We start from the raw sequence: 56,041 nt of genomic DNA, 5'->3' as shown, positions 1-56,041 counted from the left end.
TCGGGGGCGGTGTTGCCCGCCTTGTCCGTTGCGCGGTAGCGGAGTTGGTGGGCGCCGGGGTCGTCGACCAGGACCGGGGCCGTGTACGGCTGGTAGGCGGCGGTGTCGAGGGCGTATTCGAGCGTGCTGACGCCGGAGCCGGTGTCGGAGGCGGCGAGGGTGGCGGTGGCGCTGCCGACATAGGCGCCGTCCGCGTTCTGTTCGCCGGTGAGCTTGGCGGAGGTGTCGGGGGGTGTGCTGTCGGAGCCACCGCCGTCGGTGACGACGAGAACGCCCTGCATGCCCTCGTGCCCGGGAATGGTGCAGTGATAGCGGTACTTGCCGGGGGTCAGGGTGACCTCGGCGGTGTGTTTGCCGCCCTGGGCGTCGCCGGGGTTGGCGAGGATGTTGAGGGTGACGTCCTGGTTGTACTCGGGGTCGGACGTGTCGAAGGTCAGGGTGTGCGGCATGCCCATGGTGTTGCCGGTGGCCGTGCTGTTCTCGAAGACGAGGGTCGCCTTGCCTGCCACCGCCGTGGCGGGGGCGGAGGCGTACCGGGTGATGTCGTCGCCAGCGGTCCAGGTGAGGGTCTGCTGCTCCGTCTGCCGCGGTGCGGGGCCGGTCCGCGGCCCGTACGCCGTCGCCGGGGCCAGGCCGAGCAGCAGGGCGAGTGCGGCCAGCAGTAGGGTCCAGGTGCTGCGGTTCATCGTTCTGCGGGTCATCGGGCCGCCTTCCGGGCGAGCTGCTGCGGCCGGGGCGTCGGCTCGCCGCCCTGGTAAGTGATGCGCCACAGGGCAGACTTGGGGTCCGAGGTGAAGAAGCCGCGCCCGTAGTCCAGGACGTACAGCGCGCCGTCGGGTCCGAAGGTCCAGCCCATCAGGTTGCGGATACCGTCCGCGCCCACTGGGATGATCTTGTCCAGGCTCTCCGCATGGGCCGGCAGCCCGCCGCTGCCCGCGGTCTTCGGGTCCATCACGACCGCGTGCCGTGGCTGGTCACCGTCGTAGAAGTCGCCGACGAACCACTTGCCGTCCCAGTAGGCCGGCCATTTGTCCTTGCTCGCGCTGTCGGCGTCGAACCGGTAGACGGGGCCGTCCATCGCGGCCTGGCCGCCGCCCTTGAGCCAGGGCAGCAGCAGCTTCTGCTCGGAGAGCTGGTAGCTGGGGATGCCGTGGGCGTCCCGCGGATAGTCGGGGCCGCCGCCCTGCGGGGAGTACCAGATGTTGTTGGCCTCCGCCGGCGGGATGTTGACCAGGCCGTCGTTGTTCGGCGACTCGTTCTTCAGGTGGTCGCAGTCGTACCAGCCCAGCGGCTTCGTGGGATCGGGCAGATTGCGGTCCCGGTAGGGCTGTTTGTTGCCCATGCAGAACGGCCAGCCTCGGTTGGAGGCATGGGTGATCACGGCGAAGGTGTCGTACTTCGCCGGCCCCCAGGTGGTGCTCGGCGTACCGGCATCCGGGCCGACCCAGCCCGCGTACAGGGTGTCGGTCTTCTTGTCGACGGAGATCCGGGACGGGTTGCGCACGCCCATCACATAGATCTCGCCGCGGGTCTTGCCGCCGCCCTCGTCGGTCTCCTTGCCGGTGAAGAGATTGCCCTCGGGCAGGGTGTAGGTGCCGTCCTGCTCGGGGTGGATGCGCAGGATCTTGCCGTTGAGGTTGTGGGTGTTGCCGGCGGTGCGGCGGGCGTCGGCGAAGGAGACGCCCTTGTGGTTCGGCGCCGGGTTGTTACCCGAGTAACCCTCACTGAACTGCGAGGAGTTGTTGTCCCCGGTGGCGATGTAGAGGTTGTTCCGCGAGTCCCAGGCCATACCGCCGCCCGCATGGCAGCAACTGTGGATCTGTACCGGCCAGGCGAGGAGGACCTTCTCGGAGGAGAGGTCCAGTTTGTTGGTCTTCTGGTTCAGGGTGAAGCGGGAGACCCGGCGCTCGGCCATCTGGGTGTCGCGGTTGATCCGGGAGTGCGGGGTGTAGTGGAGATAGATCCAGCCGTTGGAGAGGAAGTCGGGGTCGAGTTCGATGCCGAGCAACCCCTCCTCGTTCTTGACCAGTTCGTCGCCGCCGCCCTTGTTGCCGAAGACCGTCACCGACCCCGCCAGGGTCACCTTCTTGGTCTGCGGGTTCCAGATGTGGACGGTGCCCTCGCCCTTGCCGACATCGGGATCGTTCCAGTCGGTGACCACCGGAGCGTTCGCGTCACCGCCGCCGCGGCCGATGTAGAACACCCTGCCGTCCTTGGCGGTCACCACGCCGTGGGGTTCACCGATCTGGTCGGACCGGCCGGGCTGATTGGGTGAAGTGACCCGTTCGGCACGGTAGTTGGCGGTGATGGTGGCCTGGCAGTCGGCGCGTGCGAGCCGGGTGGTCCACAGCAGCGCGCCCCGCAGATGGGTGCGGAAGTCGGCTTCCTGGAAGCTGGCGGCGGTGCCGCCCATGCCGGTGTAGAAGGAGCGTCCGCCGTCGTAGTCGCGGCACCATGACACCGGGTGGTCCCAGCCGTTGGCCCCGGCGCCCGGCTGGTAGGTGTTCTCCCGTACGCGGGCGACGGTGTGCACCGCACCACTGGGGTTGGTCGCCCAGTTGAGCCACCGGTCGGGGCGCTTCCACTGCACCGGCAGGTCCTTGGTGGCCGGGTTCGTGCGGTCGCCGACCTCGACGGTCGCCCGCTGGGTGCCGGCCGGACCGGTGGCCGCGGGCCGGGCGCCGATCAGCCCGGTGAACCAGTCCGAGTACGGTTCCGTGCGCGCCGCGTCGTGGATGCCGAGAAAGCCGCCACCGGCCTTCATATAGCTCTCCAGGCCGGCTTCCTGCTCGGGATCGAGTACATCGCCGCCGCCGGTGAGGAAGACCACGGCGTTGAAGGTGCCGAGCCGGGGCTTGGTGAACACCGTGGCGTCATCGGTCGCCTGGATGGTGAAGTGCTCAGCTGCCGGGCCCTGTTGGCCGATCTTCTCGATGGCCGCGATTCCCGCGTCGACCGTTGGCGGCTCGGCGCCGGCCGACGCGTGGAAGACCAGTACGCGGACGGGGTCGCCGCCCGGCGGGGACGGCAGATCGAGCCGGGGAACCGAGGGCTCGGGTGCCGTCCCGGCCTGTGCCGGAGCGCTGCCGAGCAGCGCCGCGGTGACGGCGGTTGCTGCCATCGCGGCGACCCAGCCGTAACGGGCGCCGGAGCTACGGGACAGGGCCGCTCCGCGTCTCTCCCGCCGTGTCCGTGCTCGTCCCGGCAGCCGTTCCCGCCATCGCTGCCCCAACCCCCGTATGCCCCGGGGTTCTTGTCGCGGCAACCGTCCCATTGGCCCACCCACCCTCTCCGGTCATCCGAACAGCCGTTGAAGCTAGACCTCTTTCGGTGGCCCGCCAATAGCTATGACCGTGGCGCAACAAACTTTGTCCTTGCCGTGGATAAACGAAGATCGTGCGGCTACCGTCCCAGGCGGTTCGTTTCCCGCCACCCGATGGGAGCACGATGACCGAGGCAGCCGAGCACCCCGCCGTCCGCGCCCTGCCGAGACGCCTGTTCACCCGCCGCTTCCTGGCCGGCGGCGCCGCCGTCGCGGCGCTCGGGCCGATCGCCGCGGCCGCCGCCCCCACCCCGGCAGCGGCCGCGGAGGGCCGACGGGCGGTGGCTGCGGGCGAGGTGAAGCATCTGAAGCTGTACGCCGAGAAGCTGGCCGACGGGAGGCGGGGGTACGGGCTGGAGAAGGGCAAGGCCTCCGTCCCTGGCCCGCTCATCGAACTCGTCGAGGGCGACACCCTGCACATCGAGTTCGAGAACGCCATGGAGGTCGAGGCGAGCCTGCATGTCCACGGCCTCGACTACGACGTGGCCAGTGACGGCACCAAGATGAACCACAGCTCCGTCGAGCCGGGCGGCACCCGCACCTACACCTGGCGCACCCATGCGCCGGGCAGACGCAAGGACGGCAGCTGGCGCCCCGGGAGCGCCGGCTACTGGCACTACCACGATCATGCCGTCGGCACCGAGCACGGCACCGGCGGCATCCGGGCCGGTATGTACGGCCCGGTCGTCGTGCGCCGGGCCGGCGACACCCTGCCCGACCGGCAGTTCACCATCGTCTTCAACGACATGACGATCAACAATCTGCCGACCGGCCCCGACTTCCGGGCGACCGTCGGCGAGCGGATCGAGATCATCATGATCACGCACGGGGAGTACTACCACACCTTCCATGTGCACGGTCATCGCTGGGCGGACAACCGCACCGGCCTCCTGGAAGGCCCCGACGACCCCAGCCGCGTCATCGACACCAAGATCACCGGCCCGGCCGACTCCTTCGGCTTCCAGCTGATCGCGGGGGAGGGGGTGGGAGCCGGAGCCTGGATGTATCACTGCCATGTCCAGAGCCACTCCGACATGGGGATGGCCGGGCTCCTCCTGATCGCCGAACCCGACGGGACGATTCCCGGCCATGAGGGTCATGGCGGACACCCGGCCCACCGGCTGGCTGATTGAACACCCTTGATTCGTACGTCCGTTGGGGTGCGTGTGCGTGCTGACGGAGCAACACCCGGCACTTCTCTCCAAGGGACCCTGTCGCTCGTCTGCAACAACCGCCGTTCGATGGGTATGTTGGGGGCTTGCAGCGCGTGGTCACTCCTGTACGGAGCGGTCACCCCTGCCCCATGGCTGACGACTGTCGAAGCGACGGGAAAGTGTGGAATGAGCCAGGAATCACAACCGCAGTCCAGTGCCGTCGATGTCAGCATCCCGAGTGTGGCGCGGATGTACGACTACTACCTGGGCGGCAAGGACAACTACGCCGTTGACCGCGAGGCCTGCGAAGAGCTGAGCAAGGTCGTCCCGAGTACCCAGGTACTGGCGATCAACAACCGGCGCTTCCTGCAGCGGGTGGTCCGCTGGCTGGCTCGCGAACACGGCATCCGCCAGTTCATCGACCACGGATCAGGCCTGCCGACCCAGGACAACGTCCACCAGGTCGCCCAGCAGGTCGACCCGGACTCGCGCGTGGTGTACGTCGACAACGACCCCATCGTGCTGGCGCACGGCCGCGCACTCCTGGAGGAGAACGCCAACACCGCCGTGATCCAGGCGGACATGCGGGACACCGACGGAATCTTCAGCAGCCCCGAGGTCGAGCGGCTGATCGACTTCGACCAGCCGGTCGCCGCGCTGTTCGTCTCGGTCCTCCACTGCATACCCGATGCCGACGACCCGGCGGGTCTCATCAAGCGGGTCGCCGACCGGCTGGTGCCCGGCAGCTTCCTGGTGGTGTGTCAGCTGATCAGTGAGGACGCCGCCACCCGTGACTTCGTCACCGAATTCATGCGGGTCAGCACCCACGGCCAGTGGGGCCGGGTGCGGCAGGCCCATGAGCTGACCGGCTTCCTGGAGGGACTGGAGATCCAGGAGCCGGGCCTGGTGGAGGTCTCCACCTGGAAGCCGGACGCGGACCTCGGTCCCCGGCAGCTCACCCAGGAGTGGATCGAATTCGGTGGTGTGGCCCGCAAGCTGTAGCGCGAAGGCACCACACACGGAGCGGGGCGGGGCGCCCGGTAGGCACCCCGCCCCGCTCCATTGCCGTGTCGCGCGTCAGTTCTCCTGCTTGAGCAGCCGCTCCAGGATCGCCAGGGACTCGCGGGGCGACTCGGACTGTGCGCTGAGCCGGTCCATCACCGCAAGGTAATGGTCGACATCATCGCGCTTGTCCAGATAGAGCGCGCTGGTGAGCTGCTCCAGGTAGACGATGTCCGGGAGATCCGGCTCCTGGAACCGCAGAATCGTGATCGGACCACCGGCCGCCGCCAGACCGCCGAGGCTGAACGGCGCGATCTGCAGCGTGACATTCGGCAGCTCGGCCATTTTCAGCAGATGCCTGAGCTGACCTGCCATCACCTCCGGTCCGCCGAGCGGACGGCGCAGCGACGCCTCGTCGATCACGGCCCATACCCGCGGTGCATCCGGAACGGTCAGCAGCTCCTGACGCTGCACGCGCAGCTGCACCCGCCGCTCGATCTCCTCCGGGGAGGACCGCGGATGACCGAGCTGCGCCACCGCACGGGCGTAGTCCGGGGTCTGCAACAGGCCCGGCACGAACTGGACTTCGTACGTACGGATCACCGAGGCGGCCTCTTCGAGACCGATGTGCGTCTCGAACCAGCCGGGCAGCACATCGTTGTACTGATGCCACCAACCCGGACTGCTGGTCTTGCGGGCCAGCTTGAGGAAGTCGGAGCGGATCGCGTCGTCCGTGACGTGGTAGAGCGTCAGCAGATCGGCGACATCCCGCTCCTTGCAGCTCACCCGGCCGAGCTCCAGGCGGCTGATCTTCGCGTGCGAACCGCGGATGGCGTCCCCGGCGGCCTCCCGGGTGATGCCCGCCCCTTCACGCAGCCGGCGAAGCTGGGTGCCCAGCACGATACGCAGGACGGTCGGACCACCCCGCGGATGCTCCAGATAGCGGCGCAGGGACGGATCGCTGCTCGGCTGCGCGGCGGTCATGCTGACTCCCCTGAGTGGTCGGGCGAGCGCCCAGTGTCCCACCGCCCCGCGCGGTTCGTACAGCCGGGGCGACTACCCGATCGACATATGCGCCAATTGCGCGGCGCACTGTCAGTGGCCGGCGATGAGGTCGTCGAAGTCACCGTCCTTGGCTCCCTGGACGAAAGCCACCATCTCGTCGCGGGTGTAGACGAGCGCCGGACCCGAGGTGAACCGGGAGTTGCGCACCGCCACCCCGCCGTCCGAAAGCACGGCCAGTTCCACGCAGTTGCCGCTGGGGTTGCTGCGTCGGCTCTTGCGCCAGACGGCGTCTTCGATGCTGGTCGCCTGCATGCCGTTGGTCACCGGCTCCATCACACTGCTCCCTTGCTGGAGGTCTCTCCTCCGACCGATCCCGAGCCTGCGATCACCTTGGCGTGAACGAGCCCCTGAGCGGCCGTCCTTACTGATGTAATTGCAGATGCACTTGCATCATGGGACGGCTGACGAGGATATTAGCTCTCCGAGGCAGTCCGGCCCAGCCCCGAAATCCCCCTCGCGGAGATGTTGATGACCACACATCCGGCAGAGACCGTGCACGACGCCCTCCGGGATGAACCGTGTGAGGACACCTGGTGGATGCCCTCCCCCGACGGCTTCGCCGCCTGCGCCCTCAGCGGCTCCGCACGCACCGTGCCGGAAGCCCGACGGTTCACCCGGGCGACTCTCGCCGGCTGGCAGACGTGTGCCGACGTGACCGATGACGTGACCCTGGTGGTCTCCGAACTCGTCAGCAACGCCCTGCGCTACGGCACCCAGGCCACCGGGGAGGACGGTGCCCCCGCACCCGTCCCCTTCTGTGATGCCTGGCTCGCCCTGACCCGGCAGAACTCCACGGTGCTGTGTGCGGTCTCGGACGCCGGCCCCGGCGCGCCCGTCGTCAAGCCCCCGGACGCCCTGTCGGAATCCGGGCGCGGTCTGCATATCGTCGACCAGCTGAGCGATGCATGGGGCTGGACGGCGCCGGACCGGACCGGGAAGACGGTGTGGGCGACGGTCTCGATGCGCGGCTGAGGCAGGCCCGTAGGGACGTGGCGCCGGCCCGTACCCGCGGAACGGGGCGCGGTCCTGCCGTGTGTGACCATTCCCGGGTCGCCGTCACCCGAGCGGAAAGCCCGAGAAGCCGATGGATCTGCTGTCCCTGCGCTACTTCCGGGCGGTCGCGCGCCGGGAGCACATCAGCCGGGCCGCCGAGGAACTCCGGGTGGCCCAGCCCTCGGTGAGCCGGACGATCGCCCGGCTGGAGGCCGAGCTGGGCGTGCCGCTCTTCGACCGGCAGGGCCGCGCCATCCGGCTCAACCGCTATGGCGCCGCGTTCCTGGCCCGGGTCGAGCGTGCGCTGGACGAACTCGACGACGCCCGCCGGGAGATGGCCGACGCCGCCGGGCTCGACGACGGCGGTGTCGCCGTCGCCGCCGAGACCCTGTTGCCCCTCACCGAACTGCTGGCCGGATTCCGCGCCGCCCACCCCGGTGTCACCGTCCGGTGCTTCCAGTCCACACCCGAGGTGATGCGGGATCAGCTACGGGCACGGGAGGTGGACTTCTGCTTCGCCTCGCAGCCGCTGTCCGGGCCCGGTCTGGGCGCGGTGCGGCTGCTGCACGAAGAGGTGCTGCTCGCCGTGCCGGCCGGTCATCCGCTGGCCTTCCGGGAGCGGCTCACGGTGGCCGACATCGCCGATGAACCCTTCATCACCACCCGGGTGGGCCACTGGCAACGAGCGCTGCTGGAGCGGCTGTTCGCCGGGATCGGACGCCGTCCGGTCATCTCCTGCGAGGGTGATGAGCCGGGCGCCACACACTTCCTGATCGCGGCCGGTCTCGGTGTCGGCCTGATGCCCTCGCTCGCCCGCGCCGATCTCGATCGGGCGCCGCTCTCCTGGCTGCACCTCGACACCCCTGACTGCGTCCGGACCCTGAGCCTGGTCCGGCGCGAGGACAGCTATCTCTCCACCGCCGCTGCGCGGTTCCGTGACATGGCCGTCGCGCACTTCGCCGAACGGGGACAACGCATCGTTGCGGCACGGGAGGCGGGGCCCTCGGTGGGGCAGCCGTCGCCGTCCGTCCGATAGAGGGACTCGACCGGTGGAGGCGCGGGCGCGGGCGGGCGCGGTGGCCGGCCGTGGCGCAGGGGCCCGGCGATGTGCACCCGGCGCCGGGCGGTGGCCGGTACGGCGGCGCCTCGCCCGGCCGCCCGTCCCCTATGCCTCGCCCGCCAGGCCGTTCCCGAGGCCGAACGCCTCCAGCAGCTGTTCGGCCGCCAGCGTCGCGGTGATCTCGCCGTCGCGCACCGCACGTTCGACACCGGGGCCCAGCCGGCGCACCTCGGGGTGTTCCTGGAGGCGGTCGATCAGCCGCTCACGCACCATCGACCAGGTCCATTCGACCTGCTGGGCGCGGCGCCGCTCGGCCAGGGCCCCGGTGGACTCCAGGAGGGTGCGATGCTGCTCCACCCGCTCCCAGACACCCTTCAGGCCGGTGCCCTCGCGCGCACTGCAGGTCAGTACCGGGGGTGTCCAGGCCGCGTCCGGGGGCTGCAACAGCCGCAGCGCACCGGCCAGTTCACGGGCCGCGGAGCGGGCGTCCCGCTCGTGCGGGCCGTCGGCCTTGTTGACGGAGACCAGGTCCGCCAGCTCCAGCACGCCCTTCTTGATGCCCTGGAGCTGGTCGCCGGTGCGCGCCAGGGTCAGCAGCAGAAAGGTGTCGACCATGCCCGCGACGGTGGTCTCCGACTGGCCGACGCCGACCGTCTCCACCAGGACGACGTCGTAGCCCGCGGCCTCCATCACCACGATGGACTCCCTGGTGGCCCGCGCCACCCCGCCCAGCGTGCCGGACGTGGGGGAGGGGCGGACGAACGCCGCCGGGTCCGTCGCCAGCCGCTCCATCCGGGTCTTGTCGCCCAGGATGGAGCCGCCGGTACGGCTGGAGGACGGGTCGACGGCGAGCACCGCCACCCGGTGTCCGGCGCCGGTCAGCAGCGAGCCGAGCGCATCGATGAAGGTCGACTTGCCGACGCCCGGCACCCCGCTGATGCCCACTCTGCGGGCCGAGCCGGAGTACGGCAGCAGCTCGACCAGCAGCCGCTGGGCCGCCACCCGGTGGTCGGGGCGGGTGGACTCCACCAGGGTGACGGCGCGGGCGATCCAGGCCCTGGAGCCCGCGCGGACACCCTCGGCGTACCGTTCGACATCGATCGTCGCAGGCATGACCCCCCGCTCAGAGCTCGTGGCCGAGGACCGAGGCCAGGTCCCGCACCAGGTCGTGCGCGGCCTCCGGGATCACCGTGCCGGGCAGGAAGACCGCGGCGGCACCCATGTCGCGCAGCGGCTGGACGTCCTGCGGCGGGATCACCCCGCCCACCACGATCGTGATGTCCTCCCGCTCCTCCGCGGCCAGCGCCTCCCGCAGCGCGGGCACCAGCGTCAGATGCCCGGCCGCCAGCGAGGACACCCCGACGATATGGACGTCCGCCTCCACCGCCTGGCGGGCCACCTCGGCCGGCGTCTGGAACAGCGGGCCGACATCGACGTCGAAGCCCAGGTCGGCGAAGGCCGTGGCGATCACCTTCTGGCCGCGGTCATGGCCGTCCTGGCCCATCTTGGCCACCAGGATCCGGGGCCGGCGCCCCTCGGCGCGCTCGAACTCGGCCACCAGATCCCGGGTGCGCTCGACACCGGAGGAGGGGCCCGCTTCGTCTCGGTACACACCGGAGATCGTACGGATCTGGCCGGAGTGCCGTCCGTAGACCGACTCCAGGGCGTCCGAGATCTCGCCGACCGTCGCCATCGCACGGGCCGCGTCCACCGCCAGCGCCAGCAGATTGCCCTCCAGTCCTTCGCCGGGACCGGACTTGGCCGCCGCGGTCAGCGCCCGCAGCGCGTCCTGGCAGGCGTCCTCGTCGCGCTCGGCGCGCAGCCGCTTGAGCTTCTCGATCTGCTGGGCGCGCACCGAGGAGTTGTCGACCTTGAGGACGTCGATCTCCTCGTCGGTCTCCACCCGGTACTTGTTGACGCCGATCAGCGCCTGCCGCCCCGAGTCGATCCGCGCCTGGGTACGGGCCGCGGCCTCCTCGACACGCAGCTTGGGGATGCCCGCGTCGATGGCCTTGGCCATCCCGCCGGCCGCCTCGACCTCCTCGATGTGCTGCCAGGCGCGCCGGGCCAGATCGTGGGTGAGCTTCTCGATGTAGGCGCTGCCGCCCCACGGGTCGATGACCCGGCAGGTGCCCGACTCCTGCTGCAGGAACAGCTGGGTGTTACGGGCGATACGGGCGGAGAAGTCGGTGGGCAGGGCGAGCGCCTCGTCGAGGGCGTTGGTGTGCAGCGACTGGGTGTGGCCCTGGGTCGCCGCCATCGCCTCGACACACGTCCGCGTGACGTTGTTGAACACGTCCTGTGCGGTCAGCGACCAGCCCGAGGTCTGTGAATGGGTGCGCAACGACAGGGACTTGGGGTTCTTCGGCTCGAAGCGCTGCACCAGGCGCGCCCACAGCAGCCGGGCCGCCCGCAGCTTGGCGATCTCCATGAAGAAGTTCATGCCGATCGCCCAGAAGAACGACAGCCGCGGCGCGAAGGAGTCCACATCCATGCCCGCCGCCATGCCCGCGCGCAGGTACTCCACCCCGTCGGCCAGGGTGTACGCCAGCTCCAGGTCGGCCGTCGCGCCCGCCTCTTGTATGTGGTAGCCGGAGATCGAGATGGAGTTGTAGCGCGGCATCTTCTGCGAGGTGTACGCGAAGATGTCGGAGATGATCCGCATCGAGGGCTGCGGCGGATAGATGTAGGTGTTGCGGACCATGAACTCCTTGAGGATGTCGTTCTGGATGGTCCCGGCCAGCTTCTCGGGCGGTACGCCCTGTTCCTCCGCGGCCACGATGTACAGCGCCAGCACCGGAAGCACCGCGCCGTTCATCGTCATCGACACGGTCATCTTGTCCAGCGGGATGCCCTCGAAGAGCTGCCGCATGTCGTAGATCGAGTCGATGGCGACGCCCGCCATGCCGACATCGCCGGTCACCCGCGGGTGGTCGCTGTCGTAGCCGCGGTGCGTGGGCAGGTCGAAGGCGACCGACAGGCCCTTCTGGCCGGCGGCGAGATTGCGCCGGTAGAAGGCGTTGGACTCCTCGGCGGTGGAGAAGCCGGCGTACTGCCGGATCGTCCAGGGCTGGTTGACGTACATCGTCGGGTACGGGCCGCGCAGATACGGCGTGATCCCCGGGTACGTCCCCAGGAAGTCCAGACCGTCGAGGTCCGCCTCGGTGTACAGCGGCTTGACGTCGATGCCCTCCGGCGTCTCCCACGTCAGGTCCGCCACGCCCTTGCCGGTGGCCTGCGCCACGGCCGCGGCCCACTCCCCGGTGTCGCCGGCGTTGTCCGCCGCGACCGGCTTCCCCAGTTCGACCGTGCTGAAGTCCGGGATGGCGCCCGTCTGCTGTGTCGTGTCGTTCATCACGCCACCTCCATGACATCCAGGGCCGAGGACAGCACCTCGACCGCGTCGCAGCCCGCGAAGACGAAGGAGTCCACCCCGGCCGCTACGAATTCCTCCCGGCGCTCACCCGGCTTGCCGGCCAGGTGCACCCGCAGCGCCCCCGCCGACTTCAGGGCGGCCGCCACGGCCGCCGCCTGCTCGCCGTACACCGCATCGCTCGAACACAGACAGGCGATGCCTGCGCCACTGCGGGCGAACGCCTCGGCCACCGACTCGGCGTCCACCGACGCGGGCTCCTGCACCGTCTCGATGCCGCCCGCCTGGAACAGATTGGCGGCGAACGCCACCCGCGCGGTGTGGGCCGCGACCGGGCCCAGCGCGGCCAGGAAGACCTTCGGGCGGGCGCCGCTCGCCGCCAGCCGGGCATCGGAGCGCGACCGCAGCCGCTCGTAGTCGTCGTCCCTGCGCACCCGCGGCAGCCCTCCGCCGGACTCCGTCCCGGTGGACCGCCGGCCGATCGGCGCGGGTGCCGGCTCGCGGTGTACCGGCGGCTCGGCGAGATGGGGGAACTCGCTGACGCCGGTGATCGGTTCGCGCCGGTGCGCGAGGTCTTCGGCGCGACGCTCCCAGGTGCGGGCCAGCCGGCCCGCGATCATCCCGGAGCGCAGCGCCGCGGCCTGGCCGCCCGCGCCCTCGATCTCCTGGAACCAGGCCCAGGCCGCACGGGCCAGCTCGTCGGTGAGGCTCTCCACGTACCAGGAGCCGCCCGCCGGGTCGATCACCTTCGACAGATGCGACTCCTCCAGCAGCACGGACTGGGTGTTCCGGGCGATCCGGCGGGCGAACGCATCGGGCACGCCCAGCGCGGCATCGAACGGCAGCACCGTCACCGCATCCGCGCCGCCCACGCCCGCGGACAGCCCGGCGACCGTGGTGCGCAGCATGTTCACCCACGGGTCCCGACGGGTCATCATCACCGTGGAGGTGACGGCGTGCTGGCGCTGCGCCGACGCGGCGGGCGAGGCCCCGCACACCTCTGCGACCCGTGCCCACAGCCGGCGGGCGGCGCGCAGCTTGGCGATCGTCAGGAACTGGTCCGCGGTGGCGGCATAGCGGAACTCCAGCTGCCGGCAGGCGTCGTCGATACCGAGGCCGGCGTCCGTCAGCTGCCGCAGGCAGGCGACGCCGGTGGCCAGCGAGGCGCCCAGCTCCTCGGCGGCCGAGCCGCCCGCCTCGTGGTACGGCAGCGCGTCGACGGCCAGCGCCCGGATGCCGGGCGCCTCGGTGGTGCAGCGCGCGGCCAGCCGGGCGGCCGACTCCCACTGGAGGCGCAGCTTGGCATCGTCGCCCGTACGGGCCAGCAGGCCGAGCGGGTCGGCGCCCAGGCAGCCGACCGCCTCGCTCAGCGGTGCGCCGGACGCGGCGTGGAGCCGCAGCAACTCCTCGGCGGCCGGCCGGAAATCGGCGCCCGCGTCCAGTACCACCGCGGCCAGGTCCAGATAGACACCGTCGAGCGCGCGCTCCAGGCCGTCCACCGGCACCCCGCCGTCGCCGACGGTCAGCCAGACCGAGGTGACGCCGTTCTCCAGATCGGCCAGCACCGATTCATTGGCGCGCTGCGGATCGGTGTGGACATGGCGCTGGCGTACGTCCCACCCGGCCACGGTGGTGCCCTCGGGCCGGCCGGCCCGTACGAACGGCGGGAAGCCCGGATGGCCCAGGGCGGCCGTACCGTCCTCGGCGGTGTAGAGCGGGCGGATGCGGATGCCGTCCTGCAGATCGGTGGAGAGCGCGTCCTCGGCGGCGGTGCCCGTCGCCTCTGTGACGCCCGATTTGCGCAGCACGCCTTCGACGAGGAGCTGCCACTGCTCTCGATCGGCATCGGGGAAGGCGGAGGCCAGGGGGAGTTCGGGGGACTCGGCGGTCATGGCAGCAGGCTAGGCGAACGACCGTTAGCTGGAGCAGGGGCTCCAGCTGTGACGTTGCACTCGTTGACCTCTCATGGATCTTCATATTTATGCGCCGGAAGGGGCAGGTGGGGCGGTTCGGCCGTATGGCGCGGAGTCATCTTTTCCGTAGGGATGCGTCTGCCACGGGCTGTGCCAGGAGGATCAGTACCGTGGGTGCGGCAACCGACCGAGGAGCGCGATGTCCAAGGCGCCGATGATCCGCACCGCGGCCGTCGCCGCTCTGCTTCTCGCCGCCGTCGCCGTACTGCTGTGGGCGCTGCCACGGACCGCTTCTCCCGGCCGCGCCGCGCACTGCAGTGGGCGCCGGATCGCCTCCTGGTCCACCGATTCCCGGCATACCGCGGAATTCGCCCGTTATGGCGATGACAACGCCCGGGTGGACGACTGGACCGGCGGTGACGGCACTCACTCGGTGCGCCTGCCCGACGGCCGCACGCTCTGGCTCTTCTCCGACACCTTCCTCGACCGGATCCAGCCACCGCCCAACCCGCAAGGGGAGAAGCATCGTTGGCGCACGGCTGACAGCGGCGGCGCCCCGGTGCTGCGGCACAACTCCGCCGTGGTGATGTCCCGTTCGGGCCGGCTGGAGCGCACCCTGACCGGCGGCACCGCGACCGCCCGCGGCCCCCTCTTCCCCGACCCGCCCGGCGGCGGCTGGCGCTGGCCGGTGCGCGCGAGCGTGGAACCCCGTACGCCCGGCGCGCACGAGAAGGTCGTCCGGGTGCTGCTGTGGAACCGTGCTCCCGGCACCGGGCCGTGGATCTTCGGGCTGCCGCGTGCCACCGAAGTGGCCACGCTGTCGCTCCCCGGCCTGCGCCTGGAAGGCATCACGGAGACCGTCGGCCGGACCTCCGTCGCCGACCCGGGCCGACGCGTCCTCTACGGAGCGGCGGCGGTCCGCGACGGCGGCTGGACCTATCTCTTCGGCGGCGACGACCCGCCCTCGTCGCCGGCCTCCAGCGCCTATGTCGCACGGGTCCCCGGCGGGCGGCTCGCGGACCGCGGAAGCTGGCGGTTCTGGGACGGCGCCCACTGGCAGCGGCGGGCCGGGCGGGCCGGGCCGGTGCTGCGGGCCGGCGGCCGGCGCGGCGTCGGCAGCGCCTTCACCGTCGTACGCGACGGTCCGGCCTGGGTGCTGTTCACCATGGACACCGGGGGCGGCGGCGCGGCCGGGATGCGGGCGATCACCACCTACTGGTCCTGCTCACCCCACGGCCCCTGGCACGGCCCGAACGGCCGTCTCACCCCGCCCCGCCCGCCGGCCGCCGACCCGCAGTATGTCGCCACCTACAACCCCCAGATACACCCCGAATTCACCGCGAACGGGGAGTTTCTTCTCAGCTACGACATCAATTGGCTCGGTCCGCCCGGCGTCCCGGCCGATCCCCGGCTCAACGGTGATGTGGAGCTCTACCGGCCGCGGTTCCTGCGGGTGCGGACCGGGCCCGTCGGGCGGTGACGGTGGCGCGGCGGGCGCGCCGCACCGGCCGGGCTCCCCGTGCGGGGTTGTGTCAACTCCCGTGCTCCGCACGCCACTTACGGGCCTCCTCGTCGATGTCGAACGGTGCGAGACGGAGCGGCGGGCCGTCGAGCGGCGTACGCAGCGCGGCGTGGATCCGGTCGTTGACCGCGGTCAGGATGCGGCGCAGTGCGGCCTCGGTGGGAGCGTGGGCCGCCGTCTCCAGGGCGTCCTCGGCCTCCTTGCGCAGGGCGAGGCCGGGCGGCAGACAGGAGAGGTGCTCCCGGCTCATCTTGTCCTTGATCCACCACATCTCGTCATACGGCTGGTCGAGGTGGGGGAGGGGCTTGCCGGCACCGGAGAGACCGGCGAACTCGCCGCGCTCCGTCGCCTCGCGGATCTGTCTGTCGACCCAGGTCTCGAAGGTGACACCGGGGGGTTTGCGCTCGGTCATCGCGTCAGTCTCCCGAGGTTTCGGCGTCCGGCCGGCTCGCTCCTCCTCCGGCGCGGTGGGGTGGGCGGCGGCCCGTCTCCACGGTAACTCGGGCCGGGCCCGTGGGGCCGGGACCGGTCAGCCCGTCGTGCCCGGGGGCGTGCCGGTCGGAGCCGCGTCGGTCGGGCCCGAGCCGGTCCGGTTCGGGACGGCCGTGCCGGTGCCGGTCGGGGTCGGTGCGACGACGGGGAAGGCGTTGTTGCCACCGCACACCATCGGGCCGACCCGGACGGTTTTGCTCACGAGCGTCACGGTGACCTCGCCCGACGGCCTGTTCCCGGGCACCCGGGCGTTGGCCGCGGTGCACACCAGCTGGTTCAGCGAGGCGGAGTCCAGCAGCTTGACGTCCATGGGCAGGGTGATCACGACGCTGCCCACCCGGGTGGCGGCGCTCAGCGGGCCGGGGAACTTCGGCAGCACGCTGGACAGCCCGCGCATCCGCTCCGCGTGGTTCGGCCCCTTCATCAGCAACTCGATGGCCAGCTCCGGGTCGGCCGGCGCCTTCGCCCGCCGGGTCGCGGAGCGCAGGCCGGAGGGCCCGTAGAAGAACAGCTGGACATCGGCCGCGGGCTGGCCCGGTGACTTCACGCCGGTGGCGGGCTCGCCGGCGTCGATGACATCGGTGGGCGCGATACCGCAGCCGGCCAGCGCACCGGCCAGTGCACCGGTGAGGATCCCGGCCAGCGCGCCGGTGAGCGCAACGGTCCACACCCGCCGGGCACGCGTCGTACGCAGGGCGTTCCGGGCGTTCATGGCGCTCATGCGTGGGTCTCTTTCCGGGCTTCGGAGCGTACGCCGCCCCGGTCGTCGTCCGCGGTCCGCTCCCCGGCCGCCCATGCGTCGTCCGGCGGGCCGGCGCTCCCGTCGGCCGCCGGCTCGGCCGCCTCCTCGTGGCGCAGCGGCAGATCCACCGTGAACACCGCACCGCCCCCGGGGGAGTTGGCGGCGCGCATGGAGCCGCCGTGCAGCCGTACGTTCTCCAGCGCGATGGCCAGGCCCAGGCCGCTGCCCTCCGAGCGCGTGCGGGCGGAGTCCGCCTTGTAGAAGCGGTCGAAGACATGCGGCAGGACCTCGGGGTCGATGCCGGGACCGCTGTCGGAGATCTCGATCAGCAGCCGGTCCGCGCCCGGCTCCGGGACGTGCAGCCGCACCCGGACCGGCTCGCCGCCGTGGTGCAGGGCATTGCCGACCAGGTTCGCGACCACGACATCGAGCCGCCGCGGATCGAGTCCGGCCCGTACGTCCGCCGGCAGCTCCGCCGTCACCCTCTTCTGCCAGGCCCTGGCCTGCAGGGTCTTGCGGATGGTCTCGCCGACATCCACCTCGTCCAGATGGAGCGCCGCGGCCCCCGCGTCGAACCGTGACACCTCCATCAGGTCCTCCACCATCCGCGCCAGCTTCCCGGTCTCCTGGCTGATCAGCCGGACCGCCGAGGCGGTGTCGGGGTCGAGGGAGTCGGCGTCCTCGTCGAGCACATCGGTGACCGCGGTCATCGCCGCCAGCGGTGTCCGCAGCTCGTGCGAGACATCGGCCGCGAACCGCCGGGAGTTGGCCTCCAGGCGGCGCAGCTCGGCCATGCTCTCCTCCAGCCGGGCCGCCATGTCGTTGAACGTCCGGGACAGATCCGCGATCTCATCGGCGCCCTTGACCTCCAGCCGGGTGTCCAGCTTGCCCTCGGCGATCCGGCCGGCGGCCTGCCGCAGACCCCGTACGGGCCGCAGCACACCGCGCGCGGCGAGCAGCGCCAGGACCACCGTCAGCACCAGCACCGGCAGCGCGCCCCGCTGGGCGGCACTCACCAGCGCCTCGACGTTGGACTCCTCGGCGTTCAGCGGGAGTTGGGCAAAGATGGTCAGCGCGGAGGCCCGGCCGTCGGACTGCCGTACCGGCATCCCGATCATCAGCCAGGGATCCCCGCCGCGGTCCACCCGCTGGAAGGCCGGCACATGGCGCTTCTCCACCGACGCCTTGAGTCCGGCCGGTATCACGACATCGCCCCGCAGGCCGCCCTCGCCGCTGTCCTGTACGCCGCTGTAATGCACGGAAATGTCCCATTCCCGGGACTTTCCGGAGCGCTCCAGCTGGACCCGCAGCGAGTCCAGATCCGCCTGGGACGGCGGCACCGGGAGCTCGGGTGCCAGCGAGTTCACCTGCGCCCGCAGGTCGTTGACCGCGATGTCCTGGGAGCGCTGCAGTATGGCGTTACGGGCTTCCTGGTAGGTCAGCAGAGCGGTGGTCAGTGCGCTGACGGCGGCCACCACCAGGAACCCCACGACGAGCCGGGCCCGCAGACCCCGCAGCAGCTGGGGGTTCCCCGGCCGCAGGCGGGGGAGGGCCGGCACCCGGCGGCCGGGGCGCTTCACAGGGGTCCGAAGCGATAGCCGAAGCCGCGCACGGTCTGGACGTAACGGGGGCTGCGCGGGGTGTCCTCTATTTTCGTCCGCAGCCGCATGACACAGGCGTCGACCAGCCGCGCATCGCCGTGGTAGCTGTGCTCCCACACGTGTTCCAGCAGCTGCTGGCGGCTGAAGACCTGCCCCGGGGTGGCGGACAGGAACAGCAGCAGCTTCATCTCCGAGGGGGCCAGCGCCAGATCCTGGCCGCCCTTGGCGACGACCAGACCGGCGCGGTCTATGCCCAGTTCGCCGTAGGTCTCGACCGGGGCGGGGCCCGGGTCAGCGGCGGCCGGTGTGCCATCGGCGGGCAGCGCGGTACGGCGCAGCACCGCGCGCATACGTGCTTCGAGGACCTCGCCGCGGGCCGGCTTGACGATGTAGTCGTCGGCGCCGGCCTCCAGGCCGAGCACCACATCGAGGTCGTCGCCACGGGCGGTGAGCATGATGATCGGCAGCTGCCGCTCGGTGCGGATCAGCCGGCAGACCTCGAAGCCGTCCTTGCCGGGGAGCATCAGATCCAGCAGCACGATGTCGGGGCGGAAGCCCGGCAGGACCTCCAGCCCCTCCTCGCCGCTGGCCGCGGCCGCCACTTCATGGCCGCGCCGCCGTAGGGCCAGGGACACTCCGTCCCGTACGGCGGCGTCGTCCTCGATCAGAAGTACACGTGGCATGGGTCCAGTATCAATAAGTTTCATGATGGATCCGTAACAGGAGCAGCCTGCCCGGACTCCGGTGCATCTCACGTGGTGCAAGGCGGTGCGCAACGCAGTCACCGCCGGTCGGTACGCACACGAGCACGGTAGGGACGGGGTCGGGATGGCACGGCGCTTCGGTATTGAGAGCGGCATCATCGGAGTGGCCGCGGCGGCGGTGGTTTCACTCGCGGTTGCGGGAACGCTCGCCTTCGGCAATTTCGGAGCCACTTCCCGGGCCGAGGCGGAAAGCGTCGGCTCAGGCAAGGCCAAGCGGGCGGCCCCTGTTGCCCCGGTCGGCTCCTCCATCGTGCACGCCTCGGACCGCCCCGGCCGCAGCCTGAACATCACCATCGACGACGGCCCGGACCCGGTCTGGACCCCGAAGGTGCTCGCCGTACTGAAGAAGCACAACGTCAAAGCGGTCTTCTGCATGATCGGCCCGCAGGCCAAGGCCCACCCGGACCTGGTCAAGCAGGTGGTGGCCGCGGGGCACAAGCTCTGCGACCACACCGTCAGCCACAACACCGGCATGGATCACCAGGCGCAGAGCTATCAGTCGCAGCAGATACTCGACGCGCAGAAGATGATCGAGGACGCGGCGGGCGGCGCACAGGTCGAGTACTACCGCGCCCCCGGCGGCGCCTTCACGCCCTACAGCCGGAAGCTGGCCGCGGAACACGGTATGCGGCCACTGGGCTGGAACGTCGACAGCAAGGATTTCGAGGGCGGCACCGTCGAGGGCATCGAGGCGACGGTGCGCGGTGAACTCCCCAACGGGCCGACGGTCCTGTTCCACGACGGCGGCGGCGACCGCGCCCGGACCGTCGAGTCGATGGACCGGCTGCTGCCGTGGATGCAGCAGCAGGGCTACGGGTTCGGGTTTCCGAAGCGCTGAGGCGAGAGCTGTCCGCGGTCGGTGACCGCCTTGTCGGACACCCCGGGGCCTGTCCGTCACCGACCTGCCGGACAGGCCCCGGGGTGTGCCGTCGTCTCCCGGCTCCCCGGGGCGACGGCCTCCTCCCCGGCCGCACACCGTGTGCGGCGCGCCGGCCTCACGCCGCGCCGAACAGCTCCGCGAGGCCGTGGTCCATGCCGAGGTGTGCCAGCTCGCTGCCCGCGGGCACGGCCTCGTAGGAGCGGGCGAGGAACAGCCGGACGTCCGCGGTCTTCAACTGGACCATGGCGATGCCCTCCTGCGCGTGGAACTCCATCACCGTGCGGTCCGGGCCGGACGGCCGCACCCGTACGTCGCCCCGCCCGGCCGGCGTCCGAAGCCCCTGGTCGAGCAGCTCCCGGGCGAACGCCCAGTCCACCGCGCAGCCGTCCAGCGAGATCTCCGGCGGGAAGAACATCCGTACCGCCAGCGGATCGGCGGGCGCATAGTGCAGCACCGCCGGCACCGCATGCGGGCCGAAAGTGGTGGCGATGAGGCGAACCTGGACGGCTTGGTCGATGACGGTGTTCATCGCGCTGCTCCCCTTACGGCGGTCGTGTCTTGGGCAATGGCTCGTCCATTAGGACGGTGTGCCCGCGCTCGCCGTGCACGCGACATGTGTGTGATGTTTCTCATGTTGTCGAGGGCTTGTCCGGCGGTCCGTCGCGCGAGCCGGGTGCGGAGCCGTCCCTCTCCCTGACCGCCGGGCCGGCGAGGGGGTGCGACCGGTGCGGGCACAGCGTCCGATCCGGCCGGCAGGCGCAGCGCAGGCCGCGGGTGAAGTGCCCCTGCCGCTACGGCAGTCGCTGTTCCGGAAGCTGATCCGGCGCCCCGGGGTGGCTCAGGAACTCCTCCAGGATCCCCGGGGCCGCCGACGCGGCGAACGCCGGGGCCTCGGTGGCCGCGAGGTCCGGGATGCGATAGCCGTCCTCGCCCGCCGCGACCGCGGCGGTGAGCGTGACCAGGCCGGCCCTGCGGGTGAACGGCGAGGTCGAGAACGTCCAGGCGGCGATGGCCTCGCGCTGGAGGGCGAGGGTGTCGCGGCTGAAGGTGCCCGAGCGGGCGACCAGATACGGGCCGTGTACGCCGTGCCCCAGACTGCGGTACGCGTCCCGGGCCAGCCACCACACGCACACGGTGGTGGCCACCGCGTAGATCCAGGCGCAGTGCAGCAGCACGGGGCTGAACGCCGCGCCGAGACCGGCGAGGACGGCGGTGCCGGGCAGCACCGCCCACAGCAGTCCGCGCACCCGGCGCCGGCGAAGGGCGCCATGGGGGTGCGGTGCCAGCGCCGCCGGCGACGCGCTCCCCGGGAAGGGCGACCGCAGGGCGCCGCCGGCCACCCGCAGCGCCTCCGGGCGGGGCGCCGGGGGCAGCAGCCCGCTGCGCTTGCGGTTCTCCTCATGGTTGCCCAGACCGCCCGCCACCGCGCGCACCAGCGCCCCGCCGCCGGCCCGCAGCAGCAGCGGTTCGCGCAGCAACACCCCGCGCAGCCGCGCTCGTTCGATGGTGACCGAGCGGGTGGTGAACAGGCCACGGTGCACCCGCAGCGTGCGCGTGTCGGTCCACTCCAGGCAGTAGTTCCACCAGTTCTCGATGTACAGGGCGACGGCGCCGACCGAGCCGAGGGCGAGGATGACGAGCAGCGCCGCCGGGACCGTCAGCCAGAGGGCGCTTGCGCCGAACTCGGTGAACGCGCGCTGGACGAAGCCGAGTTTCCAGGCCTTGATGCCGATGCCGTCCAGGACCCGGTAGGCCGAACCGGCCACCACGAACACCCCGCCGATGACCCAGAAGGTGAGCGGCGCATACCGCAGCCAGCGCCAGCTGATCCGGGCCACCACGGGGTCGTTCGCGGCCGCCTCGGCGTCCGCGTGGGCGAGCAGTTCGGCGCGCAGCCGTTCCGCCTCCGGGACCGTGAGTGCCTCCAGCGACAGTTCGCTGCGGCCGTCCCCCGAGCCCGCCGTGCCGGCCCGCAGCACGGTGACCCCCAGCAGCCGGTGCAGCGGTGACGCGGTCAGATCGACGGTGCGGATGCGGTGCAGCGGCACACTGCGCAGCCGCCGGGTCAGCAGCCCGCTGCGTATGTCGAGGGTGAGGGAGGCGTGCCCGTGGCCGCCGTCGGCAGCGCTCGCGTCCGGACTCCCGTGGAGGGCGACACGGAACTCCGTACGGGCCCAGCGGATCAGGCCGATCGTGGTGACGACGGCGAACGAGACGGCGATGGCGGCGAGCGTGATCCAGGCCCCGGTGGTGATCCGGCCTCCGGTGGCCAGCGCCGTCAGCGCCAGCGAACCGAGCGGTGCCGCCATCCATCCGCAGTGCACCAGAAGGGTGCGCGGATCCAGCCGCCGCCACTGGGCCGTTCCGGACGGGGTGAGGGCAGGCGCACCCGGTATGTCACGGTCCACGCCCGGCACTTCGGGCTTTCGTGGCGCGCTCATGCGGCATCACCCGGTACGTCCTGCGCCGCCTCGCCGATCCGTCGGGACAGCTCCTCGGCGTCCGCGTCGGACAGCCCCGCGATCTTGATGTCGCCCGCGGTCGAGGCGGTGGTGACGGTCACCGTCGCCAGCCCGTACCGCCGTTGCAGGGGCCCGCGCACGGTGTCCACCGTCTGCACCCGGGTCAGCGGCGCGATCCGCCGCTTCTGCCAGAACCAGCCGCCCGCCGCGTAGACCGCGCTCCCGCCCAGCTCCCAGGCGTGCACCGCATACCGCCACCGCGGCATGACCACGAGATAGCCGACGGCCGGCAGCACCAGCACGACCAGCAGCAACGGGCCCAGCCACGGCAGCGCGCCCGGGAAGAAGAGAAGCGAGAGGACCGCCATGGCGAGTGCGGTGAGCAGCATCGGACCGCTGAGTGTCAGCAGCGCCTGGACGGTCCACCAGCGGCGGGCCCGCGGATCGACTCGATGGCGGGGTGGGCGCAGCAGGGGGGCGGCGTGCTCGGGCATCAGGGTCACCGGTTTCCAAGTCAAGCGTATTGAGTAGCGATACGTTATAACGGTACAAGCGACTTGTAAAAGCGGGCCGGGAACCGAGCCGGAGCCGCGACAGGGATCGCGCACTGGAGAGGGAGGTCATCCGTGCCCAAGAAGGTGGACCACGAAGCCAGGCGCCAGGAGATCTCCGAGGCGCTCTGGCGGATCGCGAGCACCCGCGGGCTGGACGGCGTGAGCCTGCGCGATGTCGCCGCGGAGGCCGGGATCTCGCTCGGCCGGCTGCAGCACTACTTCCGCACCAGGGACGAGATGCTCCTCTTCGCCCTGCGGCACATCAACCGGCTCGCCGCGGACCGGATCCGCACCCGCATCGAGGCGCTGACCGAGGAGCCGACGCCCCGTGAGGTACTGCGCGCCTGCCTGTCGGGCATGCTGCCGCTGGATGACAGGAGTCGTACCGGACTGCTGGTCGGCGCCGCCTACTTCGCCCGCGCCGTGCACGACGAGACCCTGCGCGCCGAGGCCGAGAACGGCATCCCCCAGCTCCGCGCCTTCTTCGCCGACCAGTTGCGGCTGGCCGCGGACCGTGGCGAGCTGCCGCCGGAACGCGCCACCGAGGACGAGGCGATGCTGCTGATCAGCATGGCTGACGGGCTCGCCACCTACGTCCTGCTGGGTGTGCACGACCCCGGGACCGCGCTACGGCTGCTGGATCTGCAGCTGGCGCATCTCTTCGGGGCGGGCCCGACGGCGGACACACCGGCGCCGCCCGGCATCGGGTCCGCTGCGGCAGCCGCGTCCGGGTAAGGCCAGGCGCCGCCTTCGTCCGCCGGTGGCCGCCCGGCACCGGCGGCGGAGCGGGCGTGAGCGGAACGCGCACCCGAACTGACCGGTGCCACCGCTGCGGTGGAGCGCCCCGCACCCTCGGCGCCCGCACCTCCGCCCTCACGGGCGAGGCCTATGCCTCGCGCAACAGAGCGGCGAGATCGGCCTCGACATCCAGATGTCCCGCCTCATCGCCCTGCGCGACGACCTGGTACGACCGGGTCAGGAAGGTCCGCAGCTCCTGGGTGTCGAACTGCACCACCGCCATGCCTCCGACGGCGTGGAACTCCACCACCACGGCCTCGGCGTCGTACGGCCAGATCTGCACATCGCCCGACCCGGCCGGCCCGTACAGGCCCTCCTCCAGCAGATCCCGCCCGAACGTCCACGCCACCTCCGCCCCGTCCAGCGACGCGGCGGGCGGAAAGACCAAACGCACCGCGAACGGATCGGCACGGTCATAACGCAGGCTCGCCGGAATCACCTGCGACCGGGGAGCGGTCGCGATGAGACGGGCCTGAACGGCTTGTTCGATGACGCTGGACATCGCCGGCTCCCTTGCATTCGGTGCGGATCGTTGGGCCTTTGGTCACTAGGACGCGTAGGCCGTCGTACCAGGTGCATTGGATTCCTACGTGACGTGCATCACGGGCCTTTGAATATGCGTATATGCCCTCTTTCTTGTGCGCCCGGAGCGAGTGATCGGCCGTCGGACGCTTGAGGTGATGGGACGTCAGGCATGCTGGGCGTGCCGTCGCTGCGCCGTGATCGCGACTTCACGGGCCGCCGAGGGCTCTTGTTGCCGATGCTTCTCGTTGCCGGTTGCCGGTTGCCGGTTGCCGGTTGCCGGTTGCCGATCGCGGGGAGCGGGGCGGGCGATGGCGTCGGCGGCGGTGGGCGGTGGACGGTGGTCTGGACGGCGTGGTCGGGCTGGGCTAGCTTCCAGCCCACAACCGGAGCGGGGTGGGGCGATTGCGGCGCACGGGGCGCTTGTGGTGCGGGGACTCGGACAGGGACATGAGACGGGCGCTGCGCACCCGCAGGGCTCGGCCGTGGACGGCGCTGGCCGCCGGTGCGGCGGCGCTCGCCGCGATGGCAGCCGGGCCGGCGGCCGCGGCGGGGGCGAATTCGCTCCCGGCGGCACCGGCTTCAGCCGGCGAGCCGGTATCGGCGGCATCGCTCACCGTCCCGCACGCCGGCTGGCGGCTCAAGGACAGTGGTAGCACCGCCCGTTTCCGCGGGCTGGCGGCCGTCAGCCGTACGACCGCCTGGGTCGCCGGTACGGCGGGCACCGTGCTGCGCAGCCACGACGGCGGCAAGCACTGGAACGACATCTCCCCACCCGGTGCCGGGGCGCTGGAGTTCCGCGACATCGAGGCGCTCGACGCACGTCGCGCGGTCGTCCTCGCGATCGGCGAGGGAGAGGCCTCGCGGGTCTTCCGCACCGACGATGCCGGCGCCACCTGGACCGAAAGCTTCCGCAACACCGATCCTCGTGCCTTCTACGACTGCCTGACCTTCTTCGACCGCCGGCACGGCATCGCACTCAGCGACCCCGTCGACGGCAAGTACCGCATCCTGTCCACCGCGGACGGCGGCCGCAGTTGGCGCGTGCTGCCGTCGAAGGGCATGCCGCCGGCCCAGAAGGGCGAAGCCGCGTTCGCCGCCAGTGGCCAGTGCCTGGTCTCCGCCGGCGGCCGTGATGCCTGGATCGCGACCGGTGGCGCGGCCACCTCCCGCGTTCTGCACACCGCCGACCGCGGCCGCACCTGGTCGGTCACCGACACCCCCATACCGGCGGGTGACCCGGCCCGTGGCGTCTTCGCGCTCGCCGTCCGCGACCGCACCCACGCCCTCGCCGTCGGCGGCGACTACCGCCCCGACCAGCCTTCGCCGCGGGCCGCCGCGGTCAGCGATGACGCCGGCGTCACCTGGAACCCGGCCGCCGAACCCCCCAAGGCCTACCGCTCCGGCGCCACCTGGCTCCCGCACTCCCGGCGCCTCGCCGTGGCGGTCGGCCCGTCCGGCAGCGATCTGACGCTCGACGGCGGCCACACCTGGCACCCCTTCGACAAGGGCTCGTACGACACCGTCGACTGCGCCCCTGACCTGGGCTGCTGGGCCGCGGGCGAGCAGGGGCGGATCGCACGGCTGGAGCCGTGACGGCGGGCCTGGCGTCGGGCCTGACGTCGGGCCTGACGGCACGGGCGACGTCGGCGGACGGCGCAGGCGCAAAACGGCCCCGGCGCGCGGTGACGGGCCGGGGAGGGGCCGAGGGAGCCTGGTGAGTCGAAGAGCGGGCTGAGGAAGGGGCCGGGCAGGCCGGGGTGGCGGACGGACGAGGTTCCGGGCCGGCTGACGGCCTGCGTCAGCCGGGTTCGCGGTTCGCGTTCAGGGGCGCGGTCCGTGTGTGGGGTCTGCTTCACCGGACGTGGTTCTGCTTCACCGGGCCGTGGGCCGTGTGGGGGTTCCGCTTCACCGGGCCGCTGCCCGCGTGCGGGGGCTCTCCGTCCCACCGGGCCGCTGTGTCCGCGTCCGGAGCCTCCGCCTCACCGGGCCGCTCTCCCACCCCGGATCGCCGTCCTCACTCCATCAGGCTGCCGAGCCGTCCCTCCAGCACCACCAGCAACTCGCCCAACGCCGCTGCGAGTTCCTCCTGACGCTGATCGCCGATGCCGTCGAGCAGCGCCGCCTCGTACCGCAGCTGTTCGGGCAGCAGCCGGTCGATGGTCTCGCGTCCCTCGTCGGTGAGCGAGAGATGTGCGACGCGGCGGTCCCGGTCGTCGGGGCGGCGGGCGATCAGTCCGCGCTCCTCCAGCTGCCGTACGCGTTTGGTCACCGCGGCGCCGGACGCAAAGGTCTCGCGGGCCACCCGCCCGGGGGTCAGCTCACGGTCCATCCGGCGCAAGGCGCCGAGGATGTCGAACTCGGGACGGGTGAGTCCGGCCGTCCGCAGTGGAGCATCGGCCGCCTGCTGCAGCAGTGCGGAACAGCGGGTGAGCCGCCCGATCACCGCCATCGGGCCGGTGTCCAGCCCTGGGTGCACCTGCTGCCACTGGCGCAGCACCCCCGCGACGATGTCCTCGGTCACCCGCACACTCCTCTCGGCCATGCCGTACGCCCCCAATTGTGCCTGCCGTGGTGCGGGCCGCCGCGCTGGGCGGGCGCGCGGGTCAGGCGGCCGGCACCGGTGCCGAGAGCTGCCGGACGAGCCCGGCCAGCGCGCGGTGCCCCTGCTGCTCGGCATGGGCGATCCGCTCCTCGGGAAGGGCGCGCTGCCACCACTCGCCGGCCGCCACCTCCACGGCTTCGCGGAGCTCGACCAGCCCCCCGGCCAGCCGGTCACGGGCCCAGCCGGTCTCCCGGGCACCGTCCGCACCGGGTGCGGTCCCCGCCGCGAGCAGCCGCAAGGCGTTGGCCTCCGCGGCCGCAACCCGCCCGAGGGCGACCTCGATACGGTCGGCGGCCCGCCGGTTGGTGACCAGGACGCAGCAGGCCAGCCCCACCGCCGCGCCCATCACGGTGTCGATCCAGCGGTCGGCGATCAGTGTGCCGGCCGGCAGCCGATTGCCGAATTCGGTCAGCAGCAGCGCCATCGGTGTGATGCACACCGAGCCGAGCCAGTAATTACGGGTGATGCAGGCCTCCGCGCCGAACTGGAAGGCCAGCGCCAGCGCCAGCGCGATCAGCGCGAGCTCCCCGAGGTGCATCAGCGGCAGCAGCGCGGTGTAGAGCAGCAGACCGAGCAGATTGCCGAGGGTCCGTTGCAGCGCCCGCTGCCAGGAGAGTGTGGTGTTGGCCTGGTAGATCGAGGCCGCGGTGACCACGGCCCAATACGGGTGCCCGACGCCGACGGCCATCGATCCCCAGCCCGCCAGCACACACCCGACGGCGACCCGCGCGCCTATGGGCAACAGCGGTGACCCGGGCGCGAGCCGGGCGAGCACCGCCCGCGCCCCGCGCGGACGACCGGGGGCGGGCCGCCGCGGCTCCCGCGCCTCGTCAGCGACGCCCACCAGTTCCTCGGCCTGCGCGCCCGAGAGCACAACCCGGGGCAGCGGCCGCCCGCTACGCAGCTCACGCGCCCAGGCGCCGAGGCGCGCAGCTTCGCCCGCCGCGGACCGGGCATCGTGCCCCAGCACCGACTCGGCCCGCACCAGCAGTCGTTCGAGCCCGGTCCGCGCGGCGGCCCTCGACGGGGTGCGCGCCGGGACCAGAAACAGTGTGTGCCAGGCGACGTTCACGGCGGCCGCAGCGGTATGCCGCGCGTGCGCCACACCGGGGGGCTCCATACCGGGGGGCTCCATACCGGCCGGTTCCACTCCGCCGGAGCCCGGATCCGTACGCAGCAGCCCCACCGCGGCCTCCAGCGCGCGAGCGACGGCGATCCGCTCCGGCCCCTGCGGGCGTATCAGCGCCGGTGCCATGCAGACCAGCCAGGCGAGTCCTCCGGCGCCGAGCGCCAGCGCCATGTGCAGGGGCACCTCGCCGAGGCGCTGCGGCACGAAGGAGGCCGAGGCGGCGATGAACGTCAGGATGAGATTCCCCGGCGGGCCGATACGGGTGGCATCACAGACCATCTTGTGGACCGCGGCCATCAGCGAGGCGAACACGACGAGCAGCGCGGTCGAGGTGGTCAGCGAGGCGGCGGTCAGCGCGATGCCGAGGCCGGCGACCATTCCGAGCACCAGCCACAACAGGGTGCGGGCGCGGGCGGCGTACGGCAGACCGTGCGCGTACAGGGCGCACATCGCCCCGGCCGAGGTGTACAGGATCAGATCCAGCCGGCCCACGGCGCACAACGCGAGATCAGGGATCGCCAGCGCCGCCACCGCGCTGAGTGCCGGTTTGTGCCAGATATCGACGGGCCGGCGCAGTCGCACGGTGCTCCTGATGGGCAAGGGCCTGGCGCGCACCGCGCTTCCCGGCGCGATGCGCGCGCTTTTCGCGGACGACCTGGCATGTTTCCCCATGACAAGAAGTTTAGCAGGTGTTTTACTCGTGAAATTACTTGCAGAATATGCGCCGCTCGCGCCCGGGGGTCAGGGAGCCGCGCAAGGAACGGCAACCGGGCTCCGTGCAAGGGAGACGGCAACCGGGCCGTGCAAGGGAGACGGCAGCCGGAACCAAGCCGTGCAGGGACGACTGTGGCCGGAGCCGGCCCCGCAGCAAAGAAGGCGAAAGGGGAGCGGCGGAGAGGACGGGAGCGGGGCGACGCAGAGGGAGGTGGCGAGGAGGCGGAGACGAGGGGAGGCGGAGACGAGGGGAGGCGCGGCGGTGCGGGTGCCGGCAGGGCCCCGGGCCAAGGGCGGCAGCGTGGGGCGGGAGGGAGCCGGCAGAGGGGGCCACAATAGCCAGGTGCCAGCCGCCAAGAAGAAGACGACGACCGCGAACGCGTCACCGGAGCGCCGCCGCGAACTGCTCAACATCGCGGCGGAGGTATTCGCCGCACACGGCTACAACGCCACCACCGTCCGCCGCATCGCGGACGAGGCGGGGATGCTCGCGGGCAGCCTCTACTACCACTTCGATTCCAAGGAATCGATGCTGGACGAGATCCTGTCCAGCTTCCTGACCGAGCTGTGGGACGGCTATGACGCCGTACTCGCCGCCGGGCTCGGCCCCAGAGAGACCATCGAAGCCCTGGTCACCGAGTCCTTCCGGGAGATCGACCGGCACCGCGCGGCGGTCGCCATCTACCAGAAGGAGTCCAGGCACCTCGCTGTCCAGCCCCGCTTCGGCTATCTCGCCGACTCCCAGCAGAAGTTCGAAAAGGCCTGGCTGGGCACACTGGAACGAGGCGTGGCCGACGGAGTCTTCCGAGCCGACCTCGACATCCGGCTCACCTACCGCTTCGTCCGCGACACCGTCTGGGTCGCGGCGAGCTGGTACCGGCCGGGCGGACAGCACAGCCCCGAGGAGATCGCCCGCCAGTACCTCTCCATGGTGCTGGACGGTATCGCCGTACGCGCCTGACCCGACCCGGCAGGGGGCGCAGCCCGGGACGTACCGGTCAAGCTCCAGCGCCCTACCGGCGGCCGCTCAGCAGGAAGTGTTCCGCACGTACAGGGCCCGCGACGCCCAGGTCGTGCCGTAGCGGACGTCCTTCGTCGCACCCTTCGGGAGGCTGCCGTGGGGGTCGCGCTGATGCGGGACGACGATGGTGAAGCATGCGGTCCGCTGGCTGCACAGATTCGTCAGGCGGACGTAGCGCTGGTGGCCCTTGTTGAAGTACTTCCGCACCACCACGCAGTGCGGCGCCCGGTCGGCCGCCGCCGCGGTCGAGGCGCTGGTCATTGTCAGAGAGGCGCTGCACGCCACCGCTGCCAGCGCTATGGCCATGATCTTCCGCACGTAATCTCCCCCGCTGGAAAACTTGGATTCCCCCGCGAAGCCCACGCTGGGTTCGCACGTTCATTCCCCATTGTCCATACCCGCCCAAGGAAAATCAGCCCCGGGGGCCACACAGGGACACAAGCGCGACACAAGAGCAGCCCTTTCGGGACCGTGCCGGGTGGAACCGGCCGAGCCGAACGGGGCTTGGGGGAGCCGAACGGGGCTGGGGGGGAGCCGACCGGGCTGGGCGGAGCAGGCCAAGCCGAACCGGGACGGGCGGAACCGGCCGAGTGGCACGGACCGCGCGAGATGGGCCGGGCGGGACAGACCGGGCGGGACGGGCCGAGCGGGCCGGGCGTGACAGACGGACCGAGCGCGACCGGCCGAGCGGGACGGGCGGAAACCGATCGTGGCGCGAGCGGGTCGGGTCGGGCGAGACAGGCCCGGCGGGCCGGGCCGGCTGGGGTCGGATCAGGCCGGACCGGACGGCTACCCCGCGGGGGCGCGGAGGCCGCTCCCGTTGCCGACTGCCGACCCGGCTGCCTGGTGTCGATTCTCGGCCGTCGGTGTCGGCTGCCGGTTGTCGCTTTCGGCTGCCGGCCGGATGTCACTCGCCGGCGGACGGGCGTGCCACCACCACTCTCAGTCCCCGGTCCGCGAATTCACGGCGGGTTGCCTCCTTCGCTCCGTTGTCCGTGATGAACGTGTCGAAGACATCCGCGTCGCCGACCCGGGCGAAGCAGCGCTCGCCGATCTTCGATGAGTCCGCGACGACCACGGCACGCCGGGCACGCTCGGCCATGAGGCGGTTGACCCGGGCTTCCGCCTCGTCGTGCACCGTGGCCCCCATCACGGGGTCCACGCCGTTGGCGCCGATGAACGCGATATCGATGGAGATCTGTTGCAGCACCAACTCGCTGAACGGGCCCACCAGTTCAAACGATCGCGAGTGTGCCACCCCGCCGGTGAGCACGATCTTGATCTGCGGCCGCACAGCCAGCTCATTGGCGATGTTGAGGGAGTTGGTGACAATCGTCAGATGCGGTTGCGGGCCGGCCTCCGCGAAATCCGGACGGGTGGCAAGCACCCGGGCGATCGCCGTGGTCGTCGTGCCACCGCTCAGCCCGACCACATCCCCCCGCTCGACCAGCTTGGCCGCGGACTGCGCCACTGCCTCCTTCTCCTCTGACCGGTGAGCATGCTTGTAACGGATGGGTAGGTCGTACGCCACCGAGCTGAGCACCGCCCCGCCCCGGGTGCGGGTCAGCAACTGCTGCTCGGCCAGGGCGTCCATGTCGCGCCGCATCGTGGCGGCCGAGACCTCCAGTTCGGTCGCCGCCTCCTCGACGTCCATCCGGCCTCGGTCGCCGAGCAGCTCAAGCAGTGCGTTCATCCGTTCATGGCGCTTCATAGCGCGAGCCTAATTCGTCTCAGCGGGCCACGGTAACGCGCCGTAGGCGCCCTCGTGATTCCACCGCCGCGGACCGTCCCGACCGCCGTGACGAAGCGCCGCCGGGGCGGTGACCGCCCGCTCCTGTCTCACCCCCGGGCCGGCGCCTGGGCTACGTACTGGCCCGGAACCGTCGCCTGAGTGCCCAGCAGATCCAGCAGTCTCGCCGCTTCCTCGGCCACCGCCTCCCGGGCGGGCTTGAGGTACTTCCGGGAGTCGACGAGCGAGGGGTCGGCTCCCAGTGTGTGCCGTATCGAGTGGGTGAAGACGGAGACCAGATGAGTGGAGATATTGATCTTCGTCATTCCGGCGGCGATGGCTCGCCGCAGCTCGTCGTCAGGCACTCCGGATGAGCCGTGCAGGACCAGCGGCACCGGCAGTGCGGTGTGCAGCGCCGCGATGAGGTCCTTGTCCAGTACGGCCGTGCGCTCGTGCATCGCATGTGAGGAACCGACGGCCACGGCGAGAGCGTCCACCCCTGTCGCGCGGACAAAGGCCAGGGCCTCGTCGGGGTCCGTGCGTACCCCTGGCGCATGGACGCCGTCCTTGCCGCCGACCGCGCCGAGTTCCGCCTCGACATAGGCGCCACGGTCATGGCACCAGGCGGTGAGTTCGGCGGTGGTGGCCACGTTCTCTTCGTACGGAAGCGCGGAGGCATCCACCATGACGGAGCCCACCCCGGCGGCGATGCCCTGATGGACCAGCTCCGCATCGGTGATGTGGTCGAGGTGCACCGCGATCGGGGCCGTGGAGCCCTCGGCGAGGGCGAGGGTGGCGCGGGTGAGGGGCAGCAGGCTGCCGTGGTAGCGGATGCAGTTCTCGCTGATCTGCAGGATCAACGGGATGTCGGTGCGCTCGGCGGCGGTGACGAGCGCCTCGGCGGTCTCCAGATGGATGACGTTGAAGGCCGCGGCACCGACCCGTGCCTCCTGCGCGGCGTCGACGATCGATGAGGTCGGAACGAGGGGCATCGGATGCTGACTCCCTTGCGTACGAGGCTGATTGAGGTGGGGGAGGCGGGGTGTCTACGAGGCGGCCGGCGTTTCGAGCATCACCGAGCGGGTCAGGCTGCGGGGATTGTCCGGGTCCAGGCCGCGGGCGCGGGCCCGCTCCAGTGCCACCCGCTGGACCAGCACCAGATCGGCCAGCGGATCGCGCGCATGGCACACAAAGCGCGCACCGGTCCGCAGCACATCGGTCTCCAGGCCGTCCGGTGCCTGACCGAACAGCCAGGTCACCCGGCCGGGTGCGGCTATCGCGATCGGACCATGGCGGTACTCCATCGCGGGGTAGGACTCGGTCCAACTCAGCGATGCCTCCCGCATCTTGAGCGCCGCCTCATTGGCCAGACCGAACGTCCAGCCCGTCCCGAGGAAGGAGAACTGCTCGGCGTCCACCCATTCCTTCTCCACCGGTGCGGCCAGCGCCTCCTGCGCATCGGTCACCGCTCGGGAGATGTCCTCACCCAGATGCGCACGCAGCAGCGTCAGTGCCGTCGTCGCGAAACGGGTCTGCACCACCGACCTCTCATCGGCGAAAGGAAGCGCGACCGTCTCGTCGGAGACCGCGACCGCCGGCGTCTCGGGGTCCCCGATGACCGTCACCGTCGGGATCCGCCCCTTGACGGCATCGAGTACGCGCAACACCTCGGTCGTGGTGCCGGACCGGCTGATCGCGACCACCGCGTCATAGTCGCGGTCGCCGCCGAGGAACGCCTCGGAGGCCGCGAAGGGATCCGTCACCCCCTGTCCGGCCGCCTCGCGCAGCGCCGCATACGACTGCGCCATGAACCATGAGGTGCCGCAGCCGACGACGGCCACCCGCTGTCCGGCCTTGGGCAGCGGGCCCGCGGCCGCACCGATCCGCGCGGCCTCCCGCCAGGTCTCCGGCTGACTGTGCAGCTCCTGCTCCATGTACGAGATCTCGCTCATGGCCCACCCTCCCGTGATGCGCTTGCGCTCATTGTCCTGCGTGAAACTGCAATATTTGCTTTCGTTGCAATCGACTGTACGCAGAAAATTCGCAGGACTCCATCCCTCGAACGAGTGTCTGCTCCAGAGGGGGGGAGGTCGGGTGGTGGCTGGGCAGGAGCGCGGTTGCGGTCCCGCCGGAGGTGGCCGTGGAGTGGCTGTGGTGTGGCCGCGAGGCGGCGGCAGTGCTTCGAGAATCTGTTGACAGCTGCGCGAAAGGCGCCGAATACTTGCAAGATCAGTCACTAGCTCTGTCACGCAGCTCCGTCATGCAGTAAGGCCCGCTCCGCCGCACAAAGGACTTCCCATGTCCATTGCCACGCTCTCCGCGACGCCCCCGCCGCCGTCACCCAGGACCGCGCTCCGCACCGGCAGGCGGTTCGCGCTCACCGGCGCCGTCGTCGGCGTCATCTACGGCTACGACACCGGCAGCATCTCCGGTGCCCTGGTGTTCCTGAGCAAGGACTTTCATCTCACCGAGGCCGAAAAGGGCCTGGTCAACAGCGTCTTGGTGTTCGGCTCCATCCTGGGCGCGCTGATCGGCGGCAAACTCGCCGACGCGCTGGGCCGCAGGGCGGCGATGCTGATCGTGGCCGGCTCGTACGCCGTATTCGTCGCGCTCTCCGCCTTCGCGCCCAACGTCGTCGTGCTGGACATCGTCCGCTTCCTGCTCGGCATCGCCATCGGCATCTCGATCGTCGCCGCCCCGCTCTATGTCGCCGAATCGACCCCGGCACGTATCCGCGGAGCCTCCGTCGCCGCGTACCAAGTGGCCACGGTCGCGGGCATCGTCATCACATATTTCGTCAACTGGGGCCTGTCCGGCGGCGGCCACTGGCGCTGGATGCTCGGCCTCTCCGCGATCCCCGCCGCACTCGTCCTGATCCCGTTGCTCAAGCTGCCGGACACCCCGCGCTGGTACGTCCTCAAGGGGCAAACGGAACGAGCCGTCGAGGTCATGGCCATGACCGATCCGGACGTCGATCCGCGCGGGGAGGTCGCCGTCGTGGCATCCGTGCTCGCCGAGGAGAGCGGCGGATCGGCGCGCTCCCTGCTGCGCAAGCCGTACGCCCGTGCCGCACTCTTCGTCGTCGGCCTCGGGTTCTTCTGCCAGATCACCGGCATCAATGCCGTGACGTACTACAGCCCGCAGATCTTCGAGGAGATGGGCTTCACCGGCAACGGCCAGAACTTCCTGCTGCCGTCCTTCGTCCAGCTCGCCTCACTGGCCGCGACCGTGCTCGCCATCCTCATCATCGACCGGATCGGCCGCCGGGTGGTGCTGCTGTGCGGAATCGGCACGATGGTCGCGATGCTCGCCGTCCTGACCGCGGTCTTCGCCAGGGGCGAGCTGCACGGCGCCACGACCTGGGTGGGCTTCGCCGCCATTCTGCTGTTCACCGCGGCCTTCAACTTCGGCTTCGGATCGCTGATCTGGGTCTATGCGAGCGAGGCCTTCCCCGCCCAGCTGCGCTCGACGGGGGCCTCGGTAATGCTCACCGCCGACCTGGTCGCCAATCTCCTGATCGCCCAGTTCTTCCCCTCCCTGATGACCTGGGCGGGTGCGGCCCGGACATTCGCGGGCCTCGGCGTCCTCGCGCTGGTCGCACTGGTCTTCGCCGCCGCCACCGCGCCCGAGACCAAGGGGCGTCAGCTGGAGGAAATCCAGGACTACTGGCGCAATGGGGGACGCTGGCCCGCGCCGCCCGCTCCCGTAAGCTCCGGCCAGCTCAGTGGTTCAGCGGTGCCGCCGACGACGACTTCGTAGTGCCGGGGCGGGAACGATCGCTGAGCTGACGGACAGCTACGAGTGCTCCGCCCGCCCCTCAGGCCGGCGGGGACGATTCCTCAGGACGGCAGCTGTTCCCGGTACTGCTCCAGAGCCGGGGCGGTCGTCGTCGCCACGAACTCCGTGATCCGGTACTCGCACACCCCGGCGAGGGTGAACGGGTCCTGGGCCACCATCCGCTCGACGGTCGCACGGTCCGGCCCGGCGGCGAGAATCACGCCCCCGTCACGCGGGACCTTACGGCCGGCGGCGATGAAATGCCCGGCGGCGTACTCCTTCTGCAGCCACTCCACGTGCTCCTGAAGGACGGCGTCGACGCGTTCGAGTGGCGCCGTGTAGGTCAGTTCCAGTACGAACATAGCTGCAATATAGACGAGGCATCAGGTGGGCGCGTCACCTACTCCTGGAGAGGAATGCGCAGGCCAGGGGGATGGGCGACGTGCCTCTCCGGCTGATGCGGCGATCCGCTCCGGAAACGTCCCGAGGTCCTGGAGTGCCGCGAACACAAGGGCCAGGACGTCGGGAAGATCAGGCCGTGGACAGGTCCGGGCGGCGCCGCCCGTGCCGCGTCGCGCTCTCGTACGCGTGCCCGGCCCGGAGGACGGCGAGATCCGCGCGCGGCGCACCGACAAACTGCAGCCCCACGGGCAGCCCGCCCGGGGTGAATCCCGCGGGTACCGAAAGGGCGGGTACGCCGAGGACGGAGATGAGGTAGGCGGACCGCATCCAGTCAAGATACGAGTGTGTGGGCCGGCCCGCTACCTCCCGCGGATACTCCAGCTCCGCATCGAACGGCGTCACTTGGCTGACCGGGGCGAGGAGCAGGTCGTACCGGGAGAAGAAGTCCAGTATGCCGAGGTACAGCCGACTGCGGTTCGCGGTGGCCGTGTTGAGGTCGGCCACGCTCAGCCGGCGGCCCTGCTCGATGTTCTGGACGATGCTGGGCTTGAGGGCCTGCCGGTCGGAGTCGAGCAGGTCGCCGAGCGCGAGGTCGAAGCTGTGCGCCCGCAGCGTACGAAAGGTTTCGTCGGCCCCTGTGAGATCCGGGCAGGCGGTGTCGACACGGCAGCCGAGCTCCTCCAGGACCCTCAACTGGGGCTCCAGTACGGCGAGTACGTCCGCGTCGGCGGGAGCGCAGCCCCCGAGATCGGGCGTCCAGGCGACACGCAGGCCGCGCAACGCGCGCTCGAGCGGCACGCGGAACGCCTCGCCGGGGGTCTCCAGACTGATCGGGCAGCGCGGATCCGGACCGGCCATCGCCGACAGCAACAGCGCGGTGTCGGCGACGGTCCGCCCCATCGGGCCGGGGACCGACAGGGTGTCCCAGAGGTTGCCGCCGGGATGCCGGGGGACGCGGCCCGGCGTCGGCCGCAGCCCGACGACATTGCAGAAGGACGCAGGGTTGCGCAGTGAGCCGCCCATGTCACTGCCGTCGGCGAGGGGTTGCAGCCCGGCGGCGAGTGCCGCGGCGGCGCCTCCGCTGCTGCCGCCCGCCGAACGTGTGGTGTCGTACGGATTGCGGGTGGTGCCGAAGACCGGGTTGAAGGTGTGCGAACCGGCGGCGAACTCGGGCACGTTGGTCTTGCCGAGGCGGATGGCGCCGGCCCGCTGCAGCCTGTCGACCAGCAGGTCGTCCTCGTCGGGAATGTGGTCGGCGAAGAGCGGTGAGCCGTGTGTGGTGCGCATTCCGCGGGTGAGGTGAGTGTCCTTGAACGCGATCGGGAGTCCGTGCAGAGGAGGGACGAGGGCGCCCCGGGCGAGGCGTTCGTCGGCGCGCGAGGCCGCGGCGAGCGCGCCCTCGGGGTCGAGGGTGACCAGGGCGTTGACGGCCGGATTGACCTGTTCGACGCGGTCCAGATGAGCCCGTACGACCTCCCGCGCGGAGATGTCGCGGCGGCGCAACCGGGCGGCGAGGTCGATGGCATCGAGTTGGTGGAGCGCGTCGGACATGAAGACCTCTGGAGGTTTCAGGGAAGCGAGCTACCGGTGGCGGTGAACGAGGGGGCCGCTCGGGGCCCGCCCCCGCCCGCTTCGGCGGCACCGACTGCGTGGTCAGCGGGGTCCGGGTTCATGCTCTCCAAGGTACCCAGCGCCACTGACAGTGAGTCGTGAGCCGGTCCGTCCGACCGGCCGGGGCTCGATCACGGGTTCGGTAGCGTGGTCGTCACCATGGACACTCCCGGAATGATCTCCTGCGACGACGAACTGCGGCACTGGCCGGCCGACGAAGACCAGGCGCGCGCCGTCCAGGACCGGTTGCGGCCCTACGTACGGCTCGATGAACCCGGCCCGGAGCCAGGGTTCGAGGGCACTGTCGTCGGGGTGGATGTCGCCTACGACGACACGCGCGATGTCGTCGCCGCTGCCGCCGTCGCGCTGGACGCCCGTACACGCGCCGTCGTCGACGAGGCCACCGCCGTCGGGCAGATCTCCTTCCCGTACGTCCCCGGACTGCTCGCCTTCCGCGAGATTCCCACCGTGCTCGACGCGCTCGCCCGTCTCGCCCGCACCCCTGACCTCGTGGTCTGCGACGGTTACGGGCTGGCGCACCCGCGCCGCTTCGGGCTCGCCAGCCATCTGGGGGTGCTGACCGGGCTGCCCACCATCGGCGTCGCCAAGAACCCCTTCACCTTCCGGTACGAAGCTCCTGGGCCGGACCGCGGCGACACCTCTCCTCTGCTGGACGGCGCCGAGGAGGTGGGACGTGCGCTGCGTACCCAAAAGGGCGTCAAGCCGGTCTTCGTCTCCGTGGGGCACCGCATCGACCTCGACCGCGCCTGCGCGCAGACCCTCCACCTGGCAGCGCACTACCGGCTTCCCGAGACGACCCGGGCCGCGGACTCGCTGTGCCGGAGGGCGCTCGCCGACGCCTGATCCGCGGGGCCGGGGCGACGATCCGCGCGGTCGGGGCGCGGAGCCGGGCTACTCCTGGACGACGCGGAACGTGATGCCCGCATCCTGGAGGCGGCCCGTCAGCGCGTCCCCCATGGCGACCGCGGTCGTCACCTGGCCGGCGGTCTCCGGCAGGTCGTCGAAGGCCAGGCTGAGTGCCGACTCGGCGAGCATCTTCGCCGTCTCCTCGTAGCCGGGGTCACCGCCCGAGACCTCGGTGACCAGGCGTTTGCCGCCGCCGGAGGCGACGAAGCGCACCGTGAACCAGCTGCGCGCGCGCCGCTCGGGGCTCGGCCCGTCGCCCGGCTCCAGACGCCGCGACAACCAGCGCCGCGCGGGCGGCACCTGGGCGAGCGCGCACAGCGCCCCCGCCCCCAGAGCCCCGCCGACGGCGATCGGCAGCCGCCGTACGCCTGCGTAGTGGCGATAGCGGAAGTCGGGTCCATAGCGGTCCAGCGCGGCGGCCGAGCGGGCGATGATCTGTGGGTCGAGGGTCGGCAAGGGCACACCCCAGGTACGCGTTTCACCGCTCCTGAGGGGCGGTCCGAACGGCGCCCGCACCGTACGGCCGGCCGGTCGCGGTTCGGTCCGCTGCCGCTCGCGGGCGGCCCGCACCATGGCGACCGGCCGCGATGCGGCGGTCAGCGCGGAGGCCAGAGTGCCGCCGGAAAATGTCGCGTTGGTGCGGACGAAGCCGTCGATGCGTACGGGGACGCCTTCGGGGAGGAGCCCCACCGTGTAGAGGACCCCCAGGTCGTGCGGGACGGAGTCGAATCCGCCGGCGTGCACGAGGCGGGCACCGGAGGCGCGGGCCGTCGCGTCATGGCGCACGTACATCCGGTCGATGAACTCCGACTCACCGGTCAGATCGACATAGTCGGTGCCGGCCGCGGCGCAGGCGGCGACCAGCGGCTCACCGTGGATCAGATACGGGCCGACGGTCGACACCAGCACCCGGGTACCGGCGGCGAGGGCGCGCAGCGAGTCCGGATCGCCGCTGTCGGCCCGCAGCAGCGGCACGTCGGCACAGGCCGGGTCGATTTTCGTCAGCCGGTCGCGCAGCTGCTCCAGTTTGGCGGTGCTGCGCCCGGCCAGCGCCCAGCGGCAGCCCTCGGGGGCATGTTCGGCCAGATAGGCGGCGGTGAGTGCGCCCGCGAAACCGGTCGCGCCGTAGAGGACGAGGTCGTGGGCCCGTCCGGAGGTGTCCTGCCGTCGCATCGTGCGTCCTCTCGACCGCCCACCGGGCATGGAGTCCGGACTGTAGGCAGGCGCCGTCGCCCCCGTCAACGACCGGTCACGGCCGCCCCCTTGGCCGCTCCGTGGGTGACATGGAGTGTGCCGTGCAGTCTTGACAGGGCGTCGTGGCAGGTCCAGATTCACCGATGGCATCGATGACGTAGGACGTCCAATGTCTGGACTGCCCCGAGCACCCGCCCAGCGGCTGCCCTTCGACGATGCCGCGAACCGAACCGTCCGCCGACTGCTGGAGGAGGCCGGGTAGCTGTGACGACGCGTCCCGCGGACCCCCCTGACCAACGACAGCACTGGTGGCAGGAGATCACCCCCGGCCAGTGGAAGGCGATGTTCGCCGCCTGGATCGGCTATCTCCTCGACGGCTTCGACTTCGTCCTGATCACGCTCGTGCTGACCGAAATCGCCGACGAGTTCCATCTGAGCACCGCCACCGCCGCCTCGCTGATCTCCGGCGCCTTCATCACCCGGTGGCTGGGCGGCGCCGTCCTGGGCGCGATGGGCGACCGTTACGGCCGCAAGGCCGCCATGGTCACCAGCATCCTGCTCTACTCGCTCGGTACCTTCGCCTGCGGCTTCGCCTGGGGCTACACCAGCCTGTTCGTCGCCCGGCTGGTGATCGGTCTGGGCATGGCGGGGGAGTACAGCGCCAGTGTGACGTATGTGCTGGAGAGCTGGCCCGTCCGATGGCGCAACCGCGCCTCCGGATTCCTTATCTCCGGTTATGCGGGCGGTACCGTCCTCGCGGCCGAGCTCTACACATGGGTGGTCCCCCACGGGGGCTGGCGCTGGATGTTCTGGATCGGCGTACTGCCCGTCCTGGTCGCCCTCTGGGTGCGCAGATCGCTGCCGGAGGCCGGTGACTGGCAGCGGCAGATCGGCGCCGCCACCCCTACGGAAGAGGAACGCCCCCATCCCTTCAGGCCGTTGTTCACCGGCCGTATCCGGCCCTGGGTCAACACGGCACTGGCGGCGGCGGCCTCGGCCGCGCTGTTCTGCGTCTTCACGCCCGTCGGCGCGGGATCCGTGCCAGAGCTGTCCGTCGTCGCTGCGCTGTGCCTGACGGCATTCGCCGCGCAGCTCGGGGGCCGTCGCGGGTGGCTGCTGTACGTGGCCCTGATGGCGACGGTGTTCTGCGCCTTCCTCTACAGCTGGCCGATCCAGGCCCTGCTGCCCACCTACCTCAAGACCGACCTCGGCTACGCCCCCGGGCAGGTCGCCGACGTGATGTTCTACGCCGGCTTCGGCACCATGGCGGGCTGCTGGCTGGCGGGCTTCGTCGGTGACCGGCTCGGTACCCGCCGCGCCTATGCGTGCACCCTGCTGGCCTCCCTCGCCTTCGTCTTCCCGGTCTTCGCGGTGCAGGACAGCCTGCCGGCGCTCGGCGTGCTGGTCTTCGGGCTGCTCGCGCTCAGCCAGGGCATCTCCGGCATCCTGCCGAAGTACATCGCCGGTCACTTCCCCACCGCCACCCGCGCGGCCTCTCTGGGCTTCGTCTACAACGTCGGGGCCCTGGGCGGGGCGGTGGCACCCGTCCTCGGAGCCCGTCTGGCCGAAGGCATGTCCCTGGGGCGGGCGCTGGCCGTGCTCACCTTCGGGCTGACGCTCGTGGTCATCATCCTGGTGGGCGGCAACGTCCCGCAGCGGCTGGGCCGGCTCGTGGACCGTCAGGCGCCCGACGACCACCTGGTGCCGGAGGCCGGGGGAGCGGGGGCGCAGCCCGCGGGGACGGCGCCCGGCGCCGCTCCGGAGGAGGTGTCGCCGGAGTCGTCGTAGCGGTGCTGCCACCGGATGTCAGGCCGTACGGGCCCAGGGCCGGGCCATGGCGTAGCGGCCCCGGTGGCCGCTCCGAAGGACAGGGGCGGTGGGCCGCCCGTCCGGCGCGGAGGCCGTTTTCTCACTCCGTACCGTCGTCCTGGCGTCCCAGCGACACCGCCCGCACCCCTGCCAGCTCGGACAGCGTCTCGACCAGCGGGGGTGCGGAAGCGGTCCCCTCCAGACGGAGCAGTACCTCGGCCGGGGCGCCTGGCTCGTCCGTGCCGGTCTCCACCTGGACGTCGGTCATCCGGAAGCCGCTGTCAGTACATAGCTGCCATATCCGCCCCAGCAGTCCGTGCTCCGCGCGGTAGTTGACGCGCAGTTCGATACGGGCCAAGGACGGCCGCGAGGTGATCCGGTCCGACAGCTTCGAGAAGCCGCGGACGACGAGGAAGTGCACCGCCGTCGCGCCGGCGGCCAACAGTGGCAGGCCGCCGCCGCAGGCCATGCCGATGGCGCAGGTCAGCCAGATGGTGGCGGCCGTCGTCAGGCCCCGGACCGCGTCCTTCTTGACGAAGATCAGTCCGCCGCCGATGAAGCCGATCCCCGAGACGACCTGTGCGGCGACCCGGGACGGGTCGAGCGACACGCCGTCCGTACCCAGCAGTGAACCGAAGCCATGGATCGACACCTCCATGAACAGCGCGCTGCCCACCCCGACGAGCGTGTGGGTGCGCAGGCCGGCGCTCTTCTGTCTCGCCTCGCGCTCCAGGCCGATCAGTGAGGACAGGAGCAGTGCTATCGCCAGCTCGGTGAACTGGCGTAGCCCCTGACCGCTGTGGAAGTCGAACAGCGCGGTGGCGAGTTGCGGGGCAGACATGACGGCAATTGTCCCTCGGCCGGCCCGGCGCCCGGCGCTCCGCGGGCCGTTGTCAGTGGTCGCCGTTAGCGTGGAATGCGTTGGGCGGCCCGCGCGTGACGAGCGTGGCGCCGGGCGGCGCCGCGGGCGGTGTCGTACGGGGGACGGATGTGGAGGAGCGCATGGCGAAGGCGGCGGATCCGGCGGGCGTGCGGGAGCGGGTGCGCGCGTTCGCGCTCGGGCTTCCCGGGGCCGTGGAGGAGTTCCCCTGGGGCGAGAGCGTCATCAAGGTCAACAAGAAGGTCTTTGTCTTCCTCGGCGTCGACGACGGCGGCCATCCGCTCGGGGTCACGCTGAAGCTGAAGGATCCCGAGGCGCATGCCCATGCGCTGAGCTCGCCCGGCGCCCAGCCCGCCGGCTACGGCCTGGGCAGGTCCGGATGGGTGCGGGTCCCCCTGGCGGAGCAAGGCGCGCCGCCGGCCGAGCTGCTCTGCGACTGGGCGGAGGAGTCCTATCGCGTCATAGCCCCCAAGAAGCTCATCGCCGAGCTCGACGGGGGATAGCGGCGCAGCGGCAGCAGGCGCGCAAAGGCCCGTGACGGCGATGGCAGTTGAGCATCGTCGGCGCGGGCCTTTTCTGCAGCTGCCACTCGGCACGGGGGGCTTGTGGAAAGTGGAACACGTTCTTAACATCACGAGTGTTACATCAGAAGTGTCACAGTGCGGAAAGGCATGGGGCGCGATGACGGAGTCAGGAAACGGCCCGCTGAGCGGGGTGCGGGTGGTCGAACTCGCGGGCATCGGCCCCGGCCCGTTCGCCGCCATGCTCCTGGCCGACCTCGGCGCCGATGTCGTCCGCGTCGACCGGCCCGGCGGCCCGGGGCTGGGCATCGATCCGGCCTGCGACATCACCAACCGCAACAAACGCTCCGTGCTGGTGGACCTCAAGAGTCCCGACGGGGTGGCGCAGGTCCTCGCACTGGTCGAGCGCGCCGATGTGCTGGTCGAGGGGTACCGTCCCGGGGTGGCCGAGCGGCTGGGGGTGGGCCCCGAGGAGTGCCTGGCGCGCAACCCCCGGCTGGTCTACGGCCGGATGACGGGCTGGGGGCAGCAGGGCCCGCTCGCCGGCACCGCCGGGCACGACATCGGCTATATCGCCATCACGGGTGCCCTGGGCATGATCGGCTCGCCCGACGGCCCGCCCGCCGTCCCCGCCAATCTCCTCGGTGACTACGCCGGCGGTTCCCTCTACCTCGTCATCGGCGTCCTCGCCGCCCTCCAGCACGCCCGCACCGAGGGCGGAACGGGCCAGGTCGTGGACGCCGCCATCGTCGACGGCACGGCTCATCTGACGGCGATGATCCACGGCATGCTGGCGGCCGGCGGCTGGCAGGACCGGCGCGGCGCGAATCTGCTCGACGGCGGGGCGCCCTTCTACGGCGCCTACGAGACCGCCGACGGCGGCTATATGGCGGTCGGCGCGCTGGAGAAGCGGTTCTACGGAGAATTCGTCCGGCTGCTGGGTATCGAGGAGGAGGCTCCCAGCCGCGACGACCTCGCCGCCTGGGGCGAGCTGCGCACCGCCATCGCCGCCCGCTTCCGGACCCGTACCCGCGAGGAGTGGACGGCGGTCTTCGCGGAGTCCGATGCCTGTGTGGCGCCGGTGCTCTCCCTGCGCGAGGCCCCGCAGCACCCGCATCTCGCCGCCCGCGGCACGTTCGTCGAGCACAGCGGGCTCACCCAGCCCGCGCCCGCGCCGCGCTTTTCGCGCACTCCGGGCGCGGTGCGCAGGCCTCCCGCGCAGCCCGGCGCGGACTCCGCGGAGATCGCCCGTGACTGGCAGATCCCCGGCCTCCTCGCCCCGCTCACCGCCGACGCCCCGTCCGCCGGCCCGGGTCGTACCGAGCAGAAGGACACGGCCGGCTGATGGCACCCGCCACCACGCGCCCGTACGCGGCCGGCCCGCGTCAGGCAGCCGAAGAAGTCGCCGCCTTCCTCCCGGGGAAGGCCGGCGAGCTGTGGGGCGGCCCGCTCGCCGAGGGCGCCCGGCGCGATCCCGCGGGGCCGGAGCCCGCCGAGCTGACCGAGACCGTCAAGAACCGGCTCTGAGGAGGGCCCACAGAGATGACCGCGCAGATGAAGCGCCAGATCTTCACCGAGGACCACGAGGCCTTCCGCAAGGTCGTACGGACCTTCCTCGCCAAGGAAGTGACGCCGCATTACGAGCAGTGGGAGAAGGACGGCATCGTCAGCCGGGACGCCTGGCGGGCGGCCGGCAAGCAGGGCCTGCTGGGGATGGCGGTTCCCGAGGAGTACGGCGGGGGCGGACAGCCCGACTTCCGCTACAGCGCGGTGCTGGCCGAGGAATTCACCCGGGCGGGCGCGGCCGGGCTGGCCGTGGGCCTGCACAACGACATCATCGGCCCCTATCTGACGACCCTCGGCACCGAGGAGCAGAAGCGCCGCTGGCTGCCCGGCTTCTGCAGCGGCGAGATCATCACCGCCATCGCGATGACCGAGCCCGGTGCGGGCTCCGACCTGCAGGGCATCCGCACCCACGCCGAGGACGCGGGCGACCACTGGATCCTCAACGGCTCCAAGACCTTCATCTCCAACGGCATCCTCGCCGACCTGGTCATCGTCGTGGCCAGGACGACACCGGAGGGCGGGGCGCACGGCCTGAGCCTGCTGGTCGTCGAGCGTGACACGGCGGGCTTCGAGCGCGGCCGCAACCTCGACAAGATCGGGCAGAAGTCCCAGGACACCGCCGAGCTGTTCTTCCACGACGTACGCGTCCCCAAGGAAAACCTGCTCGGCGAGCTCAACGGCGCATTCGTCCATCTGATGACCCATCTCGCGCAGGAGCGGATGGGCATCGCCGTCGCCGGTATCGCCGCCGCCGAATACCTGCTGGAGATCACCAGCGAGTACGTCAAGGAGCGCGAGGCGTTCGGACGGCCGCTGGCCAAGCTCCAGCACATCCGCTTCGAAATAGCCGAGATGGCCACCGAATGCGCCGTCACCCGCGCGTTCCTCGACCGCTGTATCGCCGACCACTCCGCCGGCGAACTGGACGCGGTGCATGCCTCGATGGCCAAGTGGTGGGCGACCGAACTCCAAAAGCGCGTCGCCGACCGCTGTCTGCAACTGCATGGCGGCTACGGCTATATGGCGGAATACCGCGTGGCCAAGGCCTTCACCGACGGCCGTATCCAGACGATCTACGGAGGGACCACCGAGATCATGAAGGAGATCATCGGTCGCTCCCTGCTCGGCTGACCCCGGACCGGCCCCGGTCCCCACCCGCTGCTCCTGCCTCCACCCTCATGCGAAAGGCTTGTTGAATTGAGTACCGAAGCGTACGTATACGACGCGGTCCGCACCCCGCGCGGCCGCGGCAAGGCCACTGGCGCACTGCACGGCACCAAGCCGATCGACCTGGTCGTCGGCCTGATCCACGAAGTGCGCCGGCGCTTCCCCGGGCTCGACCCGGCCGCCGTCGACGACATCGTGCTCGGTGTCGTCGGACCGGTCGGCGACCAGGGCTCCGACATCGCCCGGATCGCGGCGATCGCCGCGGGGCTGCCCGACACCGTGGCCGGTGTACAGGAGAACCGCTTCTGTGCCTCGGGCCTGGAGGCCGTCAACATGGCCGCCGCCAAGGTGCGTTCGGGCTGGGAGGACCTGGTCCTGGCGGGCGGCGTCGAATCCATGTCGCGGGTCCCGATGGCCTCCGACGGCGGCGCCTGGTTCGCCGACCCGATGACCAACTTCGACACCGGCTTCGTCCCGCAGGGCATCGGCGCCGACCTCATCGCCACGATCGAGGGCTACACCCGCCGGGATGTCGATGAATTCGCCGCGCTCTCCCAGGAGCGCGCCGCCGAGGCCTGGAAGGACGGCCGCTTCGACCGCTCCGTCGTCCCGGTGCGGGACCGCAACGGCCTGGTCGTCCTCGACCACGACGAGCACATGCGTCCCGGCACCACCGCCGACTCCCTGGCCGGTCTCAAGCCGTCCTTCGCCACCATCGGTGAGGCGGGCGGCTTCGACGCGGTCGCCCTGCAGAAGTACCACTGGGTCGAGCAGATCGACCACGTCCACCACGCCGGCAACGCCTCCGGGATCGTGGACGGCGCGGCGCTCGTCGCCATCGGCTCCAAGGAGGTCGGTGAACGCTACGGCCTCACCCCGCGGGCCCGTATCCTCTCCGCGGCGGTCTCCGGCTCCGAGCCGACGATCATGCTCACCGGCCCCGCGCCCGCCAGCCGCAAGGCCCTCGCCAAGGCCGGGCTGACCATCGACGACATCGACCTGGTCGAGATCAACGAGGCCTTCGCCGCCGTCGTGCTGCGCTTCGTCAAGGACATGGGCCTGAGCCTGGACAAGGTCAATGTCAACGGCGGCGCCATCGCCCTGGGGCACCCCCTCGGCGCCACCGGCGCGATGATCCTCGGCACCCTGATCGACGAGCTGGAGCGGCAGGACAAGCGCTACGGCCTGGCCACCCTCTGCGTCGGCGGCGGTATGGGCATCGCCACCGTCATCGAGCGCCTCTGACCCCTCGTCCCACCCACCACGGAGTACGCACCATGAGTGAATCCGCTGCTTTGTCGACCATTCGCTGGGAACAGGACGAGACCGGCATCGTCACCCTGGTCCTGGACGACCCGGACCAGTCCGCCAACACCATGAACAACGCCTTCAAAACCTCCCTCACCGCGGTCGCCGACCGCCTGGAGGCCGAGAAGGACAGCATCCGCGGCATCATCTTCACCTCCGCCAAGAAGACCTTCTTCGCCGGCGGCGACCTGCGCGACCTGATCGCCGTCACTCCCGACAAGGCCCAGCAGGCTTTCGAGTCGGGCAACGGCATCAAGCGCGACCTGCGCCGCATCGAGACCCTCGGCAAGCCCGTGGTGGCCGCGATCAACGGCGCGGCGCTGGGCGGCGGTTACGAGATCGCGCTCGCCTGCCACCACCGCGTCGCCCTCGACACCCCCGGCACCAAGATCGGCCTGCCCGAGGTCACCCTCGGCCTGCTGCCCGCCGCCGGCGGCGTCACCCGTACGGTCCGGCTGCTCGGCATCGCCGACGCACTGCTGAAGGTGCTGCTCCAGGGCACCCAGTACAACGCCACCCGCGCCAAGGACGCCGGGCTGATCCACGACGTCGCCGCCACCCCCGAGGAACTGCTCGCCAAGGCCCGTGCCTTCATCGAGGAGCACCCCGAGTCCCAGCAGCCCTGGGACGTCAAGGGCTACCGCATCCCCGGCGGCACCCCCGCCCAGCCGAAGTTCGCGGCCAACCTCCCGGCGTTCCCCGCCAACCTCAAGAAGCAGCTCAACGGCGCCCCGTACCCCGCCCCGCGCAACATCCTCGCCGCGGCGGTGGAGGGCTCCCAGGTCGACTTCGAGACCGCGCAGACCATCGAGGCGCGCTACTTCGTCGAGCTGGTGACCGGCCAGGTCTCCAAGAACATGATCCAGGCGTTCTTCTTCGACCTGCAGGCCGTCAACTCCGGCGCCAATCGTCCCAAGGACATCACGCCCCGCAAGGTCGAGAAGGTCGCGGTCCTCGGCGCCGGCATGATGGGCGCGGGCATCGCCTACTCCTGTGCCAGGGCCGGGATGCAGGTCGTCCTGAAGGACATCACCGTGGAGGCGGCGCAGAAGGGCAAGGCGTACGCGGAGGGGCTGCTCGACAAGGCGCTCTCCCGGGGCCGTACGACCGAGCAGAAGCGCGACGAGCTGCTGGCGCGCATCACGCCCACCGCCGAGCCGGCCGACCTCGCGGGCTGCGACGCCGTCATCGAGGCGGTCTTCGAGGACGTCGCGCTCAAGCACAAGGTGTTCAAGGAGATCCAGCACATCGTCGGGCCCGACGCGCTGCTGTGCTCCAACACCTCCACCCTGCCCATCACGCTGCTGGCCGAAGGCGTCGAGCGCGACCAGGACTTCATCGGCCTGCACTTCTTCTCGCCGGTCGACAAGATGCCGCTGGTGGAGATCATCAAGGGGGAGCGGACCGGCAACGAGGCGCTGGCCCGGGCCTTCGACCTGGTCCGCCAGATCAAGAAGACCCCGATCGTCGTCAACGACTCGCGTGGTTTCTTCACCTCCCGCGTCATCGGCCACTTCATCAACGAAGGTGTGGCGATGATCGGCGAGGGCCTCGACCCGGTCTCCGTCGAGCAGGCCGCGGCCCAGGCCGGCTACCCGGCCAAGGTGCTGTCCCTGATGGACGAGCTGACCCTCACCCTGCCGCGCAAGATCCGGGAGGAGACCAGGCGAGCGGTCGAGGAGACCGGCGGCAGCTGGCAGCCGCACCCGGCCGACGAGGTCATCGACCGGATGGTCGACGAGTTCGGCCGCCCCGGCCGCAGCGGCGGCGGCGGCTTCTACGAGTACGGCGACGACGGCAAGCGCACCGGTCTGTGGGCCGGCCTGCGCGAGCACTTCACCAAGAAGGACGCCGCGATCCCGTTCCTCGACATGCAGGAGCGGATGCTCTTCTCCGAGGCGCTGGACACCGTCCGCTGCTTCGAGGAGGGCGTGCTCACCTCCGTCGCCGACGCCAACATCGGCTCCATCTTCGGCATCGGCTTCCCGGGCTGGACCGGCGGTGTGATCCAGTACATCAACGGCTACCAGGGTGGGCCGGGGCGGGAGGAACTCGTCGGCCTGCCCGGATTCGTGGCCCGCGCCCGCGAGCTGCAGGAGGCCTATGGAGACCGGTTCGCGCCGTCCGCGCTGCTGGTCGAAAAGGCCGAGAAGGGCGAGAAGTTCAGCGACTGACCGGTCATGGGGGCGGGCCCGGCCGGCCCGCCCCCGTCACCCCTGGGACATGTGGTCCCCCGGACTCGTGTCGCCCTCCTTGCCGAACGACTCCCGCAGCTCCTGCTTCATCGACCGCTGGAAGGCGGTGACCAGTGCCTGCACCACCATCGGCTGCATATGGGCCGAGAGCGACTTCATCCGCGCCAGCTCCTCCTCGTCCGGCCCGCCGTCCCGGTACGGCTCCCATACCTCGTCCTTGAAGAGCCGGCTGAGCTCGCGGGCCGCCGAGCGGGTGTGCTCGATGACGACGGTGCGCGCCGCGATGATGGTCTCCAGCGCGATCGGGACGTCCAGCAGCCGGGCGCCCAGGTGCAGCAGCCCAGGATCGACCTGGAAGACCTGCGGGTCATCGGTCCGTACGAGCACACTCATGGCCGCCAGCCGGTCCAGATCCTCCTCGGTCAGCCCCCGGCCGACCCGCCGCTCCAGCTGGTCCCGGGTGGCGTCCTCCGCCTTGTCCGGAATCCAACTCGCCACCAGCGCCCGGTGGATGGCCAGGTCCTGGGCGCTCAGATCCGGGGGCAGCTGCTCCAGATAGCGTTCGATCGCGGAGAGCGTCAGGCCCTGGTGCTGGAGCTCCTCGATGAGTGCGAGCCGCGAGAGGTGGTCGGGTCCGTAGCGGCCGACCCGGCGCGGACCGATCTCCGGCGGCGGCAGCAGGCCACGCGTGCTGTAGAAGCGGATCGTGCGGACGGTGACGCCGGCGCGGGCGGCCAGTTCGTCGACCGTCAGGTCGGTGGCGGGCTCCATCATGTTCAACAGTATTGCTGTCTCACCACTCCTGTGAAACCTTCTGAACCGTTCTGCCCCTTCTTCACCGCCCAGCGCCGCGGCCGGGCTCCGGGTACGGTCCGCAGTCACGCGTACATCATCGGGAGGCCGCCGTGACCACGACCCTGCGTATGCCCGGTGCGCCGGACGAACTCATCCTCCCTGCCCTGTTGTTGCGCAACGCCCAGGACCACGGAGAACTGCCGGCGCTCTCCTGGCGCGACACCGGCGCCGGCGGCTGGCACACGCTCAGCTGGGCCGAGGTGCGGCGCAGGGTCGCCGAGCTGGCCGCCGGGTATCAATCGCTCGGCGTACGGCGTGGCGAGATCGTCCTCCTGATGATGGGCAACCGCCCCGAGCACTGGCTCAGCGACCTCGCGCTGGTGCACCTCGGAGCGGTTCCGGTGACCGTGTACGGCACGGCGGCGCCCGAACAGATCGCCCATATCGCCCGGCACAGCAGGGCCCGCCTGGCCGTCCTGGAGGGTGTGCGCGAGCTCGTGCGCTGGGAGCCGCTGCTCGACGACACCGCCGCCCGCCTGGACACGCTGGTGATCGTCGAAGGGGAGGGCGCCGGGGCGGACGGCCGACACGAGACCTATGCGGCGCTGGCCGGGCGGGGCGCCGAGCGGTACGCCCCCGCGGCCTTCGAAGAAACCTGGCGGCAGGCGGACGCGGCCGACGCGCTGACCGTCGTCTACACGTCCGGCACCACCGGCGACCCCAAGGGCGTCGTGGTCAGCCATCGCAATGTGCTGCTCAATGCGCTGGCGCTGGAAGCCGTGGTGGAGCTGCCCGATCACGCCGAGCACCTCTGCTACCTCCCCCTTGCGCATATCGCCGAGCGGATGCTCGGGCTCTACCTCCCGGTCTTCCGTGCCTCGCACGTCTACCTCTGCGCGGATCCGGCCGTGGTCGCGCAGACCGCGCGCGAGCTGCATCCGGCGCAGTTCTTCGGTGTACCGCGGGTCTGGGAGAAGCTGGCGGCATCGGTGCGGGCGGTGTGCGCGCAGCTCCCCGAGGAGCGGCGGGCGGCCGTCGACGCGGCGGGCGAGAGTGCCCGCGCGTTCCTCGCGTGCCAGGAGCGCGGCGAGCGCCCGTCCGACGCGCTGGCGGCCGCCTACGCCGAGGCCAGAGCCGAGGTGCTCGACCCGTTGCTGGCGGCGGCCGGCTTCGACCGGCTGGTGTGGGCGGCCAGTGCCGCGGCGCCGATGCCGCCGGAGGTGGTGCGGTTCTGGGCCGGTCTGGGCATCGTGATCATGGATGCCTGGGGGCTGACCGAGACGACGGGGGTGTCCACGACGAACGGGCCGGGTGCCTTCCGGCTGGGCTCGGTCGGCCGCCCGATCGACGGTGTGGAGGTGCGGACGGCGGCGGACGGGGAGATCGAGGTCCGGGGGCGGACGGTGTGTGAAGGGTATCTGCGGGCCGACGGGTCCGTGGAGCCGGCGTCCGACGCCGACGGCTGGTTTGCGACGGGCGATCTCGGCCGGGTCGACGAGGACGGCTTCCTCTGGCTGACCGATCGCAAGAAGGAAATGATCGTGACGTCGACGGGCAGGAACATCTCGCCCGCACTCGTCGAGAACGCCCTCAAGGAGCACCCGCTCATCGGTCAGGCGCTGGTGCACGGCGACGGCCACGCGTATCTGGTCGCGTTGCTGGTCCTGGACGCGGAGCTGGCTCCCGCCTGGGCGGCGCGGCACGGCATCGAGGGGACCCTGCGGGAGCTTGCCGGGCATCCGGAGGTGCGCGCGGAGGCCGAGCGGGCTGTCGCGGCGGCCAACACCCACCTCAATCGGACCGAACAGGTCAAGAAATTCTGGTTGCTGGGCGAGGAGTGGGGTCCGGAATCGGGTGAACTGACGCCTTCCTTGAAACTGCGTCGTCGGGTAATTCGTGACAAATACGGACAAATCTTGGATGCCCTGTACACGCTGTGATCTTGCCCACAGACGGGGGAGCGGTCTTCAGGGAAGGTGTGCCGTCGGCCGTCCGCGCGATCCGCGGGATCGGCAGTCGCTCAAGCGCCTCCCCGAAAGCGAGATGCACCACCAGTGAGCACAGAAACCGTCACCGAGACAGCCCACAGGTCACCTGACGGGGGGAGCGGCGCGCAGCAGGATGCCGGCGACGCGGGCTACAGCAAGGGCCTCAAGGGCCGGCACATCAACATGATCGCCATCGGCGGAGCCATCGGCACCGGCCTGTTCCTGGGCGCCGGTGGCCGTCTGCACTCCGCCGGACCCGCCCTGGCCATTGCCTATGCCGTCTGCGGCCTCTTCGCTTTCTTCGTCGTACGGGCCCTGGGCGAGCTGGTGCTGCACCGCCCGTCGTCGGGTTCGTTCGTCTCCTACGCCCGAGAGTTCCTGGGCGAGAAGGGCGCCTACGTCGCCGGCTGGATGTATGTCGTCAACTGGTCGACGACCGGTATCGCCGACATCACCGCGATCGCGCTCTACACCCACTACTGGAGCCTGTTCACGGATATTCCGCAGTGGGTCATGGCGATGATCGCGCTGGCGGTCGTGCTGACGGTGAACCTGATCTCGGTGAAGATCTTCGGTGAGCTGGAGTTCTGGTTCGCGATCATCAAGGTCGCGGCGCTGGTCGTCTTCATGTTCATCGGCATCTTCCTGCTGGCCACCCAGCACCCGGTCGCCGGGCACACGCCAGGGACGGACCTGCTCACCAGCCACGGCGGCCTCTTCCCGACCGGCCTGCTGCCGGTGGTGATCGTGCTCCAGGGTGTGGTCTTCGCCTACTCCGCGGTGGAGCTGGTCGGTGTGACCGCCGGTGAGACCGGCGAGCCGGAGAAGGTCGTGCCGAAGGCCGTCAACTCCATCATGTGGCGGGTGGGCGTCTTCTACGTCGGCTCGGTGATCCTGCTGGCCATGCTGCTGCCGTGGAACAAGTACACCGGCGGCGAGAGCCCCTTCGTCACGGTGCTGTCCAACGTCGGTGTGCCGGCGGCGGGCGATGTGATGAACCTCGTGGTGCTGACCGCGGCGATGTCCAGCCTGAACTCCGGGCTCTACTCGACCGGCCGCATTCTGCGCTCCATGTCGATGGCGGGCTCCGCGCCCAGGTTCGCCGGCCTGATGAACCGCAACCAGGTGCCGTACGGCGGCATCATGCTCACCTCCGCGGTGTGTGTGCTGGGTGTCGGGCTCAACTACGTCATGCCGGGCGAGGCGTTCGAGATCGTGCTGAACATCGCGGCGCTGGGCATCATCAGCACCTGGTGCACGATCATGGTCTGCCACATGGTGTTCGTGCGGCGGTCGAAGGAGGGCCTGGTCGAGCGCCCGCGCTTCCGGCTTCCCGGCACCCCGGTCACCGATATCGCCACCATCGCCTTCCTGCTCGGTGTCATCGTGCTGATGTGGTTCGACGACGGTGTCGGCCGGCAGACCGTGATGCTGATCCCGGTCCTCGCCGTGGCGCTGGTCGCCGGCTGGTTTGCGGTCCGCGGCCGGGTCAGCCGGATCGCCCAGGAACGCGAGCTGTCGAAGTAGTCCCACGGGGGCGAACGCCTGCGGAATCAAGGGCGGTTGCGGAGGCCGGGAGGCTTCCGTGGCCGCCCTTTCGCGTCAGTGGCAGCGGCGGGCGGCGACGGTCCGGTCTCGCCGCCCGGCCGATTGTCAGTGCCCGCACTTACCGTGGATCCATGACTGAGAACACGGGGATCTCATGCATCGCATCACGGATCTCATACGTCAAGGGGGACGCCACCGCGCCGCAGGGCAAGGGCGTCAAGGTGATCACGCATATCTGCAACGACCTGGGCGGCTGGGGCAAGGGCTTTGTGCTGGCGCTCTCCCGCCGCTGGCCGGAGCCGGAGGCCGCCTACCGCCGGTGGCACCGCGAGCGTGCGCGGAACGACTTCGGGCTGGGCGCGGCACAGTTCGTCCAGGTCGCCGACCGCCTCTGGGTGGCCAATGTCATCGGCCAGCGGGGGATCCGCACGGGCAGCAAGGGCGTCCCGGTGAGGTACGAAGCCATCGACGCCGGCCTCGGCCGGGTCGCGGACCGGGCCCGGGAGCTGGGGGCGTCCGTCCATATGCCGCGGATCGGCTGCGGCCTGGCGGGAGGGACGTGGTCCCGGGTGGAGCCGCTGATATCCGAGCGGCTCAGCCGGCGCGGCATACCGGTGACGGTCTACGACCACTGAACTCCCCACCCGCCGACCGCAGTACGGCAGTGGCTCAGCCGCCGATCAGCGGATAGTGATCGGAGAGATTGGTGTAGGTGTAGTCCTTGCCCCAGCTGGAGACCGTCCAGGGTGCCGACTCCTCCTTGACCACGGTGTTCTGCCATCCGGCGGGCCGGGCGTGGCCGTTGCGGTGCAGGACGTAGTCCAGATCCTCGCGGGCGTCGTTCGGGTAGCGGTCCTTCGCGATGGAGTTTTCCCGGGTGTCGAAGGAGTAGGGGTGGCCCGTGCGGCTGTCGGCGGGCGCCAGGTCGGCATTGCGGAGCAGTGCGTCGTACTCGGCTCCGTGTGAGTCGATGTTCAGATCGCCGGCGACCATCACTTCTTCGTCCGCCGGGATGTTCTTGGCGTCCAGGAAGGCGTCCACCTCCTTGAGCTGCTTGGCGCGGTCCGCGGCCGCCTCCCCCGGCTTGCAGCCCGAGTCGGTGGACTGGGTGTGGGTGCCGACCACATGCACCTTGGTGCCGTTGACGTCCAACACCGCATAGACGAAGCCCTTGTTGGAGAAGTAGTCCGAACCGCAGGCGTCCTTGTAGACGTACTGCTCCTTGCGCAGGACCGGCCACTTGCTCAGCAGCGTTACCCCGCCGTCCTCCGGGGTGACGGCGGAGTAGGCGCCGCCGGTGGCGTCCCAGCCGCTCCTGCTCCGGCCCACCACCGGGGTCTGGTGCGGATACTGCGCCGCGGCCGCGGCTTTCAGCGCCTCGGAGGAGGAATTGTCGAATGCTTCCTGGAGCACCACGACGTCATTGCCCTGGAAGAAGCCGGCGGCCGTGATCGCCTGGGCGCGGTGGTCCTGGCCCCAGTTGGGGTAGAGGTTCTTGCTCATGAGGAAGGTGTTGTAGCTGAGCACCTTCAGACGGGGGGTGGTGGCGGCCGACGCGGACGGGGCGGCAGCGGCCGCGGTGACAGCGGCGAGGGCCGTGGCGATTGCGGCGATCCGGGACGTGCGCAACGCTGAGTGCGACACTGAATCTCCCTATGGGGGTGGGGACTTGATCCGGTGACGCTCATCCAATCAGCTGTGGTTACTTCCAGGTAACCTCCTGGGGGGTGCGAGATGGACAGGCCGAAGTTCTTGCCGGCGACGCCGCGCCGGTCTTCGCGGGCGCCGCCCTGGCCGGAGCGCCCGAACGATCCGGCCGGCGGACGCATTGCCCGCGTTCGCGGTCATGATCGACCCTGCCGCCGAGGGTTTCGGGGCGGGCCGGGGTGTGCGGGTGCCGGGGGAGCGCTGGTCGGACGCCGGGACCTGCCCAGAGCCGGGCGGATCACCGCGGCGCCGTGCTTCGCGGACGGGAGCGGATACCGGTCCGGACCACCCCCGCATCCGTCGACCGCCGGAGGCGCCGTATCATGATTAATGACATGAATACGGTAAAAAATGACCCAAACCCCCCGCCGGTCGGAGGTGTGCTCTGGTCGATGGTCGGGGACATCCGCATGCTGCTGACGCTGCCGCCCGCGCTGACCATGCAGGTCGCACACCCGGCCGTGGGCGCCGGTGTGGACGAGCACTCCGTGTTCCGTACGGACCCGTGGGGTCGCGGGGAGCGGTCGCTGACCTCGCTGCAGCTGTGGGTGTACGGAGGCGAGGGCGCTGCCGCGGAGGGGCGCCGGCTGCGGCAGCTGCACAAGACCATCCAGGGCACCGACGCACACGGCCGCAAGTACCACGCGCTCACCCCCGCCTACTACGCCTGGGTGCATGCCACCGGCTACCCGGTCTTCCGGCACGCGCAGCACTATCTCGGCCGCCCCTTCACCGAGGCGCAGGAGCGGCAGCTGTATGCGGAGTGGCTCCAGGTCGGCCGGATCCTGGGCATCCACGACCGCGATATGCCGCAGACCGTCGAGGAGTTCTGGCCATACTACCAGAAGGTCCTCGACAACGAACTCGAAGAGACCGTCGTGGTACAGGAGTTGGTGGCGACGGACCCGGCGCTGCCGGTCCCGGACCGCGGCCCGCGGTGGGTGCGGCTGCTCCTCCGGCTGACCTGGCCGTGGCTGTGCCCGCGGTTCGCCCGCTTCCGGCGCTTCATCACGATCGGGCTGATGCCGCCGGAGGCCCGGCGCGCCATCGGCCTGGAATGGACGGACGCAGAGGAGCGCCGGCTGCGCCGCTTCGGGCGGATCGTCCGCGCCGTGGTCCCGGTGCTGCCGGAGCGACTGCGCTTCTTCCCGATCGCGCGCCGGGCGCGCCGGGCGGCGCGCGGGCAGGCGGAACGAAGGCGGCCGGAGCCGGGGTGATCACCCCGGCTC

49 protein-coding genes (1 of these 49 cut by a window edge) are annotated in these 56,041 nt (G+C 70.9%); 22 read left to right on the top strand and 27 right to left on the bottom strand.

Features of this window, described 5'->3' with window-relative positions:
- Both ACWGI6_RS12565 and ACWGI6_RS12560 read right to left on the bottom strand, forming a co-directional pair.
- A protein-coding gene (locus ACWGI6_RS12565; protein WP_453267467.1) for an OmpL47-type beta-barrel domain-containing protein crosses the window boundary here: on the bottom strand, positions 1-701 show its 5' end (the start). It extends 1,225 nt beyond the left edge of the window; only the first 701 of its 1,926 coding nucleotides appear in the window; its start codon is at positions 699-701; its stop codon lies off the left edge, out of view.
- On the bottom strand, positions 698-3,121 hold the full coding sequence (locus ACWGI6_RS12560; protein WP_453267466.1) for a ThuA domain-containing protein: 2,424 nt from the start codon (positions 3,119-3,121) through the stop codon (positions 698-700). The genes ACWGI6_RS12565 and ACWGI6_RS12560 overlap by 4 nt, the downstream gene beginning before the upstream one ends.
- 362 nt (positions 3,122-3,483) lie before the next feature.
- On the opposite strand from ACWGI6_RS12560, the gene ACWGI6_RS12555 reads away from it, so the two are divergent.
- Positions 3,484-4,455 (top strand): multicopper oxidase domain-containing protein, encoded by a 972-nt coding sequence (locus tag ACWGI6_RS12555; RefSeq protein ID WP_453267551.1) that lies wholly within the window; start codon positions 3,484-3,486, stop codon positions 4,453-4,455.
- 207 nt (positions 4,456-4,662) lie between these two features.
- Positions 4,663-5,478 carry an SAM-dependent methyltransferase gene (locus ACWGI6_RS12550; protein ID WP_453267465.1) on the top strand — a complete coding sequence of 272 codons (816 nt, stop codon included), beginning with the start codon at positions 4,663-4,665 and terminating at the stop codon, positions 5,476-5,478.
- Positions 5,479-5,553: 75 nt separating this feature from the next.
- Here the strand turns inward: ACWGI6_RS12550 and ACWGI6_RS12545 are convergent, their stop codons facing one another.
- Positions 5,554-6,462, bottom strand: coding sequence for a helix-turn-helix domain-containing protein (locus ACWGI6_RS12545; protein ID WP_453267464.1), 909 nt, complete (start codon positions 6,460-6,462; stop codon positions 5,554-5,556).
- 111 nt (positions 6,463-6,573) lie between these two features.
- Positions 6,574-6,816, bottom strand: coding sequence for a DUF397 domain-containing protein (locus ACWGI6_RS12540; protein WP_393907786.1), 243 nt, complete (start codon positions 6,814-6,816; stop codon positions 6,574-6,576).
- Between the two features lie 195 nt (positions 6,817-7,011).
- Here ACWGI6_RS12540 and ACWGI6_RS12535 point away from each other — a divergent pair, with 195 nt between their 5' ends.
- Complete coding sequence (locus tag ACWGI6_RS12535) at positions 7,012-7,515, top strand: ATP-binding protein (RefSeq protein WP_453267463.1); 504 nt, start codon at positions 7,012-7,014, stop codon at positions 7,513-7,515.
- A gap of 112 nt (positions 7,516-7,627) precedes the next feature.
- Positions 7,628-8,572 (top strand): LysR family transcriptional regulator, encoded by a 945-nt coding sequence (locus tag ACWGI6_RS12530; protein WP_453267462.1) that lies wholly within the window; start codon positions 7,628-7,630, stop codon positions 8,570-8,572.
- A 129-nt stretch (positions 8,573-8,701) separates the two neighbouring features.
- Here the strand turns inward: ACWGI6_RS12530 and meaB are convergent, their stop codons facing one another.
- From meaB to ACWGI6_RS12515, 3 genes are read right to left on the bottom strand one after another with little or no spacing between them, the layout of a single operon-like run.
- Complete coding sequence (gene meaB / locus ACWGI6_RS12525; RefSeq protein WP_393907789.1) at positions 8,702-9,709, bottom strand: methylmalonyl Co-A mutase-associated GTPase MeaB; 1,008 nt, start codon at positions 9,707-9,709, stop codon at positions 8,702-8,704.
- Between the two features lie 10 nt (positions 9,710-9,719).
- Positions 9,720-11,951, bottom strand: coding sequence for a methylmalonyl-CoA mutase (gene scpA / locus ACWGI6_RS12520; protein WP_453267461.1), 2,232 nt, complete (start codon positions 11,949-11,951; stop codon positions 9,720-9,722).
- Positions 11,951-13,861 (bottom strand): methylmalonyl-CoA mutase family protein, encoded by a 1,911-nt coding sequence (locus ACWGI6_RS12515; RefSeq protein ID WP_453267460.1) that lies wholly within the window; start codon positions 13,859-13,861, stop codon positions 11,951-11,953. Before ACWGI6_RS12515 ends, scpA begins: the two co-directional genes overlap by 1 nt.
- Positions 13,862-14,081: 220 nt before the next feature.
- Between ACWGI6_RS12515 and ACWGI6_RS12510 the strand changes: the two genes are divergently transcribed.
- Positions 14,082-15,362, top strand: coding sequence for a DUF4185 domain-containing protein (locus ACWGI6_RS12510; RefSeq protein ID WP_453267459.1), 1,281 nt, complete (start codon positions 14,082-14,084; stop codon positions 15,360-15,362).
- Between the two features lie 52 nt (positions 15,363-15,414).
- Here the strand turns inward: ACWGI6_RS12510 and ACWGI6_RS12505 are convergent, their stop codons facing one another.
- The 4 genes from ACWGI6_RS12505 to ACWGI6_RS12490 all read right to left on the bottom strand — a co-directional run bounded on the left by ACWGI6_RS12505 (position 15,415) and on the right by ACWGI6_RS12490 (position 18,922).
- Complete coding sequence (locus ACWGI6_RS12505; protein ID WP_453267458.1) at positions 15,415-15,816, bottom strand: DnaJ family domain-containing protein; 402 nt, start codon at positions 15,814-15,816, stop codon at positions 15,415-15,417.
- Between the two features lie 117 nt (positions 15,817-15,933).
- Positions 15,934-16,617, bottom strand: coding sequence for a hypothetical protein (locus ACWGI6_RS12500; protein ID WP_453267457.1), 684 nt, complete (start codon positions 16,615-16,617; stop codon positions 15,934-15,936).
- Positions 16,614-18,218, bottom strand: coding sequence for an ATP-binding protein (locus ACWGI6_RS12495; RefSeq protein ID WP_453267456.1), 1,605 nt, complete (start codon positions 18,216-18,218; stop codon positions 16,614-16,616). The genes ACWGI6_RS12500 and ACWGI6_RS12495 overlap by 4 nt, the downstream gene beginning before the upstream one ends.
- Complete coding sequence (locus tag ACWGI6_RS12490) at positions 18,215-18,922, bottom strand: response regulator (protein WP_453267455.1); 708 nt, start codon at positions 18,920-18,922, stop codon at positions 18,215-18,217. Before ACWGI6_RS12490 ends, ACWGI6_RS12495 begins: the two co-directional genes overlap by 4 nt.
- A 145-nt stretch (positions 18,923-19,067) precedes the next feature.
- Between ACWGI6_RS12490 and ACWGI6_RS12485 the strand changes: the two genes are divergently transcribed.
- A complete protein-coding gene (locus ACWGI6_RS12485; protein ID WP_453267454.1) occupies positions 19,068-19,841 on the top strand; it encodes a polysaccharide deacetylase family protein in 774 nt (257 codons plus the stop codon).
- A gap of 157 nt (positions 19,842-19,998) precedes the next feature.
- Here ACWGI6_RS12485 and ACWGI6_RS12480 read toward each other — a convergent pair whose 3' ends face one another.
- The 3 genes from ACWGI6_RS12480 to ACWGI6_RS12470 form a co-directional block, all read right to left on the bottom strand.
- Positions 19,999-20,412, bottom strand: coding sequence for an SsgA family sporulation/cell division regulator (locus ACWGI6_RS12480; protein WP_453267453.1), 414 nt, complete (start codon positions 20,410-20,412; stop codon positions 19,999-20,001).
- A 262-nt stretch (positions 20,413-20,674) separates the two neighbouring features.
- Positions 20,675-22,324: a PH domain-containing protein gene (locus ACWGI6_RS12475; RefSeq protein ID WP_453267452.1), complete on the bottom strand. Its 1,650-nt coding sequence runs from the start codon at positions 22,322-22,324 to the stop codon at positions 20,675-20,677.
- Positions 22,321-22,839 carry a PH domain-containing protein gene (locus ACWGI6_RS12470; RefSeq protein WP_393907883.1) on the bottom strand — a complete coding sequence of 173 codons (519 nt, stop codon included), beginning with the start codon at positions 22,837-22,839 and terminating at the stop codon, positions 22,321-22,323. The genes ACWGI6_RS12475 and ACWGI6_RS12470 overlap by 4 nt, the downstream gene beginning before the upstream one ends.
- Before the next feature lie 132 nt (positions 22,840-22,971).
- Here ACWGI6_RS12470 and ACWGI6_RS12465 point away from each other — a divergent pair, with 132 nt between their 5' ends.
- Positions 22,972-23,634: a TetR/AcrR family transcriptional regulator gene (locus tag ACWGI6_RS12465; RefSeq protein WP_453267451.1), complete on the top strand. Its 663-nt coding sequence runs from the start codon at positions 22,972-22,974 to the stop codon at positions 23,632-23,634.
- A gap of 151 nt (positions 23,635-23,785) precedes the next feature.
- Here the strand turns inward: ACWGI6_RS12465 and ACWGI6_RS12460 are convergent, their stop codons facing one another.
- Complete coding sequence (locus tag ACWGI6_RS12460) at positions 23,786-24,199, bottom strand: SsgA family sporulation/cell division regulator (RefSeq protein ID WP_453267450.1); 414 nt, start codon at positions 24,197-24,199, stop codon at positions 23,786-23,788.
- A gap of 545 nt (positions 24,200-24,744) precedes the next feature.
- Here ACWGI6_RS12460 and ACWGI6_RS12455 point away from each other — a divergent pair.
- Positions 24,745-25,815, top strand: a complete 1,071-nt coding sequence (locus tag ACWGI6_RS12455; RefSeq protein ID WP_453267550.1) for a WD40/YVTN/BNR-like repeat-containing protein — start codon at positions 24,745-24,747, stop codon at positions 25,813-25,815.
- A gap of 421 nt (positions 25,816-26,236) precedes the next feature.
- Here ACWGI6_RS12455 and ACWGI6_RS12450 read toward each other — a convergent pair whose 3' ends face one another.
- Positions 26,237-26,743: a MarR family winged helix-turn-helix transcriptional regulator gene (locus ACWGI6_RS12450; RefSeq protein WP_453267449.1), complete on the bottom strand. Its 507-nt coding sequence runs from the start codon at positions 26,741-26,743 to the stop codon at positions 26,237-26,239.
- Between the two features lie 82 nt (positions 26,744-26,825).
- Positions 26,826-28,535 carry an FUSC family protein gene (locus ACWGI6_RS12445; protein WP_453267448.1) on the bottom strand — a complete coding sequence of 570 codons (1,710 nt, stop codon included), beginning with the start codon at positions 28,533-28,535 and terminating at the stop codon, positions 26,826-26,828.
- Positions 28,536-29,010: 475 nt separating this feature from the next.
- On the opposite strand from ACWGI6_RS12445, the gene ACWGI6_RS12440 reads away from it, so the two are divergent.
- Positions 29,011-29,628: a TetR/AcrR family transcriptional regulator gene (locus ACWGI6_RS12440; RefSeq protein ID WP_393907805.1), complete on the top strand. Its 618-nt coding sequence runs from the start codon at positions 29,011-29,013 to the stop codon at positions 29,626-29,628.
- A 66-nt stretch (positions 29,629-29,694) separates the two neighbouring features.
- Here ACWGI6_RS12440 and ACWGI6_RS12435 read toward each other — a convergent pair whose 3' ends face one another.
- The 4 genes from ACWGI6_RS12435 to ACWGI6_RS12420 all read right to left on the bottom strand — a co-directional run bounded on the left by ACWGI6_RS12435 (position 29,695) and on the right by ACWGI6_RS12420 (position 33,369).
- Positions 29,695-30,006 carry a hypothetical protein gene (locus tag ACWGI6_RS12435; RefSeq protein WP_453267447.1) on the bottom strand — a complete coding sequence of 104 codons (312 nt, stop codon included), beginning with the start codon at positions 30,004-30,006 and terminating at the stop codon, positions 29,695-29,697.
- 589 nt (positions 30,007-30,595) lie between these two features.
- Entirely contained in the window at positions 30,596-31,399 is an 804-nt protein-coding gene (locus ACWGI6_RS12430; protein ID WP_453267446.1) for a DeoR/GlpR family DNA-binding transcription regulator, read from the bottom strand.
- A gap of 128 nt (positions 31,400-31,527) precedes the next feature.
- Complete coding sequence (locus ACWGI6_RS12425; RefSeq protein WP_453267445.1) at positions 31,528-32,409, bottom strand: class II fructose-bisphosphate aldolase; 882 nt, start codon at positions 32,407-32,409, stop codon at positions 31,528-31,530.
- Between the two features lie 54 nt (positions 32,410-32,463).
- Positions 32,464-33,369 carry an SIS domain-containing protein gene (locus tag ACWGI6_RS12420; protein WP_453267444.1) on the bottom strand — a complete coding sequence of 302 codons (906 nt, stop codon included), beginning with the start codon at positions 33,367-33,369 and terminating at the stop codon, positions 32,464-32,466.
- A gap of 346 nt (positions 33,370-33,715) precedes the next feature.
- Here ACWGI6_RS12420 and ACWGI6_RS12415 point away from each other — a divergent pair, with 346 nt between their 5' ends.
- Entirely contained in the window at positions 33,716-35,176 is a 1,461-nt protein-coding gene (locus ACWGI6_RS12415; RefSeq protein ID WP_453267443.1) for a sugar porter family MFS transporter, read from the top strand.
- Positions 35,177-35,256: 80 nt separating this feature from the next.
- On the opposite strand, the gene ACWGI6_RS12410 is transcribed toward ACWGI6_RS12415, so the two are convergent.
- Together ACWGI6_RS12410 and ACWGI6_RS12405 are read right to left on the bottom strand one after the other, a co-directional pair.
- On the bottom strand, positions 35,257-35,556 hold the full coding sequence (locus ACWGI6_RS12410; protein WP_453267442.1) for a YciI family protein: 300 nt from the start codon (positions 35,554-35,556) through the stop codon (positions 35,257-35,259).
- A 169-nt stretch (positions 35,557-35,725) separates the two neighbouring features.
- Complete coding sequence (locus ACWGI6_RS12405; RefSeq protein WP_453267441.1) at positions 35,726-37,147, bottom strand: amidase; 1,422 nt, start codon at positions 37,145-37,147, stop codon at positions 35,726-35,728.
- Positions 37,148-37,366: 219 nt separating this feature from the next.
- Between ACWGI6_RS12405 and ACWGI6_RS12400 the strand changes: the two genes are divergently transcribed.
- Positions 37,367-38,071, top strand: coding sequence for an endonuclease V (locus ACWGI6_RS12400; protein ID WP_453267440.1), 705 nt, complete (start codon positions 37,367-37,369; stop codon positions 38,069-38,071).
- Between the two features lie 48 nt (positions 38,072-38,119).
- Here the strand turns inward: ACWGI6_RS12400 and ACWGI6_RS12395 are convergent, their stop codons facing one another.
- Positions 38,120-39,307 (bottom strand): saccharopine dehydrogenase family protein, encoded by a 1,188-nt coding sequence (locus tag ACWGI6_RS12395; protein WP_453267439.1) that lies wholly within the window; start codon positions 39,305-39,307, stop codon positions 38,120-38,122.
- A 285-nt stretch (positions 39,308-39,592) separates the two neighbouring features.
- Between ACWGI6_RS12395 and ACWGI6_RS12390 the strand changes: the two genes are divergently transcribed.
- A complete protein-coding gene (locus tag ACWGI6_RS12390; RefSeq protein ID WP_453267438.1) occupies positions 39,593-41,116 on the top strand; it encodes a sialate:H+ symport family MFS transporter in 1,524 nt (507 codons plus the stop codon).
- A gap of 121 nt (positions 41,117-41,237) precedes the next feature.
- On the opposite strand, the gene ACWGI6_RS12385 is transcribed toward ACWGI6_RS12390, so the two are convergent.
- Complete coding sequence (locus ACWGI6_RS12385; RefSeq protein WP_453267437.1) at positions 41,238-41,978, bottom strand: MgtC/SapB family protein; 741 nt, start codon at positions 41,976-41,978, stop codon at positions 41,238-41,240.
- Between the two features lie 161 nt (positions 41,979-42,139).
- Here ACWGI6_RS12385 and ACWGI6_RS12380 point away from each other — a divergent pair, with 161 nt between their 5' ends.
- The 6 genes from ACWGI6_RS12380 to ACWGI6_RS12355 all read left to right on the top strand — a co-directional run bounded on the left by ACWGI6_RS12380 (position 42,140) and on the right by ACWGI6_RS12355 (position 48,753).
- Entirely contained in the window at positions 42,140-42,520 is a 381-nt protein-coding gene (locus tag ACWGI6_RS12380; protein WP_453267549.1) for an MmcQ/YjbR family DNA-binding protein, read from the top strand.
- Positions 42,521-42,698: 178 nt separating this feature from the next.
- A complete protein-coding gene (locus ACWGI6_RS12375; protein ID WP_453267436.1) occupies positions 42,699-43,883 on the top strand; it encodes a CaiB/BaiF CoA transferase family protein in 1,185 nt (394 codons plus the stop codon).
- The gene (locus tag ACWGI6_RS12370; protein ID WP_453267435.1) at positions 43,883-44,065 is read left to right on the top strand and encodes a hypothetical protein; all 183 of its coding nucleotides are present in this window, start codon (positions 43,883-43,885) and stop codon (positions 44,063-44,065) included. Before ACWGI6_RS12375 ends, ACWGI6_RS12370 begins: the two co-directional genes overlap by 1 nt.
- Positions 44,066-44,092: 27 nt before the next feature.
- A complete protein-coding gene (locus tag ACWGI6_RS12365; RefSeq protein WP_453267548.1) occupies positions 44,093-45,235 on the top strand; it encodes an acyl-CoA dehydrogenase family protein in 1,143 nt (380 codons plus the stop codon).
- A 66-nt stretch (positions 45,236-45,301) separates the two neighbouring features.
- Positions 45,302-46,516: an acetyl-CoA C-acetyltransferase gene (locus ACWGI6_RS12360; protein WP_453267434.1), complete on the top strand. Its 1,215-nt coding sequence runs from the start codon at positions 45,302-45,304 to the stop codon at positions 46,514-46,516.
- Positions 46,517-46,548: 32 nt separating this feature from the next.
- On the top strand, positions 46,549-48,753 hold the full coding sequence (locus ACWGI6_RS12355; protein WP_453267433.1) for a 3-hydroxyacyl-CoA dehydrogenase NAD-binding domain-containing protein: 2,205 nt from the start codon (positions 46,549-46,551) through the stop codon (positions 48,751-48,753).
- 36 nt (positions 48,754-48,789) lie between these two features.
- On the opposite strand, the gene ACWGI6_RS12350 is transcribed toward ACWGI6_RS12355, so the two are convergent.
- A complete protein-coding gene (locus ACWGI6_RS12350) occupies positions 48,790-49,548 on the bottom strand; it encodes a MerR family transcriptional regulator (protein WP_453267432.1) in 759 nt (252 codons plus the stop codon).
- 131 nt (positions 49,549-49,679) lie between these two features.
- Between ACWGI6_RS12350 and ACWGI6_RS12345 the strand changes: the two genes are divergently transcribed.
- From ACWGI6_RS12345 to ACWGI6_RS12335, 3 genes are all read left to right on the top strand, one after another.
- Complete coding sequence (locus tag ACWGI6_RS12345) at positions 49,680-51,509, top strand: AMP-dependent synthetase/ligase (RefSeq protein WP_453267431.1); 1,830 nt, start codon at positions 49,680-49,682, stop codon at positions 51,507-51,509.
- A 114-nt stretch (positions 51,510-51,623) separates the two neighbouring features.
- Positions 51,624-53,084, top strand: coding sequence for an amino acid permease (locus tag ACWGI6_RS12340; protein WP_453267430.1), 1,461 nt, complete (start codon positions 51,624-51,626; stop codon positions 53,082-53,084).
- 152 nt (positions 53,085-53,236) lie between these two features.
- Positions 53,237-53,740: a macro domain-containing protein gene (locus tag ACWGI6_RS12335; protein ID WP_453267429.1), complete on the top strand. Its 504-nt coding sequence runs from the start codon at positions 53,237-53,239 to the stop codon at positions 53,738-53,740.
- A 34-nt stretch (positions 53,741-53,774) separates the two neighbouring features.
- Here the strand turns inward: ACWGI6_RS12335 and sph are convergent, their stop codons facing one another.
- On the bottom strand, positions 53,775-54,749 hold the full coding sequence (gene sph / locus ACWGI6_RS12330) for a sphingomyelin phosphodiesterase (RefSeq protein ID WP_453267428.1): 975 nt from the start codon (positions 54,747-54,749) through the stop codon (positions 53,775-53,777).
- 398 nt (positions 54,750-55,147) lie between these two features.
- On the opposite strand from sph, the gene ACWGI6_RS12325 reads away from it, so the two are divergent.
- On the top strand, positions 55,148-56,029 hold the full coding sequence (locus tag ACWGI6_RS12325) for an oxygenase MpaB family protein (protein WP_453267427.1): 882 nt from the start codon (positions 55,148-55,150) through the stop codon (positions 56,027-56,029).
- Positions 56,030-56,041: the final 12 nt, after the last annotated feature.

Source organism: Streptomyces sp. NPDC054786 (assembly GCF_053611685.1).
Note: the sequence above shows the minus strand (reverse complement) of the source record. Positions and strands in the feature narration are given on the sequence as shown.

What these genes read in the sequence shown, in the direction of transcription:
- ACWGI6_RS12375 (WP_453267436.1), top strand. Translation starts at nt 42,699, where the DNA reads ATGACGGAGTCAGGAAACGGCCCGCTGAGCGGGGTGCGGGTGGTCGAA.
- ACWGI6_RS12545 (WP_453267464.1), bottom strand. Translation starts at nt 6,462, where the DNA reads ATGACCGCCGCGCAGCCGAGCAGCGATCCGTCCCTGCGCCGCTATCTG.
- ACWGI6_RS12385 (WP_453267437.1), bottom strand. Translation starts at nt 41,978, where the DNA reads ATGTCTGCCCCGCAACTCGCCACCGCGCTGTTCGACTTCCACAGCGGT.
- ACWGI6_RS12505 (WP_453267458.1), bottom strand. Translation starts at nt 15,816, where the DNA reads ATGACCGAGCGCAAACCCCCCGGTGTCACCTTCGAGACCTGGGTCGAC.
- ACWGI6_RS12365 (WP_453267548.1), top strand. Translation starts at nt 44,093, where the DNA reads ATGAAGCGCCAGATCTTCACCGAGGACCACGAGGCCTTCCGCAAGGTC.
- ACWGI6_RS12415 (WP_453267443.1), top strand. Translation starts at nt 33,716, where the DNA reads ATGTCCATTGCCACGCTCTCCGCGACGCCCCCGCCGCCGTCACCCAGG.
- ACWGI6_RS12425 (WP_453267445.1), bottom strand. Translation starts at nt 32,409, where the DNA reads ATGCCCCTCGTTCCGACCTCATCGATCGTCGACGCCGCGCAGGAGGCA.
- ACWGI6_RS12380 (WP_453267549.1), top strand. Translation starts at nt 42,140, where the DNA reads ATGGCGAAGGCGGCGGATCCGGCGGGCGTGCGGGAGCGGGTGCGCGCG.
- ACWGI6_RS12500 (WP_453267457.1), bottom strand. Translation starts at nt 16,617, where the DNA reads ATGAGCGCCATGAACGCCCGGAACGCCCTGCGTACGACGCGTGCCCGG.
- ACWGI6_RS12355 (WP_453267433.1), top strand. Translation starts at nt 46,549, where the DNA reads ATGAGTGAATCCGCTGCTTTGTCGACCATTCGCTGGGAACAGGACGAG.
- ACWGI6_RS12395 (WP_453267439.1), bottom strand. Translation starts at nt 39,307, where the DNA reads ATGCGACGGCAGGACACCTCCGGACGGGCCCACGACCTCGTCCTCTAC.
- ACWGI6_RS12475 (WP_453267452.1), bottom strand. Translation starts at nt 22,324, where the DNA reads ATGAGCGCGCCACGAAAGCCCGAAGTGCCGGGCGTGGACCGTGACATA.
- ACWGI6_RS12490 (WP_453267455.1), bottom strand. Translation starts at nt 18,922, where the DNA reads ATGCCACGTGTACTTCTGATCGAGGACGACGCCGCCGTACGGGACGGA.
- ACWGI6_RS12350 (WP_453267432.1), bottom strand. Translation starts at nt 49,548, where the DNA reads ATGATGGAGCCCGCCACCGACCTGACGGTCGACGAACTGGCCGCCCGC.
- ACWGI6_RS12470 (WP_393907883.1), bottom strand. Translation starts at nt 22,839, where the DNA reads ATGCCCGAGCACGCCGCCCCCCTGCTGCGCCCACCCCGCCATCGAGTC.
- ACWGI6_RS12530 (WP_453267462.1), top strand. Translation starts at nt 7,628, where the DNA reads ATGGATCTGCTGTCCCTGCGCTACTTCCGGGCGGTCGCGCGCCGGGAG.
- ACWGI6_RS12535 (WP_453267463.1), top strand. Translation starts at nt 7,012, where the DNA reads ATGACCACACATCCGGCAGAGACCGTGCACGACGCCCTCCGGGATGAA.
- ACWGI6_RS12430 (WP_453267446.1), bottom strand. Translation starts at nt 31,399, where the DNA reads ATGAAGCGCCATGAACGGATGAACGCACTGCTTGAGCTGCTCGGCGAC.
- ACWGI6_RS12510 (WP_453267459.1), top strand. Translation starts at nt 14,082, where the DNA reads ATGTCCAAGGCGCCGATGATCCGCACCGCGGCCGTCGCCGCTCTGCTT.
- ACWGI6_RS12485 (WP_453267454.1), top strand. Translation starts at nt 19,068, where the DNA reads ATGGCACGGCGCTTCGGTATTGAGAGCGGCATCATCGGAGTGGCCGCG.
- ACWGI6_RS12370 (WP_453267435.1), top strand. Translation starts at nt 43,883, where the DNA reads ATGGCACCCGCCACCACGCGCCCGTACGCGGCCGGCCCGCGTCAGGCA.
- ACWGI6_RS12420 (WP_453267444.1), bottom strand. Translation starts at nt 33,369, where the DNA reads ATGAGCGAGATCTCGTACATGGAGCAGGAGCTGCACAGTCAGCCGGAG.
- ACWGI6_RS12550 (WP_453267465.1), top strand. Translation starts at nt 4,663, where the DNA reads ATGAGCCAGGAATCACAACCGCAGTCCAGTGCCGTCGATGTCAGCATC.
- ACWGI6_RS12400 (WP_453267440.1), top strand. Translation starts at nt 37,367, where the DNA reads ATGGACACTCCCGGAATGATCTCCTGCGACGACGAACTGCGGCACTGG.
- ACWGI6_RS12515 (WP_453267460.1), bottom strand. Translation starts at nt 13,861, where the DNA reads ATGACCGCCGAGTCCCCCGAACTCCCCCTGGCCTCCGCCTTCCCCGAT.
- ACWGI6_RS12325 (WP_453267427.1), top strand. Translation starts at nt 55,148, where the DNA reads ATGAATACGGTAAAAAATGACCCAAACCCCCCGCCGGTCGGAGGTGTG.
- scpA (WP_453267461.1), bottom strand. Translation starts at nt 11,951, where the DNA reads ATGAACGACACGACACAGCAGACGGGCGCCATCCCGGACTTCAGCACG.
- ACWGI6_RS12335 (WP_453267429.1), top strand. Translation starts at nt 53,237, where the DNA reads ATGACTGAGAACACGGGGATCTCATGCATCGCATCACGGATCTCATAC.
- meaB (WP_393907789.1), bottom strand. Translation starts at nt 9,709, where the DNA reads ATGCCTGCGACGATCGATGTCGAACGGTACGCCGAGGGTGTCCGCGCG.
- ACWGI6_RS12455 (WP_453267550.1), top strand. Translation starts at nt 24,745, where the DNA reads ATGGCAGCCGGGCCGGCGGCCGCGGCGGGGGCGAATTCGCTCCCGGCG.
- ACWGI6_RS12410 (WP_453267442.1), bottom strand. Translation starts at nt 35,556, where the DNA reads ATGTTCGTACTGGAACTGACCTACACGGCGCCACTCGAACGCGTCGAC.
- ACWGI6_RS12560 (WP_453267466.1), bottom strand. Translation starts at nt 3,121, where the DNA reads ATGGCAGCAACCGCCGTCACCGCGGCGCTGCTCGGCAGCGCTCCGGCA.
- ACWGI6_RS12480 (WP_453267453.1), bottom strand. Translation starts at nt 20,412, where the DNA reads ATGAACACCGTCATCGACCAAGCCGTCCAGGTTCGCCTCATCGCCACC.
- ACWGI6_RS12540 (WP_393907786.1), bottom strand. Translation starts at nt 6,816, where the DNA reads ATGGAGCCGGTGACCAACGGCATGCAGGCGACCAGCATCGAAGACGCC.
- ACWGI6_RS12460 (WP_453267450.1), bottom strand. Translation starts at nt 24,199, where the DNA reads ATGTCCAGCGTCATCGAACAAGCCGTTCAGGCCCGTCTCATCGCGACC.
- ACWGI6_RS12405 (WP_453267441.1), bottom strand. Translation starts at nt 37,147, where the DNA reads ATGTCCGACGCGCTCCACCAACTCGATGCCATCGACCTCGCCGCCCGG.